The sequence below is a fragment of the Rhizobium mayense genome (assembly GCF_030272705.1).
Lineage (GTDB): Bacteria > Pseudomonadota > Alphaproteobacteria > Rhizobiales > Rhizobiaceae > Rhizobium > Rhizobium mayense.
This window is the reverse complement of sequence record NZ_JARFYM010000007.1, coordinates 1-57,671: the sequence shown is the minus strand read 5'-3', so window position 1 is coordinate 57,671 and position 57,671 is coordinate 1. Positions and strand designations below refer to the sequence as shown.

Annotated in this window: 40 protein-coding genes (1 of these 40 running past the window's edge); 26 read left to right on the top strand and 14 right to left on the bottom strand. The window is 60.1% G+C overall.

Annotated elements, in window-relative coordinates:
* On the bottom strand, nucleotides 1–355 hold the start of the coding sequence (locus PY649_RS11355; RefSeq protein ID WP_285868476.1) for a GlxA family transcriptional regulator. 611 nt of this gene lie to the left of the window's left edge; the window shows 355 of its 966 coding nt (coding positions 1–355); the start codon lies at nucleotides 353–355; the stop codon falls past the left edge of the window.
* Nucleotides 356–459: 104 nt separating this feature from the next.
* On the opposite strand from PY649_RS11355, the gene PY649_RS11350 reads away from it, so the two are divergent.
* The gene (locus tag PY649_RS11350) at nucleotides 460–753 is read left to right on the top strand and encodes a hypothetical protein (RefSeq protein WP_285868475.1); all 294 of its coding nucleotides are present in this window, start codon (nucleotides 460–462) and stop codon (nucleotides 751–753) included.
* Nucleotides 754–841: 88 nt separating this feature from the next.
* Nucleotides 842–1,237, top strand: coding sequence for an NmrA family NAD(P)-binding protein (locus PY649_RS35160; RefSeq protein WP_432761349.1), 396 nt, complete (start codon nucleotides 842–844; stop codon nucleotides 1,235–1,237).
* A 17-nt stretch (nucleotides 1,238–1,254) separates the two neighbouring features.
* Here the strand turns inward: PY649_RS35160 and PY649_RS11340 are convergent, their stop codons facing one another.
* A complete protein-coding gene (locus PY649_RS11340; RefSeq protein ID WP_285868473.1) occupies nucleotides 1,255–1,647 on the bottom strand; it encodes a RidA family protein in 393 nt (130 codons plus the stop codon).
* A gap of 308 nt (nucleotides 1,648–1,955) precedes the next feature.
* Here PY649_RS11340 and PY649_RS11335 point away from each other — a divergent pair, with 308 nt between their 5' ends.
* The 6 genes from PY649_RS11335 (at nucleotide 1,956) to PY649_RS11310 (ending at nucleotide 9,238) form a co-directional block, all read left to right on the top strand.
* Nucleotides 1,956–2,852 (top strand): LysR family transcriptional regulator, encoded by an 897-nt coding sequence (locus tag PY649_RS11335; RefSeq protein WP_285868472.1) that lies wholly within the window; start codon nucleotides 1,956–1,958, stop codon nucleotides 2,850–2,852.
* A gap of 117 nt (nucleotides 2,853–2,969) precedes the next feature.
* Nucleotides 2,970–3,449 carry a formate dehydrogenase subunit gamma gene (locus tag PY649_RS11330; RefSeq protein WP_285868471.1) on the top strand — a complete coding sequence of 160 codons (480 nt, stop codon included), beginning with the start codon at nucleotides 2,970–2,972 and terminating at the stop codon, nucleotides 3,447–3,449.
* Nucleotides 3,446–5,002 carry a formate dehydrogenase beta subunit gene (locus PY649_RS11325; RefSeq protein ID WP_285868469.1) on the top strand — a complete coding sequence of 519 codons (1,557 nt, stop codon included), beginning with the start codon at nucleotides 3,446–3,448 and terminating at the stop codon, nucleotides 5,000–5,002. Before PY649_RS11330 ends, PY649_RS11325 begins: the two co-directional genes overlap by 4 nt.
* A gap of 7 nt (nucleotides 5,003–5,009) precedes the next feature.
* On the top strand, nucleotides 5,010–7,889 hold the full coding sequence (gene fdhF, locus PY649_RS11320) for a formate dehydrogenase subunit alpha (protein ID WP_285868466.1): 2,880 nt from the start codon (nucleotides 5,010–5,012) through the stop codon (nucleotides 7,887–7,889).
* Nucleotides 7,890–8,163: 274 nt separating this feature from the next.
* Nucleotides 8,164–8,991, top strand: a complete 828-nt coding sequence (gene fdhD, locus PY649_RS11315; RefSeq protein ID WP_285868463.1) for a formate dehydrogenase accessory sulfurtransferase FdhD — start codon at nucleotides 8,164–8,166, stop codon at nucleotides 8,989–8,991.
* On the top strand, nucleotides 8,981–9,238 hold the full coding sequence (locus tag PY649_RS11310; RefSeq protein WP_285868462.1) for a formate dehydrogenase subunit delta: 258 nt from the start codon (nucleotides 8,981–8,983) through the stop codon (nucleotides 9,236–9,238). The genes fdhD and PY649_RS11310 overlap by 11 nt, the downstream gene beginning before the upstream one ends.
* 234 nt (nucleotides 9,239–9,472) lie before the next feature.
* On the opposite strand, the gene PY649_RS11305 is transcribed toward PY649_RS11310, so the two are convergent.
* The 3 genes from PY649_RS11305 to rocF form a co-directional block, all read right to left on the bottom strand.
* The gene (locus PY649_RS11305) at nucleotides 9,473–9,949 is read right to left on the bottom strand and encodes a chemotaxis protein CheW (RefSeq protein WP_285868461.1); all 477 of its coding nucleotides are present in this window, start codon (nucleotides 9,947–9,949) and stop codon (nucleotides 9,473–9,475) included.
* A gap of 129 nt (nucleotides 9,950–10,078) precedes the next feature.
* Complete coding sequence (rocD, locus tag PY649_RS11300; RefSeq protein ID WP_285868460.1) at nucleotides 10,079–11,281, bottom strand: ornithine--oxo-acid transaminase; 1,203 nt, start codon at nucleotides 11,279–11,281, stop codon at nucleotides 10,079–10,081.
* 18 nt (nucleotides 11,282–11,299) lie between these two features.
* Nucleotides 11,300–12,235: an arginase gene (gene rocF / locus PY649_RS11295; RefSeq protein ID WP_285868458.1), complete on the bottom strand. Its 936-nt coding sequence runs from the start codon at nucleotides 12,233–12,235 to the stop codon at nucleotides 11,300–11,302.
* 186 nt (nucleotides 12,236–12,421) lie between these two features.
* Between rocF and PY649_RS11290 the strand changes: the two genes are divergently transcribed.
* On the top strand, nucleotides 12,422–12,850 hold the full coding sequence (locus tag PY649_RS11290) for an Lrp/AsnC family transcriptional regulator (protein WP_285868457.1): 429 nt from the start codon (nucleotides 12,422–12,424) through the stop codon (nucleotides 12,848–12,850).
* Nucleotides 12,851–13,057: 207 nt separating this feature from the next.
* Here PY649_RS11290 and PY649_RS11285 read toward each other — a convergent pair whose 3' ends face one another.
* The 3 genes from PY649_RS11285 to PY649_RS11275 all read right to left on the bottom strand — a co-directional run bounded on the left by PY649_RS11285 (nucleotide 13,058) and on the right by PY649_RS11275 (nucleotide 19,867).
* Complete coding sequence (locus tag PY649_RS11285) at nucleotides 13,058–17,242, bottom strand: translocation/assembly module TamB domain-containing protein (protein ID WP_285868456.1); 4,185 nt, start codon at nucleotides 17,240–17,242, stop codon at nucleotides 13,058–13,060.
* A gap of 62 nt (nucleotides 17,243–17,304) precedes the next feature.
* Entirely contained in the window at nucleotides 17,305–19,230 is a 1,926-nt protein-coding gene (locus PY649_RS11280; protein ID WP_285868455.1) for an autotransporter assembly complex protein TamA, read from the bottom strand.
* A gap of 358 nt (nucleotides 19,231–19,588) precedes the next feature.
* Complete coding sequence (locus PY649_RS11275) at nucleotides 19,589–19,867, bottom strand: YMGG-like glycine zipper-containing protein (RefSeq protein ID WP_285868454.1); 279 nt, start codon at nucleotides 19,865–19,867, stop codon at nucleotides 19,589–19,591.
* A 295-nt stretch (nucleotides 19,868–20,162) separates the two neighbouring features.
* On the opposite strand from PY649_RS11275, the gene PY649_RS11270 reads away from it, so the two are divergent.
* The 4 genes from PY649_RS11270 to hemA all read left to right on the top strand — a co-directional run bounded on the left by PY649_RS11270 (nucleotide 20,163) and on the right by hemA (nucleotide 25,325).
* Nucleotides 20,163–20,651 carry a (2Fe-2S)-binding protein gene (locus tag PY649_RS11270; RefSeq protein WP_285868453.1) on the top strand — a complete coding sequence of 163 codons (489 nt, stop codon included), beginning with the start codon at nucleotides 20,163–20,165 and terminating at the stop codon, nucleotides 20,649–20,651.
* Between the two features lie 83 nt (nucleotides 20,652–20,734).
* Complete coding sequence (locus PY649_RS11265; protein ID WP_285868451.1) at nucleotides 20,735–23,080, top strand: xanthine dehydrogenase family protein molybdopterin-binding subunit; 2,346 nt, start codon at nucleotides 20,735–20,737, stop codon at nucleotides 23,078–23,080.
* Between the two features lie 20 nt (nucleotides 23,081–23,100).
* Complete coding sequence (locus PY649_RS11260) at nucleotides 23,101–23,895, top strand: FAD binding domain-containing protein (RefSeq protein ID WP_285868450.1); 795 nt, start codon at nucleotides 23,101–23,103, stop codon at nucleotides 23,893–23,895.
* A gap of 218 nt (nucleotides 23,896–24,113) precedes the next feature.
* Nucleotides 24,114–25,325: a 5-aminolevulinate synthase gene (gene hemA / locus PY649_RS11255; protein WP_285868672.1), complete on the top strand. Its 1,212-nt coding sequence runs from the start codon at nucleotides 24,114–24,116 to the stop codon at nucleotides 25,323–25,325.
* A gap of 83 nt (nucleotides 25,326–25,408) precedes the next feature.
* Here the strand turns inward: hemA and PY649_RS11250 are convergent, their stop codons facing one another.
* On the bottom strand, nucleotides 25,409–26,323 hold the full coding sequence (locus tag PY649_RS11250; RefSeq protein ID WP_285868448.1) for a pyridoxal-phosphate dependent enzyme: 915 nt from the start codon (nucleotides 26,321–26,323) through the stop codon (nucleotides 25,409–25,411).
* Nucleotides 26,324–26,459: 136 nt separating this feature from the next.
* Entirely contained in the window at nucleotides 26,460–27,653 is a 1,194-nt protein-coding gene (dxr, locus tag PY649_RS11245) for a 1-deoxy-D-xylulose-5-phosphate reductoisomerase (protein ID WP_285868447.1), read from the bottom strand.
* A gap of 207 nt (nucleotides 27,654–27,860) precedes the next feature.
* Here dxr and PY649_RS11240 point away from each other — a divergent pair, with 207 nt between their 5' ends.
* A complete protein-coding gene (locus PY649_RS11240; RefSeq protein ID WP_285868445.1) occupies nucleotides 27,861–28,127 on the top strand; it encodes a BON domain-containing protein in 267 nt (88 codons plus the stop codon).
* 81 nt (nucleotides 28,128–28,208) lie between these two features.
* Here the strand turns inward: PY649_RS11240 and PY649_RS11235 are convergent, their stop codons facing one another.
* Entirely contained in the window at nucleotides 28,209–29,393 is a 1,185-nt protein-coding gene (locus tag PY649_RS11235) for a metallophosphoesterase family protein (RefSeq protein WP_285868444.1), read from the bottom strand.
* Between the two features lie 434 nt (nucleotides 29,394–29,827).
* Between PY649_RS11235 and PY649_RS11230 the strand changes: the two genes are divergently transcribed.
* Nucleotides 29,828–30,145, top strand: coding sequence for a DUF3307 domain-containing protein (locus tag PY649_RS11230; RefSeq protein WP_285868443.1), 318 nt, complete (start codon nucleotides 29,828–29,830; stop codon nucleotides 30,143–30,145).
* A 511-nt stretch (nucleotides 30,146–30,656) separates the two neighbouring features.
* Here PY649_RS11230 and PY649_RS11225 read toward each other — a convergent pair.
* The gene (locus PY649_RS11225) at nucleotides 30,657–32,141 is read right to left on the bottom strand and encodes an MDR family MFS transporter (RefSeq protein WP_285868442.1); all 1,485 of its coding nucleotides are present in this window, start codon (nucleotides 32,139–32,141) and stop codon (nucleotides 30,657–30,659) included.
* Nucleotides 32,142–33,292: 1,151 nt separating this feature from the next.
* Here PY649_RS11225 and PY649_RS11220 point away from each other — a divergent pair.
* Both PY649_RS11220 and PY649_RS11215 read left to right on the top strand, forming a co-directional pair.
* The gene (locus PY649_RS11220; protein ID WP_285868441.1) at nucleotides 33,293–33,592 is read left to right on the top strand and encodes a DUF6634 family protein; all 300 of its coding nucleotides are present in this window, start codon (nucleotides 33,293–33,295) and stop codon (nucleotides 33,590–33,592) included.
* A gap of 1 nt (nucleotide 33,593) precedes the next feature.
* A complete protein-coding gene (locus PY649_RS11215) occupies nucleotides 33,594–35,471 on the top strand; it encodes an AAA family ATPase (RefSeq protein ID WP_285868440.1) in 1,878 nt (625 codons plus the stop codon).
* A gap of 145 nt (nucleotides 35,472–35,616) precedes the next feature.
* Here the strand turns inward: PY649_RS11215 and PY649_RS11210 are convergent, their stop codons facing one another.
* Together PY649_RS11210 and PY649_RS11205 are read right to left on the bottom strand one after the other, a co-directional pair.
* The gene (locus PY649_RS11210) at nucleotides 35,617–36,345 is read right to left on the bottom strand and encodes a hypothetical protein (protein WP_285868439.1); all 729 of its coding nucleotides are present in this window, start codon (nucleotides 36,343–36,345) and stop codon (nucleotides 35,617–35,619) included.
* Nucleotides 36,346–36,362: 17 nt separating this feature from the next.
* Nucleotides 36,363–37,379 (bottom strand): DGQHR domain-containing protein, encoded by a 1,017-nt coding sequence (locus PY649_RS11205; protein WP_285868438.1) that lies wholly within the window; start codon nucleotides 37,377–37,379, stop codon nucleotides 36,363–36,365.
* Between the two features lie 300 nt (nucleotides 37,380–37,679).
* On the opposite strand from PY649_RS11205, the gene PY649_RS11200 reads away from it, so the two are divergent.
* The 9 genes from PY649_RS11200 (at nucleotide 37,680) to drmB (ending at nucleotide 57,409) form a co-directional block, all read left to right on the top strand.
* Entirely contained in the window at nucleotides 37,680–40,118 is a 2,439-nt protein-coding gene (locus PY649_RS11200) for a phospholipase D-like domain-containing protein (protein ID WP_285868437.1), read from the top strand.
* A 9-nt stretch (nucleotides 40,119–40,127) separates the two neighbouring features.
* Complete coding sequence (locus PY649_RS11195) at nucleotides 40,128–41,726, top strand: hypothetical protein (protein WP_285868436.1); 1,599 nt, start codon at nucleotides 40,128–40,130, stop codon at nucleotides 41,724–41,726.
* A gap of 396 nt (nucleotides 41,727–42,122) precedes the next feature.
* A complete protein-coding gene (locus PY649_RS11190; RefSeq protein ID WP_285868435.1) occupies nucleotides 42,123–42,794 on the top strand; it encodes a DUF2971 domain-containing protein in 672 nt (223 codons plus the stop codon).
* 187 nt (nucleotides 42,795–42,981) lie between these two features.
* Nucleotides 42,982–46,149, top strand: coding sequence for a DISARM system SNF2-like helicase DrmD (drmD, locus tag PY649_RS11185; protein ID WP_285868434.1), 3,168 nt, complete (start codon nucleotides 42,982–42,984; stop codon nucleotides 46,147–46,149).
* A 2-nt stretch (nucleotides 46,150–46,151) separates the two neighbouring features.
* Nucleotides 46,152–50,144: an Eco57I restriction-modification methylase domain-containing protein gene (locus PY649_RS11180; protein ID WP_285868433.1), complete on the top strand. Its 3,993-nt coding sequence runs from the start codon at nucleotides 46,152–46,154 to the stop codon at nucleotides 50,142–50,144.
* Nucleotides 50,137–51,186: a protein NO VEIN domain-containing protein gene (locus tag PY649_RS11175; RefSeq protein WP_285868432.1), complete on the top strand. Its 1,050-nt coding sequence runs from the start codon at nucleotides 50,137–50,139 to the stop codon at nucleotides 51,184–51,186. The genes PY649_RS11180 and PY649_RS11175 overlap by 8 nt, the downstream gene beginning before the upstream one ends.
* The gene (locus PY649_RS11170; RefSeq protein ID WP_285868431.1) at nucleotides 51,183–51,989 is read left to right on the top strand and encodes a hypothetical protein; all 807 of its coding nucleotides are present in this window, start codon (nucleotides 51,183–51,185) and stop codon (nucleotides 51,987–51,989) included. Before PY649_RS11175 ends, PY649_RS11170 begins: the two co-directional genes overlap by 4 nt.
* Nucleotides 51,990–52,039: 50 nt before the next feature.
* Nucleotides 52,040–55,492, top strand: coding sequence for a DISARM system helicase DrmA (gene drmA, locus PY649_RS11165; protein ID WP_285868430.1), 3,453 nt, complete (start codon nucleotides 52,040–52,042; stop codon nucleotides 55,490–55,492).
* Nucleotides 55,493–55,501: 9 nt separating this feature from the next.
* On the top strand, nucleotides 55,502–57,409 hold the full coding sequence (drmB, locus tag PY649_RS11160) for a DUF1998 domain-containing protein (RefSeq protein ID WP_285868429.1): 1,908 nt from the start codon (nucleotides 55,502–55,504) through the stop codon (nucleotides 57,407–57,409).
* Nucleotides 57,410–57,671: the final 262 nt, after the last annotated feature.

Below are 57,671 nucleotides of genomic sequence, written 5' to 3'. Positions count from 1 at the left end.
TCCCAATGCAGGACGCGGCGATCTGCGCGCCGTCCGCATTCCATTTCAGCAACTGCGCCCTGAGCTGCTTCATATCCGGCCGTTCCAGAGCCGGGACCAATTGTTCCGGCGTGCCGGTACTCAGTGCCGGAACGATCACCCAGTCCGGCTTCAGCTCAGGCGTCACGGCCTGCACGGGGATCGCCAGCCCTTGGCCGGACCGGACCTTCCGGCGCACGCCGACGATCGAAACGTCGAAATGAGGGGTTCCGCCGGTCAATCGACCGGAAAGGTTATTTGCAATCCTGAATGCGTCGAGCGTCACGGTGAGCCCCGTGTCGAAGACGCCTTCCAGAGCGAGCACTGAAATATGCATGGCGTAAATGACCTCAAAGTTGGCATTTACGACGATACCAAGTTTAGGAGGCGCCCGCTAGATTCACCCTCGTCGGAAATCACAGCATCCAAAAGGAAACCACCATGAAAGTATTCGCAATCGGATCGATCACCAATCCGCCCACGCCGGAACAGCAGCAGCAGATCATGCCGAAGGAGGTTCCGGATACCCTCCGACTCTATCTGGACGGCAAGATCGAGCAGTTCTGGTTTCGCCAGGACCGGGTCGGAGTGATCTTTCTCATGAGCGTCGAATCGGTCGAAGATGCCAGGTCGGCGGTGGACAAGCTTCCGCTGACCGAGGGCGGCTTCATGACGTTCGACCTGATACCCGTCGGCCCGCTCGCCCCGCTGGCACGGCTGATCCAGAGCAAATAAGCGTAGGAGGCGCCGTCGATATGACTTACACCCCATCCTTATCGGTGGCACCGCCGGTGCCACGGGTAGCGTTACCGCGAAAACTGTCATGCAAATAGGCCCTCCTGTCCGCGCCCTGGTCCGCAACGAAGACGACCGATCCCGCCACCTCCAATCGCTAGGCGCCGAAGTCTTTGTCGGCGACCTGCTCGACTTCCGGTCGGTCCAGAGCGCGTTCCATGGGATCAAGCAGGCTTATTTCGTCTACCCGATACGGCCTGGTCTGGTGCAGGCGACCCACGAATTTCGCCCAGGCAGCGTTCGAAGCCAAGACCGAGTTCATCGTCAACATGTCGCAGAAGACCGCCCGCCCAGGCGCAAAGAGCAACTCGGCGCTTCAGCACTGGCTGGCCGAACAAGTCTTCGACAGGGCAGGGACGCCGGTCGGAAGCAGGGACTTTCGCGGGTGCGCGACGACCGCTGTTGGCGCGAAGCGGAAGGGTAGGAGCTTTCGCAGTCGGCCTAAGCGGCTTTCGCGGCAATAACCTCGATTTCCACCAGTAGATTGGGCCAGACCAATTGGGGGATGACTAACAGCATGGAGGCAGGGCGCGCGTCGCCCAAGTATTTCCTGCGGACGTCAGCATATGCCTTTATGTCTTCAGCACGCGTCAAATATTGTGTGACTTTGACGATATCAGCGACATCCATGCCAGCGTTTGCCAACATCGTTAAGATGTGACGCCACGCCAAGTCAGCCTGTGCCTCAGTTGTGCTCGGCAACGTGGATCCGTCGATAGGAAGGCCGGGCGTGCCGGAGGTGATAAGCCACCGCATACCGGCATCGACTATAGTCGCATCGCTATAATTCCCAATCTGCTTGGCAACGCCGATATCTTGAAAACTGTGAGCCATCGTTTGCTTCCTTTCCGTGGTGTGATCGTAGGCCACGCGTGCGAAGGGCTGCCTAGAGGTTCTCGCAGAGAAATGCGCCGGCACATCCAGCCGTCTCATCTTGGTGGCGCGATGCGGACCTTGGCATCCAACGGTACTTGAAAGTATCTGCGATTAGAGTCCTTTCAAGGCGAACGCCATGACTGCTACTGGCGCAAAGTTGCCATCCAAATTGCTTTGGCGGCGATTTGCGATGGATGGATGTTGCGGCTTTTCCAATGTTGCGCTCCTGCTCCTGCCGATTTAACTGTCTCATTTAGGAGAGTTAAATGATCGACAAGCTGGAATTCTTCATCGCGCTTGCCAACCAGAAGCATTTCGGCCGTGCCGCCGAAGAATGCGGGGTGACGCAGCCGACTTTGTCGGCGGCGATCAGGCAGCTGGAGGATCAGCTCGGCGTCATGCTCGTCAGCCGCGGCTCGCGCTTTCAGGGGCTGACGCCGGAGGGTCAGCGTGTGCTGGAATGGGCGCGGCGCATCGTCGGCGATACCAGGACCATGCGCGAGGAAATGCGGGCGGCGCGCAAGGGGCTTGCCGGCCATATCCGGATTGCCGCCATTCCGACGGCGCTCGCCATGGTGCCGAAGATCACCGCGCCGTTTCAGGAGCGGCATCCCGACGTCACCTTCTCCATCACCTCGCGCAATTCGCTGCAGGTGCTCAGCCTGCTTGAAAATCTCGAGATCGACGCCGGCATCACCTATCTGGAGAACGAGCCGCTAGGCCGCGTCACCAGCGTCCCGCTTTATGCCGAGCGCTATCATCTGATCACGGCGGCCGGCAGCCCGCTGTCGGAGCGCGCAAGCGTGACCTGGAAGGAAGTGGGTAATCTTCGGCTTTGCCTATTGACGGCCGACATGCAGAACCGCCGGATCATCAACCGGCATCTCTCCGAAGCCGGCGCGACGGTGGAGCCGACGCTGGAATCCAACTCGATGATCGTGTTGTTCTCCCATGTCCTGACCGGGCGCTGGGCGAGCATCATGCCGAAGAATGTCGCCGATTCCTTCGGCTTTCCCGCCGATATTCACAAGATTCCGATCACCGAGCCGGTTGCCGAGCATCTCGTCGGCCTAGTGGCCACGCACCGCGAACCCTTTACGCCGCTTGTATCGGCATTGTTGCATGAAGCGAGATTACTCGCAGAAGGCGATAAAGATCGATAGAAATTTTCTATCGGGCGACGGGACTGCATTATTGATCCCCCGGTTCTTCCCTGCGATTTTTGCCGGGTGAACATGCATTGACGCGTGTTTGCGGAGGAGAAGCCTGGGAGGCTGCTTATGAGTTTGCATCTTGGCTCGGGCGAGATCGCAGCCCGCGCCGGCGTCATCATCGACAGCATGAAGTCGATGGAAGGTCCGCTCCTGCCGATCCTGCATGGGATCCAGGCGGAATTCGGTTATGTGCCGCAGGATACGCTGCCACTGATCGCCAAGGCCCTGAACCTGTCGCGCGCCGAAGTGCACGGCGTCATGACCTTCTACCATGATTATCGCGATCATCCCGCAGGCCGCCACGTCCTGAAGCTCTGTCGCGCCGAAGCCTGTCAGTCGATGGGCGGCGATGCAGTGGCAGAGCGTATCAAACGGCTGCTCGGCATCGATTTCCACCAGACGACACCGGATGGCAGCGTGACGCTGGAGCCGGTCTATTGCCTCGGCCTCTGCGCCTGCGCTCCGTCGGCGATGCTGGACGCAGAGCTCCATGGCCGGCTGGATGATGAGACCGCCGAAGAGCTGGTGATGGAGGCGCGCCGATGACGGTGAAGATTTACATTCCCCGCGATGCTGCCGCTCTTTCCCTCGGCGCCGAGAAAGTGGCGAAGGCCGTCGCGCAGGAGATCGCGAACCGCGGCCTTGATGCGCAGATTGTGCGCAACGGCTCGCGCGGCATGTTCTGGCTGGAGCCTTTGGTCGAGGTCGAAGTCGATGGCAGGCGTATCGGTTACGGGCCGGTGAAGGCCAACGACGCTGCCGCGCTGTTCGATGCTGGGCTGATCACCGGCGGTGATCACGCGCTCTGTCTCGGGGAGGTCGGAGACCTCCCATTCCTCAAGGAACAGACCCGCCTTACCTTCGCCCGTTGCGGCATCATCGATCCTCTTTCACTCGAGGACTATGAGGCCCATGGTGGCCTCAAGGGGCTGCGTCGTGCCGCCGGCATGGCGGCGGCAGACATCGCGAAAGAAGTGAGCGACTCCGGCCTGCGCGGTCGCGGCGGCGCGGGCTTTCCGACGGGCATCAAATGGAAGACGGTGCTGGATGCGCCGGGTGACCGCAAATACATCGTCTGCAATGCCGACGAGGGCGATAGCGGCACCTTTGCCGACCGCATGATCATGGAGGGCGATCCCTTCGTGCTGATCGAGGGCATGGCGATTGCCGGCCTCGCGACTGGCGCGACCAAGGGCTTCGTCTATACGCGCTCGGAATATCCGCATGCGATTGCCGCGATGACGGAAGCGGTCGAGATCGCCAGAGCCGCCGGCATTCTCGGCGCCTCTGTGCTTGGCTCCGGCAAGGCTTTCGACATGGAAATCCGCAGCGGTGCCGGCGCCTATGTTTGTGGCGAGGAGACGTCGCTGCTCAACAGCCTGGAAGGCAAGCGCGGTGTTGTGCGCGCCAAGCCGCCGCTGCCGGCGCATAAGGGCCTGTTCGACTGTCCGACCGTCATCAACAACGTCATTTCGCTCGCCTCCGTCCCCGTGATCATGGACAAGGGCGCGGCCTTCTACCGCGATTTCGGCATGGGCCGTTCGCGCGGCACCATTCCCCTCCAGATCGCGGGCAACGTCAAACATGGCGGCCTCTATGAGACCGCCTTCGGCCTGTCGCTTGGCGATATCGTCGACAGGATCGGCGGCGGCACGAGGACTGGCAGGCCGGTGAAGGCGGTGCAGGTCGGCGGGCCGCTTGGGGCTTATTTCCCACGCAAGCTCTTCGATACGCCTTTCGACTATGAAGCCTTTGCGGCGAAGGACGGGCTGATCGGCCATGCCGGCATTGTGGTCTTCGACGATACCGCGGACATGTTGAAGCAGGCGCGTTTCGCCATGGAATTCTGCGCGGTGGAAAGCTGCGGGAAGTGCACGCCCTGCCGTATCGGCTCGATCCGTGGTGTCGAGACGGCAGACAAGATCGCACGCGGCATCGAGCCGGAAAAGAACCGGGCGCTGCTTGCCGATCTCTGCAACACGATGAAATTCGGCTCGCTTTGCGCTCTCGGCGGGTTCACGCCCTATCCGGTCATGAGTGCGATGACGCATTTCCCGGAGGATTTTTCTCCGGTTCCCCTGATTGAAGCGGCGGAGTAAAGACCAGATGTCTCTTGTTTCCGAAATCGATTACGGCACGCCCGCCTCCCGCTCGGAAAGCACGGTGACCTTGACCATCGACGGGCAGCAGATCACCGTGCCGGAAGGCACCTCGGTCATGCGCGCGTCGAGAGAAGCCGGGATCATGGTGCCGAAGCTTTGCGCCACCGATATGATCGATGCCTTCGGCTCCTGCCGCCTCTGTCTGGTCGAGATCGAGGGAAGGGCAGGCACGCCGGCTTCATGCACGACGCCGGTAGCGCCGGGCATGGTGGTGCATACACAGACCGGCCGGTTGAAGGATATCCGCCGCGGCGTGATGGAGCTTTATATCTCGGATCATCCGCTCGACTGCCTGACCTGTGCCGCCAATGGCGACTGCGAATTGCAGGACATGGCGGGCGCTGTCGGTCTGCGCGACGTCCGCTACGGCTATGACGGCGACAATCACGTTACGGCGCGCAACAATGGCGAGATCAATCTGAAATGGATGCCGAAGGACGAGTCCAATCCCTATTTCACCTATGATCCGTCCAAATGCATCGTCTGTTCCCGTTGCGTGAATGCCTGTGAGGAGGTGCAGGGCACCTTCGCGCTGACCATCGAGGGCCGCGGTTTTGGCTCGCGCGTCTCCGCGGGCATGCACGAGAATTTCATAGACAGCGAATGCGTTTCCTGCGGCGCCTGCGTGCAGGCTTGCCCGACGGCGACGTTGACCGAAAAATCGGTGATATCGATCGGCCAGCCGGAGCATTCGGTCGTCACCACCTGCGCCTATTGCGGTGTCGGCTGCTCCTTCAAGGCAGAGATGCGCGGCGAGGAACTGGTGCGTATGGTGCCGTGGAAGGATGGCCAGGCCAATCGCGGCCATTCCTGCGTCAAGGGCCGCTTTGCCTATGGCTATTCGACCCATAAGGACCGCATCCTCAATCCGATGGTCCGCGAGAAGATCACCGACCCCTGGCGCGAAGTCACGTGGGAGGAGGCGTTTGCCCATGTCGCCAGCGAATTCAAGCGCCTCCAATATCAATATGGCCGCGATTCCGTCGGCGGTATCACCTCGTCGCGCTGCACCAATGAGGAGACATTCCTGGTGCAAAAGCTGGTGCGCGCCGGCTTCGGCAACAACAATGTCGATACTTGCGCTCGCGTCTGCCATTCGCCGACCGGCTATGGCCTCGGCCAGGCGTTCGGGACCTCGGCCGGCACGCAGAATTTCGACAGCGTCGAACAGTCCGATGTGGTCGTGATCATCGGCGCCAATCCGACCGACGGCCATCCGGTCTTCGCGTCACGGCTGAAGAAGCGTCTGCGGCAGGGTGCCAAGCTGATTGTCATTGATCCGCGCCGCATCGATCTGGTGCGCACGCCGCATGTGGAGGCGAGCTATCACTTGCCGCTTAAGCCGGGCACCAACGTCGCCATGCTGACGGCACTCGCCCATGTGATCGTCACCGAAGGTCTGTTCGATGAGAAGTTCATCCGCGAGCGCTGTGACTGGTCGGAATTCGAGGATTGGGCTGCCTTCGTCGCCGAGCCACAGCATAGCCCGGAGGAAACCGAAAAGTTCACCGGCGTTCCCGCCGATCTCGTCCGCGGTGCTGCCCGCCTCTATGCCAAGGGCGGCAATGGCGCGATCTATTACGGCCTCGGTGTCACCGAGCATAGCCAGGGCTCGACCACCGTTATGGCAATCGCCAACCTCGCCATGGCGACGGGCAATATCGGTCGTCCGGGCGTCGGCGTGAATCCGCTGCGCGGCCAGAACAATGTGCAGGGCTCTTGCGATATGGGCTCCTTCCCGCATGAACTGACGGGCTATCGCCACATCTCCGACGACGCCACGCGCGACATCTTCGAAAAGCTCTGGGGTGTCAAGCTCGACAAGGAGCCGGGCCTGCGCATACCGAACATGCTCGACGCCGCCGTCGACGGCACCTTCAAGGGCCTCTACATCCAGGGCGAGGATATTCTGCAGTCCGATCCGGACACCAAACATGTCGCAGCCGGCCTTGCCGCCATGGAATGCGTCGTCGTCCACGATCTCTTCCTGAACGAGACGGCCAATTACGCGCACGTCTTCCTGCCGGGTTCGACCTTCCTGGAAAAGGACGGCACCTTCACCAATGCCGAGCGACGCATCAACCGCGTGCGCAAGGTGATGAGCCCGCGCAACGGCTATGCCGATTGGGAAGTGACGCAGAAGATGGCGCAGGCCATGGGTCTTGCCTGGAACTACATGCATCCGGCCGAAATCATGGACGAGATTGCCGCAACGACGCCGACCTTCGCTCTCGTCTCCTACAACTATCTGGAAAAGATGGGCTCCGTGCAGTGGCCCTGCAATGAGAAGACGCCGCTTGGCTCGCCAATCATGCATGTCGATGGTTTCGTCCGCGGCAAGGGCAAGTTCATCCGCACCGAATATGTTGCGACCGATGAGCGCACCGGCCCGCGCTTCCCGCTGCTGCTCACCACCGGGCGTATCCTCAGCCAGTACAATGTCGGCGCTCAGACACGCCGCACGGAAAATGTCGTCTGGCATGACGAGGATAGGCTGGAGATCCATCCTCACGATGCCGAACAGCGCGGCATCCGCGATGGAGATTGGATCAAGCTCGCCAGCCGCTCCGGCGATACGACGCTGCGTGCGCTGATCACCGACCGCGTTGCCCCTGGCGTCGTCTATACGACCTTCCATCATCCCGACACGCAAGCGAATGTCATCACGACGGACTATTCCGACTGGGCAACCAATTGCCCGGAATACAAGGTGACGGCCGTCCAGGTCTCGCCGTCCAACGGCCCGTCGCAATGGCAGATCGATTATGACGAACAGTCACGGCAGTCTCGGCGGATTGCCGGGAAAATGGAGGCTGCGGAGTGAGGCCGAGCTCGGGGAAAGATACCCCCCTCTGTCGCTTTCGCGACATCTCTCCCACAAGGGGGGAGATCGTTAACATGTGGCGCTCTCCTCGCAACACGATGAACATTATCCTCGCAGAAACGTTGTCTGTGGGTGTCGCAGCGGAGAGCGATTTTCTCCCACCGATCTCCCCCCTTGTGGGGGAGATGTCGCGAAGTGACAGAGGGGGGCATGCACTCTCCACCAACGCCAAAGTCTATGGTGGTGCTCAAAAAATTGCCGGTATCGCAGCCACATGACCCGCTTCAGCCCCACCATCACCGTTTCCGAAACTGCCCGCCGCAGCGGCCTGGTACGCTCGGGCACGCGCATCGTGCCGGAAGAAGTGCCGATCGCTTTTTCTTATGGCGGCACGTCGCATGCGGTCATGATGGGGACGCCCGCCGACATTGAAGACTTTGCGGTTGGGTTCAGTCTGACCGAGGGCATCATCACCGATATCGATCAGATCGTGGCGATCGAGCCTGTCGAGGACGAGCGGGGGATCGACGTGCAGATCGCCCTGATCGACGACGCGGCCGACGCGTTGCGTGTCCGGCGGCGGCATATGGCCGGGCCTGTCGGCTGCGGTCTCTGCGGCATCGAATCGATCGAGCAAGCGGTGCGCAAGGTGCCGGATGTTTCAGGCGTTTCGCTGACGGTTGCGCATGAGGATATCGTCAAAGCCGTGGCTCTATTGACTGATGCCCAGCTGTTGAACCGCGAGACGCGGGCCGTGCATGGCGCCGGCTTTTATATTCCGGGCAAAGGTTTGCTGGCCGTGCGCGAGGATGTCGGGCGGCACAATGCGCTGGACAAGCTCTGTGGCGCCGTCATCCGCGCCGGTCGCGGGGGCGCGGAGGGCGTCGTAGCGGTTACCAGCCGCTTGTCCGTCGAGATGGTGCAGAAGGCGGCGATATTGGGCAGCTGCGTCCTCATCGCCATTTCCGCGCCGACGGCACTCGCCATCCGCACGGCCGAGGAGGCAGGCATGACGCTGGTAGCGCTGGTACGTGGCGACGATTTCGAGATTTTCACCCATCCGCAGCGCATTACACCAGGGAGCATCGCCGATGTCGCCTGACGACACATCTCATGGCAAGACCGCAACCAAGCTCGTCTATATGGCGAACCAGATCGCCACCTTTTTCAAGACTCAGCCAGCCAGTGAAGCGGTGCAGGGTGTAGCGACGCATATCAATAAATTCTGGGAGCCGCGCATGCGGCGGCAGTTTTTCGAAATCATTGATAATGGAAACAGTGGATTGGATCCGCTGGTGCTGGAGGCAGCCTCGTTGATCCATAGGCCGGAGCCGGTCAAGCAGGACTGATCCGGCTTAATATCGGATAGTTATAATGAGACAGGTATGGACAGGTGGAATCTGTCCATTAATGCTATTAAAGATAGAATAGTTGGAGATTCCATTCCAAAATTTAATCTTTGGTTGTCTTGGGCGCTGCGAAAACGGCTGTCGGCTCCATTCATGGCATGCTGCTTGCATGAATAAAACCGCCCGGAAAACCGGGCGGTTTTATTCATGGAGAGTGGAATGAAAAACAGGCGCTTAAGCGGCGAGTTCTTCCGCTTCGTTTTCCTTGAACATCTTGGCGAGGTTCAGGAAGCAGATCATGCCGCTTTCGGTGGCGATGATGCCTTCGCAATAGGCGCGATCGAAGGAAGCGGTGACTTCGGGGACCGGCTGGACCTGGCTCGAGGAAATCGTCAGAATGTCGGAGACGCGGTCGACCAGCATGCCGATGACCATGCTATGAACTTCAGCGACGACGATGGCGCTGCGTTCATTGGCGACCGTGCTCTTCATGCCAAGCTTGTAAGCGAGATCGATGATTGGGATGACTGAGCCGCGGAGGTTCATGACGCCGATGACATCGGCCGGTGCATGCGGGATCGGCGTTGACGGCGCCCAGCCGCGAATTTCGCGGATCGTGGTGGTCTTGACGCAGAACTCCTGATCATGAAGCCGGAAGGCAATGATCTCCAAAGTATCGCCGCTGAAGCTGGTGGAATTGATCGTGGCCATGAACATTCTTCCCATTGTCGCATGCCGCCAAAACTGGCGCGCTGTCGTGACGATAGCGCAAGAATGTTGCTCAAACCTAAACCCGTGGAAGAGATTTCGGCAGGTTCTAACCACTTCGAGGGTTCTGGCCTATTTGGCCAGAACCTTGTCGATCTGTTCCAGCGCCCAGTCGACCTGATTGTGGGTGATGACGAGCGGCGGGGCGAGGCGGATCGTGTGGTCGTGCGTATCCTTGGCGAGCAGGCCTAGATCCTTGAGCTGGTAGCAATATTGCCGCGCGCCGCCGGCTTCCGGTACCAGCTCGACGGCCATCATCAGGCCACGGCCGCGAACCTCCTTGACGATATTTGAGCGGATTGAGCGCAGGCCCTGGAGGAAATAATCGCCCATGACGGCGGCGTTCTCGATCATGCCTTCCTCGGTCAGCACGCGAAGCGCGGCGCGAGCGACGGCGCAGGCAAGCGGATTGCCGCCAAAGGTGGAGCCATGCTGGCCGGGCTTCAGGACGCCGAGCACTTCAGAATTGGAGAGCACGGCGGAGACCGGATAGAAGCCGCCCGACAGAGCCTTGCCGATCAGCGTCACGTCGGCCTCGATGCCCTCATGCTCTTCGGCGAGCAGCTTGCCGGTGCGGCCGAGGCCGGTCTGGATCTCATCGAGGATAAGGGTGACGTTGTTGGCCGTGCAGAGCTCACGCACGCGGGTGAAATAGCCGGGGGCGGGGATGATGACGCCGGCCTCGCCCTGGATCGGCTCAATCAGCGCGGCGACGGTATTTCCATTGATTGCGGCGGCAAAAGCATCGGCATCGCCGAAGGGGACGATGCGGAAACCCGGGGTATAGGGGCCGAAGCCGGTGCGGGCATCCGGATCGGTGGAGAAGCTGATGATGCTGAGCGTCCTGCCATGGAAATTGTTGGAGCAGACGATGATCTCCGCCTGGTTTTCGGGAACGCCCTTCACCTCATAGCCCCATTTGCGCACGGCTTTGATCGCCGTTTCGACAGCCTCGGCGCCGGAGTTCATCGGTAGGATCTTGTGCGAACCGGTCAGCGCCGCCAGCTCTTCGTAGAGATAGGCGAGCTGGTCGTTGCGGAAGGCGCGTGAGGTCAGCGTCAGCTTGCCGGCTTGCTCGATCATCGCTTCGCGGATCTTCGGGTGGCAATGGCCCTGGTTGACCGCCGAATAGGCCGACAGGCAATCGAGGTAGCGCTTGCCGTCGGTGTCCCAGACATAGACGCCTTCGCCGCGGGTCAGCACGACGTCGAGCGGTTTGTAATTGTGGGCGCCGAGGCGCTGCTCGGTCGCAATGAGATCGTTTGGTTCACTCATGATCATTTCCCCCCAGAATTATGCGGCCCTTGTCGGGCGATCGAAAATGCGCCGCCCGAACAGGCTCGCCGCCATCTCGACCAGGACGCGGGCGCTCTTGCCGCGGTCATCGAGGAACGGATTGAGCTCGACCAGATCGAGCGACGAGACGAGGCCGCTGTCAGACAGCATTTCCATGATGAGATGCGCTTCGCGGAAGGTCGCGCCGCCCGGTACGGTCGTTCCGACACCCGGCGCGATATCCGGATCGAGAAAATCGACATCGAAGCTGACGTGCAGTAGGCCGTTGGCGGCGCTGATCGTGTCGAGCACTTGGCGCATGATGGCCGCCACGCCCTGTTCGTCGAGGGAGCGCATATCGAAGACGTTGACGCCGTGCTCGCGGATTTCCTGGCGTTCATGCGGATCGACGGAGCGGATGCCGACCTGGAAAACCTTTTTCGGATCGACCAGCGGCCGGTCGGCCGGCAGGATGTCCGCAATCTCCGCTTCGCCGCAGAAGAAGGCGACGGGCATGCCGTGAATATTGCCCGAGGGCGATGTCGTCGGAGAATTGAAGTCCGAATGCGCGTCCAGCCAGAGTACGAATAGCGGCCGGCCGACCTCAGCCGCATGGCGCGCCATGCCGGAGACGCTACCCATGGAGAGGCTGTGATCGCCGCCGAGGATCAGCGGGAAGCCGCCTGAGGAGGCGACTTCATAGACCTTGGCCTCGAGAGCGCGGGTGAACGCGCCGACGATTTTCAGGTTATGCGCCTTCGGATGGTCCGGCAGATCGGCGGCGGCGGCCGGATGCAGGTCGCCGCTGTCCGTGACGCGGTGGTCGAGCTCGGTCAGCATCGTCTCGATGCCGGCGATGCGCAAGGCTGTCGGGCCCATGCCGGCGCCGCGGCGGCCGGAACCTTCCTCAAGCGGTACGCCGATCAGCGTAATGGATGTGGATTCTACGTTCATCAGCGGCGCTCCCATCAGTGCATGACCCTGAAAAATGCGAAAGGATTTTCGGAAAGACTCAAGACATAAATCGGCTGTCGATCTCGATTATCAGCTGCGGAGATGACAGCAAAAAGATGGAAAATTGTCGAAAATCGACTAGTCTTCGACAGATTGAATAGTGCCATTTAGCAGAATGATAAGTCCATGGACGATCTCGATCGTGACCTCCTAAGCGCATTGCGCCACAATGCCCGCACGTCCGTCTCGTCGCTTGCGGCGGCGACCGGCGCCTCACGCGCCACGGTGACCGCCCGCATCGAACGGCTGGTCGACAACGGCACCATCACCGCCTTCACCATCCGAACCGGCCATGAAGCCCGTTCCGCCGGCGTGCGCGCCATCGTCATGATCGAGGTGCTCGGCAAGATGGCGGACAAGGTCGCCGATCAGCTTCGCGGCCTGCCTCAGGTGAGGGCGCTGCACAGCACCAACGGCAAATGGGATTTCATCGCTGAGCTGGAAGACCGCGACCTCGCCTCCTTTGACGAAACGTTGCGCCGTATCCGGTTGATCAACGGCATCAACACGACTGAATCTAATATCTTGCTGAAGACGAGCAAGATGGGATTTTAGTCATCTTTTCCAGGGGAGACACCACCCGCCCTCGCCCTTCGAGGGCCCTGCGGGCCACCTCAGGGTGAGGGCTGATCTTTTGCAGGCGCCCGAAACTCTTTCCACCTCACTCTGAGGTGCTTTGACGCTTGAGCCCAAGCGAAAGCGGCGACGTATCGAGGGGCGAGCTGGCCGCGTATTGGCTTGAGCGAAAGTCGCGTGATCGCCTCAATACTCATGCTCGTAGACAATGCCGGCTTCGCCCGCGCCGTTCGAACCGGCTGCTCCCCTGAGCTTGACGCCGCGCCCGACGTCGAAATTGATGATTGCCTTGGTGTTGTTGGCAGCGCCCTGCTGCAGCTCGATATAGGTGCGCTTGTTCAGATATTTTCCGGCGCCCACCTGCGCCTGGCCCCGTGCGTCGGTCGTGATGTCGAGATCGTCGACGCCGAGATGGCTGCGCAGGCCTTCGAACAACGAGGTCGAGCGGCCGCCGGCGAGCTGGCTTGCGGCATCGGCGAGCTGGGCGATCTGCAGGGCTGAGAGCCTCGACATCGATTGTCCGAAGATCAATTGCGCCAGCACCTCGTCCTGCGGCAGGGCAGGGGAAGAGGAGAAACTGATCCTCGGATCAGTGGCCAAACCGGTGACATCGACGGTGATGGTGGTGGAGTTCACGCTAGATGTGGCTTCCATGTCGAGGGCAGGCGTCAAGTCGCCACCAAAGGTGATCTTGCTGGTATTGGTGAAATCCAGGCGGCGGCTGAGGATAGTGAGCCGCCCACGCCTCATGGTGAAACCGCCGGAGACGATAGGATCGGCCGCGGTGCCGCGAACGGTGATGCTGCCGCCGAGTTCCGCATCGATGCCACGGCCACGAACGAATATCTGCGAAGGTGCGTCGAGTTGCAGGTCGATGCCGAGGGTGGTGGATTTATTGCGTGGACCTTGCGGCTGTCGGCCCTTGAACTGGGCGGTGACGGCCGCCGGCGCGTTCCTGTGTCTGATGTTGATCTGGGAGAGCGAGGCCGGCAACTTTTCGGGCACGGTAATGGACGCCTTCGCGAGCCTCAGATTGCCCGTAAGCACTGGGGCGGTCAGAAGAGGTCCCCTGATGCCGAGCGTGCCGTTGATGGTCGCGGTCACCAGCGTGCCGTCGACATAGGTGGCGTTGTTGAACCTCAACTGGATATCGGCGGGAAAGCCGCTGTTCGGGGCGATGCCGACCGTGCCGCTTGCAGATATGCTGCCGCCGCTGGCGAGATTGCCATTAAACCGCGAGATCACCGCCTGCCTGCCGTCGAGCGTGACTGTGATGGCGAGACCGTTGAGAGTGAGGTTGCGACGGACATCGACGAGCCTCGCGCCGTCGGTGGAGACCGAGCCTGTGATGATGGGCGCCGCGGTCGTGCCGGCGATCTGCAGATCGAGCCTTGCTGCGCCCGTCATGTTCAGGCCCTGGGCGGCAAGTTGCGCGGCCATCGCATCGAAAGGCAGCGTGCCGGAAAACCTCATCCCCAAGGCCTTGTTGCCGGCGATGGCAACCGTGCCGCCGCCATTGAGCGCCAGGCCGTTCTGACCGGTCAGATTGGTGTCGATAGTGACGGTATTGTTGGCGAACTGGCCGTTCGCCCGGATGCCGAGAGGGCCGAGGCCAGCCGATCTCGTCTGGCTGGTCGCAGCCCCCGACCAATTGGCCTGAAAGCCGACGACGGGTGAGGCAGGCCTGCCGGTCACTGTCACCCTGCCGGAGATCGTGCCTTCGGCGGCAAGCGTCGGTGCGAAGACATTGGCGAGGCTGGCGGGTAGGTTGGCGATCTCAGCGGTGATGTTCAGCGCTTGTCCAGCAGTGCCGTTGACCGTCACCGAACCGCCGCCAGTCTGGATGGTGAGGCCGTTCAGCGATGCGGTGCCGTCCTTGATAGTGATTTTGGTCGGCGACGCCAGTCTGACCGGGATAGTACGCGGCGCGCCGGCGAAATTGTCGAGGCTGACGATCGTCTGGCCGCCTCCGGTCTCGACATTGCCACTGGCGGTCAGCGGAGCGTTGTCATAGTTGGACTTGAGATCGAAAACCGTGCGATTGCCCTGTTGCGTGAAGGTCAGCGCAAGATTGGTGATACGGTTGGCGCCCGACGCGATGGCATCTGCGCGGATGCTGCCGTTGGCGGAAAAGGCCTTGAGATCGTCGACTGTCAGAGCGATGGCAGGCTTGTCGATCGAAAGATCGTCGCGGCGGATACCGCTGCCGTTAGCGTCGACCTTGAGGCCGATCTTGCCGTTGGCGCTGGAGAGATCGACCGCGCCTTTGAGATCGCCTTCAGCTTTCTGCCCGGCCAGGGCGGCGAGCAGGCTGACGTCGGGCAGATCGAAATTCAACGTGCCAGACGGTTCGAAACTCGGTGACAAATCCAGCTTGCCCTGCAGCTTGTTTGGGCCGACTTCGACGGCAAGCGTCGGGATGCTTGTGCGGCCGTCCTGAGAGGCGGCGTTGGCGGTGATGCTGATCGGTTTGCCCTCGATGGCGCCGTTTGCTTGTATGCTTGCCTGGGGCGCGTTCGGATCGGCTGTTCCGGTCAGGGCGACATCGAGCGTGTCCAGCAGGCGGCCGGCGAGCTTGACGTTGACGGCCTTCACCGTCGCTTCGACACCGAGCGCGCTTAGCTGCCCCTTGGTTTTCAGAGTGATATCGGCCTGTCCCTCCGCATTCGGGACAAGCTTGGAAAGATCGAGCAATCTGCCGGTGATGTTCGACGTCAGCGTCTGGCCATCGAGTGCGGCATTGCCGTTGATTTCGCCGATGTTGGATTTCACAGCCAGGTTGGAAAGGTTGATTTTCGTCGGCACAGTGCCGGCAACTTGACCTTCAAGCGAGATCGTTCCCTCGAACTTGTCAGACACGCCGTCCGGCAGCACGGCGGGCAGCGCGAAGATCTTGAAGTTGCCAGTCAGCGCCTTCGACGACAGCGTATATTTGCCGTTGATGGTGCCGCCGATGCTTGCGCTCTCCAACGTCGTGTTGTTGAAGCCGATGGTGTCGGGCGAGAGCTGCAGGGGGGCCGTCAGCGCGACCGGCGCGCGGACCAGGCGGTTGAGATCGGGGCTGATGAAGGCGGTCTGGCCGATGACGAGACGAAGCTGCAGCGGGCCAGACCCATTGGTCAGGTTGAAGGCGTCGCTCTTGGCGCTGAGGTTCACCTGGCTGATCTGACCTTGCGGCGTGCTGGCGCTGTCGAGCGAGGCCTTGGCATCGATCTTTACGGACTGCGCGGCGCCCGTCAGCGCGACATCGACACGAGAAATCATCGCCCGTACCTCGCCGTTTTCCATCGGCCAGCGGAAATCGACAGGCCCCGATGTGCCGAGCAGGTTGGCGTTGAGGCTGTTATTGCCTGCGGGATCGAGCGTGCCGGAGGCGGCGATGACAACGCTGCCGGTGGCGAGATTTCCGGTCTGGATGTCGATCTTGCCCTTACCGTCGAAGGTGGCCGAAAGGTCTATTGTCGTCTGGCCGGCGAAGAGCGGGCGGAAGGTCGGCGGCAGCAGCGAATCGACGTCACCGCCGCCCTTGACGTCGATGTGGTGCAGCCCGTCGGCGGAAATGGCGTGATGGCCGTCGATCGACACCGTCGGCTTGCCGTCGAGCGCGGCTTGCAGCTTGCCGGCCCAGTTCGACAGGGGACCTTCGCCGGAAAGGTTGATATTGATCGCCGGGCCGCCCGGCAGATGCAGCATGCCGGCGAGCATGCCGTCGCGCGGTTCGGCGATTTCAGCCTTCAGGTTCAGCTGGTTTTCGGCCGGTGCAAAAGCAATATTGGTCGAGAGCTTGGCGTCGGGGACGTCCTGGCGATTGGCATCGAGGACGAGGTCGATGCTGTTGCTGTTCGCCCTGACGCTGCCGTTGGCGGCAAGCGCGAAATCCTGGCCGGCCACGGCTTGCCCGATGCGGAGATTCGGCAATGCAAAGGCGCCGATATTGACCGCGATGGGCAGCGAGAAGCCTTTGCTCTCAGTCGTTGTTACTTCCGGCGCCGTCTTCGCGGTCGTGACCGGCAAGCGTTGAAAATCCACGGTGCCGGCGGCAACACGATCGGCATGGAAAGTGCCCGTCAGCAGCGAGGCCGGCGACCAGTCGATGGCGAGATCCTGAACCTTAGCGAAGGTGCCCTTCGTGTCGGCAACCGTGATCGAGCCGACCCGCAGGTTGCCGGTCAGAAGCCCGGACGGCTCGGCGATGGTGATGGTGTGGTCGGGTGTAGAGACGAGCTTCGCCACTTGATCGACGGCATAACTGGTCGCGGCGGGCACGAAGCCGACAATCAGCACGGCGGCGATCGCAAGCACGAGGATTGCCACAATCGCATAGCCGATGAGGCGCACCAATCTGCCGAGAATTCGAATCAACGTGCTCATGAGAGCGACAGTAACCTCAATTTTGTAACCGCGTGCTGAACCGTCTCCGACTGTACGGCTTGTCAGAAGGCTTGGCCTATGCCGGCGTAGATGCCGTATGCCGTGCCGTTTGGATATTTATTGAGTGGGACGGCGACGTCGAGCCTGATAGGCCCGAAGGGCGTAGCGTAACGCACACCGACGCCCGCGCCAATGCGAACATCGGAAAAGTCAGGAAAAGTACTGCCGGTGACGCTGCCCATGTCGACGAAAGGCACGATGCCGAACTTATCGGTGATCCTGACGCGAGCTTCGATGGAGGCAGTCGCATAGGAGCGACCGCCGAGTGCGTTGCCGTTGGAGTCGTAGGGCGTGATTTCCTGATAGGCGAAGCCGCGTACCGAGCCGCCCCCGCCGGCATAGAAACGCCGGGTCGCCGGAATGTCCGCGATACTGTTGGCGCCGATCAGCGAACCGAGGGAAAGCTTGCCGGCGAAGATGACATTATCGGCGGCGCCGACGCCCTGATAGCCGGAAATCGAACCCTCGAAAGAGCTGAACACGGAGCCGCCCATGGTTTCGTAGCTAGGCGTGGCGCCGATCGAGGCGCGGTAGCCCTGGGTGGGGTCAAGTTTGTTGTCGCGCGTGTCCCTGACATATTCGAGCGGGATCGCCACCGTCAGAAAGGTTTGTTTGCCATAGGCGTCGGTGGTGTCTTTCTCATAGCTCACCTCGCCGCCGCCGGAGATGGTATCCTGATCGGTCAGCTCATAGGCAAGGCCGGCGCTCGCGGTGATGGTATCGGCGTCGTAGGCATCCGGATGCAGGCTTTGCATCTTCAGGCCGGTGGTAAAAGTCGCCGAGGGATAGAGGGTTGCGGGCCGGACATAGGTAATGCCGGCGCTATAGTCGAGCTTGCCGACATCGGTCGTTTCGCCGATGCGGGAGACCGATCCGTCGATGCGCAACGAATCCGCCCGGCCGGTCAGGTTGCGATGGCCCCAATAGCCCTGCAGACCGAAGCCGTCGATGGTGGAGTATTGCGCGCCGAAGCCGAAAAAGCGCTGCTTGCCTTCCGACACTTCGATGGTCACGGGAAGGCTGCCGTTCGGCGCCAACTTATCGGCCTCGCGGACGGTGACGCTGGAAAAGACACCGAGCTTGCGCAGGCGGTCGGAGGCCTTCTTCAGTTCGTCCGGCGAATAGGGCTTGCCCTCGTTGATGCGGGCATAGCGCTTGATGAAATCCGGATCGACCGACTTCTGGCCGGTGACGCCGACATTGCCGATGGGTGCCATCGGGCCGCTGTCGACCCTCAACATCACATCGACCCTATGGGTGTCGTGGTCGGCGACGACATCGCGCTTGGTCAGCTTTGCAAGCGGATGACCCTGATTCTTGAAGTCGGCAACGATATTGTCGCCGGCTTTGAGGATGGTCAGCGAGCCGGCTTGGCCGCCGGGTACGAGCCCGTATTGGGCGGGGTCGACCCGTTTCGCATCGCCGAGCAGGCTGATCTTGCCAAGCGTGAAGACTGGGCCGGGATCGACGGAGATGGTCACGGCCACAGGCTGAGAACGGCTGAAGCTCGGGTTCGGCGGCAGCGCGTCGATGTTTGTGCCATTGATCGTTATCGTGACCACGCCGCCGTAAAGGGCTTTTTCATATAGGGTCGCGATCAGCCGGTCGCGGTCGTCACGCGCCTTGATGACGACACCGAGGTCACCGGAGACTGGATTCTTCTGATCGGAGACCAGCATCGAGCTGTCAGTCAGAGCTTCTTTGAGGTCCTTGTCGAGATTGTCCGCCTTGAAATTGACGGTGTAATGAACGGGGTCAGAAACCTCATTTACCGTCTCGTCTTCGCCCCAGAGCCTCACGCCGAACAGCTTGAAAGCAAGTGCGTTTCCAGCATAGAGCGGGCCGAGCGCAAGCATTGCCGCAACCGCCACTACGGTGCCTGCTCGCCGATACGCAATACTCTTCCTCGGGCCGGTATTTTTACGCATACGCCGCTTTACGGTTATATGAGAATTTTCTCAGTTTGGCGTTTCCCCCGGGTTAACGCGCGGCCACCATAGATGCAAAAGCGTCCCGCGTGTACCACTTTGGAGTCAAAAACCTGCAAAGGACCGCTTCCGAAACGAAAAATCCCGGATTTTCCTCCGGGACTTAGGGCTATCGCGGCGATCTAATCAAAGGGGGTGATGGTCGCTATTTTCATAACCGCCGCGTTCGATCCAGCGTTGAAATCGACCTCATTTGGGTTGGTGCGCCAAATTTTTATCGCCTCAGAGATGAGGAGTTGAGGCCGAATCAAAAAGTCCCGAGCTTGCCCGGGACTTCCGTCTTTTGATCGACAATCGATCAGTAGGCGCGGCGATAACCACCGCGCGGGCAATCGTCGATGTAACGACGGCCATAGCGGTCACGGTAGTAGCACTGGCCAGGCTGTTCGGCGACGCTGCCGATGACAGCACCCGAAACACCGCCAATCGCGGCGCCGACGGCTGCACCGCGGACATTGCCGGTGACGGCGCCGCCGATGATGGCGCCAGAGGCTGCGCCGATGCCGGCGCCTTGTTCAGTCGGGGTGCAGCTTGCAATAGACAAGCCGACCAATGCGAGCATAAGAGCTTTCTTCATTTACTCTCTCCAACGTTAGTTAAGCCGGAATTCCGGCAACGCCGTCCCAATTTTCCAGCTCCACCACGATGGGCTGTCCTTGCAGTCCTGCAGCTAGGAAGAAATATCGTGCAAAATATGTTTGTCCACTGGGCACTTGCGGTTTTTTTGGTGGTAAACTGGCGACGTCTACATTCGGTAAACAAAGAAACGGCGCGGAGAGAAAAATCCACCTTCTTCCTAAAGTAGAGGTTGATCGCACTTCAAAAAAGTCAAATGATGCTGCTGCCTCTGGAGGAGAGGCGAGGAGGAAAATATGGCAAAAGTGACGTTGACGGTGAACGGCCGGAAGGTCAGCGGCGAGTGCGAGGATCGCATGCTGCTCGTCCATTTCATCAGGGAAAAGCTCGGTCTTACGGGAACCCATGTCGGCTGCGACACCACGCAATGCGGCGCCTGCGTGATTCACATGGATGGCAAATCGGTCAAGAGCTGTTCGGTCCTGGCCGTGCAAGCATCCGGCTCTGAAATTACAACCATCGAGGGTCTGGCCGCCAATGGCGAACTGCATCCCGTTCAGGCTGCCTTCAAGGAGCATCACGGCCTGCAATGCGGCTTCTGCACGCCCGGGATGGTGATGACGGCTGTCGACATGATCAACCGCCACGGCGGCGCGCTGGACGAAAAGACCGTGCGGGCCGAGCTCGACGGCAATATCTGTCGCTGCACCGGCTACCACAACATCGTCAAGGCAGTTCTTTCTGCCAATGCAGAGATGCATGCCGCCAAGCAGGCGGCCGAATAAGATTTCACCGAGATCGTCTGGCGAACGCCAATGACTGTTATCTTGGCGAATTGCCGGGCCCGGAACCCCAATGGGAGGATCACATGGGTGTCGAAGGCATTGGTGCGCGCGTTGCGCGAAAAGAAGACAAACGATTTCTGACGGGCAAGGGGCGCTACACCGACGATATGGTGGCGCCGGGCATGAAATATGCCTTTTTCGTCCGCAGCCCGCATGCGCATGCGAAGATCAACGGCATCGACGCGTCGGCTGCGCTGGCCATGCCGGGCGTGATTGGTGTGCTGGATGGTAAGCAGTTGCTGGCCGATGGCATCGGCAATCTGATTTGCGGCTGGATGATCCATTCCAAGGATGGTTCACCGATGAAGATGGGTGCCTGGCGGCCGTTAGCTGCCGAGACGGTGCGCTATGTCGGCGATGCTGTGGCAATCGTCGTTGCCGATTCGCTTGGCGAGGCCCGCGACGCGGCCGAGGCCGTCGTGGTGGATTATGAAGAGCTTCCTGCCGTCACCGAGGCGGTCGAGGCGCTGAAGCCCGGCGCGCCGCAGCTTCATCCGGAAGCCGCCGATAATTTGATCTTCGACTGGGAGCTTGGCGACAGCGCCGCGACCGACAAGGCAATTGCGGAGGCCGCTCATATCACGGAGGTCGAAATCCACAATAACCGGCTATCGCCGAATGCCATGGAGCCGCGCGCGACCCTCGGTATCTATGACGCCGGCGACGATCATTACACCTGCTACACCACCAGCCAGAACCCGCATGTTGCGCGGCTGGTGATGAGCGCCTTCTACAATGTCGCGCCGGAAAACAAGCTGCGCGTTATCGCACCCGATGTCGGTGGCGGCTTCGGATCGAAGATCTACATCTATCCCGAAGAGATCGTCTGTCTCTGGGCGTCGAAAAAGACGGGCGCGCCGGTCAAGTGGACAGCCGACCGTACCGAGGCATTCCTGACCGACGCCCATGGCCGCGATCATGTCTCGAAGGTGAAGATGGCTTTCGACGCGCAAAACCGCATTATCGGACTGAAGGTCGACACGATCGCCAACCTCGGCGCTTATATGTCGCTCTTCTCTTCCGCAGTGCCGACCTATCTCTACGCGACGCTGCTTTCGGGCCAATATGCGATCCCGGCGATCCACGCCAATGTCCGCACCGTCTACACCAATACGGTGCCGGTTGATGCTTATCGCGGCGCCGGGCGCCCGGAGGCGACCTATCTTCTCGAGCGCACGATGGAAACGGCAGCGCGCGAGCTCGGCGTTTCGCCGGCCGAACTGCGGCGGATCAACTTCATCCGCTCTTTTCCGCACCAGACGCCCGTCATTATGAATTATGACGCTGGTGACTATGAGGCCTCTCTCAACGCTGCCATGCAGCAGGCCGATTGGGACGATTTCCCGGCCCGCAGGGCGGCCGCGGAGGCGCGCGGCTTGAAGCGTGGCATCGGCATGAGCTGCTACATCGAGGCCTGCGGTATCGCGCCGTCACAGGCGGTAGGTTCGCTCGGCGCCGGTGTCGGCCTGTGGGAATCGGCCGAGGTTCGGGTCAATGCGGTCGGAACGGTCGAGGTCCTGACCGGTTCGCACAGCCATGGCCAGGGTCATGAGACCACCTTTGCTCAACTTGTCGCCGACCGGCTCGGCGTGTCGATCGACACAGTTTCCGTCGTGCATGGCGACACCGACAAGGTGCAGATGGGCATGGGCACCTATGGCTCGCGTTCGGGTGCCGTCGGCATGTCGGCGGTGGTCAAGGCGCTGGACAAGGTCGAGGCCAAGGCGAAGAAAATCGCCGCGCATCTGATGGAAGCCGATGAGAGCGATATCGTCATCGAAAACGGCGAAGTCAAAGTCGCCGGCACCGACAAGTCGCTGCCCTGGTTCCAGGTGGCACTGGCCGCCTATACCGCCCATAACCTGCCCGCCGGCATGGAACCGGGCCTGAAGGAAACCGCCTTCTACGATCCGGCCAACTTCACCTTCCCGGCCGGCTGCTACATCTGCGAAGTCGAGGTCGATCCGGAAACCGGCAAGACCGACATTATCCAGTTCGTCGCCGCCGACGATTTCGGCAATATCATCAATCCGATGATTGTCGAAGGTCAGGTGCATGGCGGCATCGCGCAGGGGGTCGGCCAGGCGATGCTCGAAGGCGTGCATTACGATGCCAATGGCCAGTTGCTGACGGCAAGCTTCATGGATTACGCCATGCCGCGCGCCGACGACCTGCCGTCCTTCAACCTGTCGCACCAAAACACGCCTTGCCCGAACAATCCGCTGGGGATCAAAGGCTGCGGCGAGGCTGGCGCCATCGGCTCGCCGCCGGCGCTGATCAACGCCATCACCGATGCGATCGGCAACAATGCCCTGACCATGCCGGCCACGCCGCTGAAGGTGTGGGAAGCGGCGCGGGCCGTGGCCTGAGACAAGAGGAGGAGAAAACCATGTACGCTACCAACTATCATCGCGCCTCCTCGGTCGACGAAGCCGTCAAGCTTCTGTCGGACGCGCCGGAAGGCAAATATGTCGCCGGCGGCATGACGCTGATCGCCACCATGAAGCAGCGTCTGGCCTCGCCGAGCGATCTCGTCGATCTCCGGCATATCCCGACGCTTAAGGGCATCCGTGTCGACGGCCGTAGAGTGACGATCGGGGCTGCGACGACGCATGCGGAGGTCGCCTCCTCGGCGGCGATCCGCGCCGTCTGTCCGGCGCTCTGCGATCTTGCCGGCATGATCGGCGATCCGCATGTCCGCCATATGGGCACGATCGGCGGCTCGGTCGCCAACAACGACCCGGCGGCGGACTATCCTTCGGCCATGCTGGGCCTGGGCGCCACAATCGTCACCGACAAGCGTCAGATCGCGGCCGATGATTTCTTCACCGGTCTGTTCGAAACGGCGCTGGAAGAGGGTGAGTTGATCACCGCCATCACCTTCGAGGCGCCGGAAAAGGCTGGTTACGCCAAATTCCCCAATCCTGCCTCGCGCTACGCTATGACCGGCGTTTTCGTCACCAAGGGAGCGAGTGGTGCCCGGGTGGCCGTCACCGGCGCGGGTGCGGATGGCGTGTTCCGTCATGCCGGGATGGAGCAGGCGCTGGCCGCGAACTGGTCGCCGGATGCGCTTGCTAATGCAGCCGTCGATTCGTCGACGCTGATGTCCGACCTGCATGCCACGGCCGAATACCGCGCCAATTTGATAAAAGTCATGGCGAAGCGTGCCGTGGCCGCAGCATAAATCGCTTACAGAAAGGCCGGAAGGGCGGGCCTGCCGCTCTTCCGGTTTCGTGCGTTCTGGACACGGGCTCGATTGTCAAATCTCGGTGATTGACATTTCTTGTCTGGAATAGTTCAAAATTATGGGCCATTTGCCGCAGCGGGTGCGAAAGCGATGCGGAGGGGTTGACGTGCAGACCGGCAAACATGAAAACCGGTCGCATGGTTCTGGAGCAGATGATGGATTTCGAAGCATTTTTCAAAGGTGAGCTGGACGGTCTACACAAGGAAGGCCGCTACCGCGTGTTCGCCGATTTGGAGCGTCAGCGCGGCAACTTTCCGCGTGCGACGTGGCATACGCCCGAAGGCTCCAAGGACGTAACGGTCTGGTGCTCGAATGACTATCTCGGCATGGGCCAGCACCCCAAGGTGATCGAAGCCATGAAAGAGGCCATCGATCACTGTGGCGCGGGTGCGGGAGGCACCCGGAATATTTCTGGCACCACTCATTACCATGTTCTGCTCGAGCAGGAGCTTGCCGATCTGCACCGCAAGGAAGCGGCGCTGATCTTCACCTCCGGCTATATCTCCAACTGGGCGACGCTCGGCACGCTCGGCGCGAAGATCCCCGGCCTGATCATCTTTTCCGACGCGCTGAACCATGCGTCGATGATCGAAGGCATACGCTACGCCAAGTGCGACAAGGTCATCTGGAAGCACAACGACTTGCATGATCTCGAAGCCAAGCTCAAGGCCGCCGATCCGAAGGCGCCGAAGCTCATCGCTTTCGAGAGCGTCTATTCGATGGATGGCGACATCGCCCCGATCAAGGAAATCTGCGATCTCGCCGACAAATATGGCGCCATGACCTATCTCGATGAAGTGCATGCCGTCGGCATGTACGGCCCGCGCGGTGGTGGCATTGCCGAGCGCGAAGGGCTAATGGAACGGCTGACCGTCATCGAAGGCACGCTCGGCAAGGCCTTCGGCGTCATGGGCGGCTATATCGCCGCCTCGGCAGCACTTTGCGATTTTATCCGGTCCTTTGCATCGGGCTTCATCTTCACGACATCGCTGCCGCCGGCATTGGCCGCGGGTGCTGTTGCCTCCATCCAGCATCTGAAGGTCAGCCAGTTCGAACGCGCCCGCCATCAGGATCGCGTCCGCAGGCTGCGCGCCCAGCTCGACGCCTCAGGCATTCCGCATATGCCGAACCCGAGCCATGTCGTGCCGGTCATGGTGGGCGACGCCGCCAAGTGCAAGTGGATCTCGGATCTGCTGCTCGATTGCGGCGTCTATGTTCAGCCGATCAACTATCCGACCGTGCCGAAGAAGACCGAGCGCCTGCGCATCACCCCGACGCCGCTGCATTCCGACGCCGATATCGAGCATCTCGTCGGCGCACTGCATGCGCTCTGGTCGCGCTGCGCGCTGGCCCGCGCGGTGGCTTAAGGCAGCTCTTACATTTTCATTCATTAGTCAGGGCGCGGAAACGTGGTTTCCGCGCCCTGATTTTCTCGAATTTTGGGCGATGATCAGGACGCTTGCCAGGCTTGCAACTGAGCGAGCGAAGCCGTCGCCCCGCCACAAACAACGATCAGGATTCGTTCATAGCGTGCCAATCGATCGGCATTGGTATAGGCGACGGCCAAAGCTGCACCGCAGGCAGGCTCCACGACCACGCGATGATCGTCGAGGAAGCGGGTACATGCGTCGACGGCTGCTCGATCGTCGACGACGACGCAATCAACGGGAAGCGTCTGCGTGATCTCGAAGGCGCGCTGGCAGACCTTTCGAGCGCCAAGCGATGTTGCAATGCTGGTAATGGCGGGCAGTTCGATGATCTTGCCAGCCTTCACGGAGGCTGCCAGTGACGCCGCGCCCTCGGTTTCGGCGGCAATGATCGGAGTTCCCTGCAGTCCGTTGCGGGCCAGGCCTTCCGCGACGCCCGATAGAAGCCCGCCGCCGCCAACTGAAAGCACGATCGCGTCAAACGGGACAGCCGCGTTGACGACCTCGTCGATGATCGTAGCATGCCCTGCCCACAGAAGCGGATCATCAAACGGGTGTATGAATGCGGTTTCCGCATCGACGGCTTCGAGCGCGCGCTCGTTGGCCTCTTGCCAGGACGCACCATGGACGAAGACCTCGGCGCCCTCCTGGCGGATCAGCGATTTTGCCCGTTCGGACGTCGTTCCCGGAACGAAGACCGATACCGGGATCGAGAGACGGCGTCCGGCATAGGCCACCGCAATGCCAGCATTGCCTCCGGAGGAGGATATGAAACGCCGCTTTCCGCTCCTGGCGTGATACTCGCAGGCCGCCCCTATACCGCGGATCTTGAAGGAGCCAGGCGGCTGAAGCGCATCCATCTTCAACCAGATGGATCGCTCCGACGCTTGGCTTAGGGGACGGGATTCGAGGAGCGGAGTTTCGAGATGAAGTGCCATGGAATGCCTTATCTAGAATGCGACGTTGGTGATGGCCTACCGGATATCTTGAAGGTCACTCGGTAACGAAATGAATTCGCAGATCTGCCGGTAGAGCAGTCATTTGCGTGCCGGCTTTGCACCCTTTCGTGGGCGCTTAGGCGGCCTTTTCCCTTTGCTTTACAAACACGGCGGCGCGGCTGCGGGCTTCATCATCGGCGGCAAAGACCGCATCCATCGTTTCGGCGCTGCCGACACCGATCATCTCGTCCATGACCGCTTCAGCAATATCGGCCATTTCCAGGAAACCGATGCGTTCGTCCACGAAGGCTTGAAAGGCAATCTCTTCGGCGGCATTCATGACGGCGCCCTGGAGCCCGCCGCGTTCCAGCGCGGTGCGGGCAAGACGCAGCGCGGGAAAACGAACCTCGTCCGGCGCTTCGAAATCCAGCCGAGCCAGTTTTGCGAAATCCAGCCGGTCGACATTGAGTCTTGTCCGGGACGGATAGGTCAGCGCATAGCCGATGGCCGTGCGCATGTCCGGACAGCCGAGCTGCGCCAGCACCGAGCCGTCGGTATAGCCGACCATCGAATGGACGACGGATTGCGGATGGACGACAACCTCGATCTGATCCGGACCGACATTGAACAGATGTTTGGCCTCGATCATTTCCAGCGCCTTGTTGAACATCGATGCGCTACCGATGGAAATCTTCAGGCCCATGGACCAGTTCGGATGGGCGCGTGCGGTTGCCGCCGTGACATTGGCCATCTCTTCGCGCGTCCATGTGCGGAAGGGACCGCCCGAAGCCGTCAGGATGATGCGTTCCACCGCATGCTGCTGGTCGTCTTCCAGCGCCTGGAAAATCGCGCTGTGTTCGCTGTCTACCGGAATCAATCGCCCGCCGCCTTCACTGACGGCACGAACGAAGAGTTCGCCGGCGGAAACCAGGCATTCCTTGTTGGCGAGCGCGATATCGGCGCCCCGGTGCGCAGCCTCCAGCGTCGGCGCAAGGCCCGCCGTGCCGACGATCGCCGCCATCACCCAGTCGGAAGGGATGGAGGCGGCTTCGATCAGAGCGTTCCTGCCGGCTGCTACGGCAATGCCCGTGCCGGCAAGCGCTCCCTTGAGCGCCTGATAGCGGTCTTCATTGGCGGTAACGGCAAGTGCTGCGCCACAGGCCTTCGCCTGGCTTGCCAGGAGATCGATATTGTCGTGTCCGGTGATTGCCGCGATATCGAACGCTTCGCGTCCACCCAGCTGGGCGATGACATCAAGCGTGTTTTGGCCAATCGAGCCGGTCGAACCCAATATCGTCAGGCGGCGCGGCGCTTTGCTCCCGGTTGTCATTTCCAAGTATCCGCATCTTGCTGTCGTCGCCCATGGCTCTACAGGGGATCGCGAAAGGCGGCAAGTCCGCAGGTATGTCGGTGAGCCTCTGCCCTCCGTCCATCACGCGTGAAATTACTGATTTTAACAGTAATTTATAGGTATCTTATGAACCAAAATGCAGATGCCGCGTTTCCCCCGTTCTGCAGCACTGCGGGAGCTGGGGCGATGGTTTTCAAAGCGGCAACGTTTCATGGTGTCGAACCCAAGATAGAAAGCGAAAATGCCAGGCGCTCGGCGCTGGAATCCGCCGTTGCAAATGCTCTCGCCGTCGCCGGCGGCCTCGACGCCTCGGACGTCACGGTCATCGCCGCAGGCCAGGAAATCCGGCTCCATGGGACGGTCGCGACACCGCAAGAGGTCGAACGCGCGACCGCGGTGGCCGAGGCCGTGCCGGGGGTGAGGCTAGTGCGGAATATGATCGAGGTCGGGTGAAGCCGTTATACTTGCCCTTTCGCTCATGGTGGGAGTGGCCGGCACTGGCGACGGTGCCGGCCACTCGAACGTCTTATGCTTCTACAATGTCGGAACAGATTTTGGATTTGGCAGCACCACCGGTGCAGTGGGATAACTGAAACTATCCCCGGTGGCGACTTGATCGTGCCGGTCGACTTCTGTGGTTCGTCCGACGATTTTATCCTTGTCGATAATTAGCGTCAGGAATCCCCATTTCCTATCGGCAGCATATTGAAGAACGGCGCCCGTATCCGGCGCAACATCGCCCACATTGGAGTGGACGGAATGGAGATTGTGATAGCCTCCGTTGCCGCAGACGATGAAAGGGGTCGGCCCGTCATCGGAGATTTTTTGCTCAATTCGCTGATAATCGTGAACGTGACCGGAAAGAATTAGGTTCGGCACGCGGCCGGTGTCTCGTATAGCATTTTCAAGCACGTCAGCCATTTTCGAGCTGCCGCTGTGGTAGTCGTCGAATGAATATATTGGATGATGCAGGGCAAGAATGAGAGCGCGGTCTTGCGGAGCCGTCGCGAATTCGTGAGTGACCCATTGTTGTTGAACTGAGTCAATCGAGCCGCCCTCAGGTACGTTCGTATACAGTCCGATGATCGTCGCAAAGGGCGTTATCAAGGTCCAATAGACGTTTGGAAGGTTCATTTGCACCCGTGGACAATCCTTGGAAATCGGGTCCACGTCTGGCTGGGCTTGCATGAAATAGTTTACCCAGCCGTTCAGTGACGCTCCGGTACTGGGGTCGTCCACTTCGCCGTCATGATTTCCAGGAATGGAGAATATCGGTATGTCGTAGTGGGCATATGGTTCGTAGAATTGAGCATAATAGTCATCCCTTGCGCCGGTAAAATATACGAGATCGCCGGCGTGATAGCAAAAATGTGGTCTTTCATCGGCAGGGCTGGCGAGGTCACGGATCATCAAGGCTGCGACATTGTTTTGGAACTCGCCGTCCTGAACCCCGCCACTATCTCCTACCACATGAAAGATAAGGCGACCCGCCTTTGTGCATTCCTGTTGAATTTCCGGGAAATGGTCAGCGATATCATAATGATAAGGAACTAGGCCAAGGGGACGTGGAAGTGGTTGAAAGCTTGTATTGCGATGGCTTACGGGGTGAAGGGGGCTAACACCTGGATGGGCCTGCGAATGTTTTGCCGGTGGCGTTGGCCTCGTGGCTCCGGCAAAAAAAGGACTATTTAATCTAGCTCTGCCTGGTACTCTCGACATTTGCAATCCTCCGATTAGCGAGTGATCTGGCAGATCTGCTTAGGGTTTAAGCATTAGCAGCAATGAGGCACATAACAGTGTTATATTCAATCACTGGTACGCACTGTGCGCGATTTATTCCTTCTTCCCTAAGGTCAAGAAGAGCATCTGTCGCATTCGTTACTTAATGGTACTTGGGGATAGACGGAACTGTGGCTCGTCGGGATATGACCGAAAGGCAATTAGACTTCATATGGGCAGTGGCTGACGCTATCTGCGAACAACTGCCGGCGGAAATAGCCCACGAAGTATTTGTGAACCGAAGGATATGCCATCGAAGGCGGCAGTACTCATGCAGGCACGCAAATAAAGGGCTACAGTAGCACCTATCAATCGAGTGCCCACGAAAGACCCGGAAGGCGGAAGCTGATTCAAGCTTTTAGGATAGGCTCGGCATGGAACCGATTTTGATGATGGCGCTGATGTTGCTCGGCGCGCATTGGGTTTGCGACTACCCGCTGCAAGGTGAATTCCTTGCTACCGCAAAGGTCAAGGGACCTTTGCGGTTCTACCATCTTGTCGCCCATGCCGGCATTCACGGCGCGGCCGTTGCGCTGGTGACCGGTAACGTCTGGCTCGGCCTGGCGGAATGGCTAGCCCATACCGTCATCGATGAACTGAAGGTCAGGGGCATAACGAAGTTAGCGTTTGATCAGGTCCTTCATATCGTCTGCAAGGCCATTTGGCTGACAATCCTCTTTGGAAAGCTCTGACGACGCAGTTCGCCTGCTTGATGCAAGCGGCGCGCCTTCCTAGCCGCCACCGGCCTCTGGCGCCCTAGAGGAAACCTACGTGCTCGCCAAACGGTACGTCATCGTCCCAATTTCCGCTTCCTATCCGTTCGCTTTCGCCAGAGAGACGTTCCTCGGGATGAGCCGCCGTCTCACTGTCCGATGTATCGCGGTGGTGATCCGGATGTCGGTTTGACATTTGGTCGTCATCGCTTGTTTCCGGGTCATCTGGCTTTGGCGGGACAGCAAGATGTGCATCTTCTCTTACATGGCGGAGGTTCGCGGAGATGATCTCTTGTCGTTTCGCCACCCAAGCCCGGTCCGGCTCGGATGTGATTGATGTGCTGGAGTCCGCACGCGTCGCTGGTGATGGATGCGTGGCGGATATCGGCTTTACTTCTTCAACCAAGAGCGACTCCCTATCAGGGTCTAACAGGCAATATTGCAGATGAAGTCGGTGCGTGAATGTCGGTGGGTCAGCCGCCGTCGCCACTCATTCGACAGCGACCGGCATGTCACGTTCGATGCGACCCCGCAGCGGCTTTTCCGGCATGAGGTGGAATATGATGAGCGACAGTGCCATTGCGGCGGTGCAGGTAAGGAAGATGTAGGCAAAGGGTGCCACCAGCGTCGTTGCGGCACTAAGCGCCTCCGAGCCCTCACCACCGAGCGGCAGTCCGTTGCTGAGCGCGATGGCGCCGAGGACGGCAACGCCGAGCGCTCCGCCAAGCGAGCGCAGGAAGGTCAACACTCCCGTCGCCACGCCAAGGTGGGCCTGATCGACCGCATTCTGGACGGAAACCGTGGCGACTGGAAATGTCGTGCCTGTGCCGAAGCCCGCGCCGACCGTCAGAAGCTCAATCACAAACAGTGATGCGCGCCCGGCCAAGAACGCTAGCGCGGCAAGGCAAATCAAGCTGAACAGGGCTCCGGCAACAGCAATCATCTTGTAGTGGGGAACGCGGGGGATCGTCCGCCCGCTGATCGACGCCCCAAGCACCGTGCCCAGGAGCAGGCCAAGCATGGCGATGCCCGAGCTGCTGGCGGAAAGGCCGTGGATCGATTGCATATAGACAGGAAGATAGACCGACAGGCCCACATTGGCGGCCTGCACCGTGAACATTGCCAGCGTCCCGTACCGCACGACGGGATTGCCGAGAACTTCAAGCGAGATCAGGGGCTCGGTCGTATGTCGCAGCCGTAAGCCAAACACGGCCCAGAGGGCCGCCGAAGAAGCCAACAGTCCCAGTATGGTCGGGGACAGCCATGAATAACGGCTGCCGCCCCAATTGAGAGCTAGCAGCAACAGCGCGGTCGCGGCTATGAGAAGCGCCGCACCGGCGGCGTCGATGCGGTGCGCGCGGGCAGTAACGGGCAACTTTTTAAGCGGATTGTTGATGATCGCCAGCGCTGCCAGCCCGAGCGGGATGTTGATCCAGAAGATCAGCGACCAGTGGAGATGCTGAGCGAAAGTGCCGCCCAAGAGCGGCCCGGCGATGCTTGCGACCGCCCATGTCCCGGAAATCCAGGCGGCATAGCGCGCGCGTTCACGCGGTGGCACCAAATCACCGATGACCGTTTGCGAGAGCGCGAATAGACCGCCACCACCCAGGCCCTGCACCGCCCGCCCGATGATCAGCACCAGCATGTTGGGCGCCAGTGCGCTGATCAGTGACCCCACGAGGAAGATGATGATGGCGGCAAAGATGGTCGGACGCCGTCCATGGACATCCGATATCTTGCCGTAAAGTGGTGCGATGGCGGTCGCGGTCAGGAGATATCCGGTTACGATCCAAGGCAGGTAATCTGCGTGCCCCAGCGCCCTGCCGATCGTCGGCATAGCCGGGGCAACGATCGTCTGATCGAGCGCGGCGAGAAGCATGGAAAGGAGCACGCCCGCGATGATGACGTTCTTCTCTTGCTCCGACGGGACGGATGCGGCCACGGCCATTTCATGTGGAGGAGGTGCCTTGTTCATTGCGTCAGTCCCATTTCCATTTCCGGCAGCCCGGCAAGCTCTCAGTCTCAGCGAAGCCCTACAACGTCCGCGAGCGAACGCCAATCCCTCTGCCGATCTTTAGGCGAACCTGGCACTCCCAGGGGGACTGAACACTTTTCAAAAAGGTATAGCGATCAATGGTGATCCCGACGCGATTCGAACGCGTGACCCTCAGATTAGGAATCTGATGCTCATTTAAGAGTGAGACATTTCTTACCGGACTTTACTGATACCAGATTGGCCGATTTGCTGTTCTGAAGCAAGTTCCCTGTTCGATCCCCCGGAGGGGATCGAACCCGCCGTAGGCGGAACTGATGTTCCCCGTCCCGATACGTCAAGCAGGCCATGTAAGGCGACGGATGTCACCCCTTTAGGGGGGAACGGTCCTTTAGGGCCGTTGACATCAGTCGCTGTCATGGCAGGCTGGATTGAAGGGAAAGAACAAAAAAGCATGCTGGCTGAGCCAGCATTCCGCTTTATTTGAATGCAAGGCAGGACGAGCGCTTATCCAAATAGCAGGTCGAGGACTGACTTGCATTCAATCGAATAAATGAAGATGTCGGGCGTAGCCCGTCAATACTCGACCAAAGGTCGAGCCGGCTTTAGCTTGCTCACTGGGATAACAACCTGGGACGCCTCGCTGACCCTCGGCGCAGGTTATTGCGCGTCGCCAGTTCCGGTAGTCGGTTCAGTCGGCCGGGCTTTGTATTCGTCCTGATAGCTCTTGGTGATGGATGCGACCCTGAGCCCCCAACCCGAGCTTCCCTCTGGGGGTAGGAACTCCACCCCCCTCTCAGCGTAGTGGCCGAGCAGCGTTTGAATGCTGCCGAATCCAGCCCTGCCATTCTCTGCTTTGAAGATGGTCTTCGTGCTCAGGCCGGAATCCGTACCCACCTCGGCTTGGGTCTGACCAAGGAGAAAACGCGCTGCTGCGAGAAGGCGCGACGGCGGTAGAGGTGGCGGTCTCATAAGGATTGAGTGTCATCAAATTCTTCACCACGCAAATAATAGTTGACACGTACCGTTACGCGGCACAAAAAGGCATTGGGAATGCCTAAAAGTGCTTCGACAAGGCACATTAGTAGGTCGTCATGATTTGCGAACGAATCAATTTTATTGAGGGGACCCGATTGAGCAAATTTCAATGGATAGACAACGCGGCCACAGAGCGGCTGCTGGAGGACATTCGGAAAGCAAATCGCTGTGAGTTTGACGCTTCGGCTCTCGCTGCCGCTCCACTGCTGGAGCACGCCAAGATCATCCGAGGGTATTGCTATGCGCTGTCTGGTGTCGTGAGCGGGCATCCACGGCTCGAGGACGACAAGGAAATCGTGACCAGCCAGCTTTTCTGGATGGATGAAGAACTGGGCGTCTGCCGATCGATGAACCGTTGGTACCGACTGGTTAGATCGAACATCAAGGGGCATTGACATGAAGTTCGCTGACAGTAAGGCCCGCTTCAAAACGGTTTCGAAGGAACCCGGCGTATTCCTTGCGAGCTGTGCCCTGTTGCGCGCAGCGAAGTCGGCCGGACCTTTGCGTTTCGGCTTCCGCGGATTTCTAGTCTTTGTCGTTCCACGCGGTTACAACACAGCCGACTACGAAACTGCCGCATTCGACATTATGAACGTCAAGCGCGACGACGGAAGCTGGACCGAAGGCTGGGTCAGCAGGGAAATCCGCGTAAGGCTCGCGAACCCGCCAAGGATTAAAGGCACGCCGCACAAGCCGATTTCGATCTATAACTTGAAGGGCCTCGACATCCTAATCGCGCAGGATATCGCGGAGGTTCCACGAGATGTTCGTTTCGCGGCTACCGCCGTGCTGCAGGTTGAGCCGCCCACGCCAGGGCACATCAACGCTGCCAGACGTTTGTGGAAGAAGACGCCTTTCTCCGAAGAGTTCGCTACATCACTGGCACGGCACCCACACAACGTGATCCTCGCAGCCGTACTCAAGCCGATCACGGCGGAGTCTAGGATTCGAGAACTTGATGACATCGATCGGATAGAAGCGTCAGGGCCTAATCTCTTTGATCTACCGGGTTACGCGGAGGTCAAGCCATGGGCAAAGGATTTGGCCATAGATGTTGAGCGCTGGCGAAGAAAGGCACTGGACTGGAAGCTTGCCCGCTCCGGTGTTTTGATCTCGGGACCACCCGGTACGGGGAAGACGCTCTTTGCAGCCGCCCTTGCGACGGCTCTTGGAATGAGGCTGGTTTCCGCGACAATTGGCGAGTGGCAATCGGCAGGGGCATTGGATGACATGCTGTCAGCGATGCGAAAGACGTTCAACAGCGTCAAAGATGGAAGGGGGGCCGTCTTCTTCATCGACGAGTTCGACGCTATTGGAACGCGACTGACCCGACCGTCAGGTCATCATGGGGACCAGTATTGGCAAGTGGTGATCGATGACTTTCTGGCGCTGGTGTCAAATCTTGGAGATGGCGTCATTTTGGTCGCCGCTACGAACTATCCTCAATGGGTAGACCCTGCGATCCTGCGTGCCGGAAGAATTGACAATCACTTCGCTCTCCCGCTTCCGGATACAGTCACGCGTGCCGAAATCCTGCGCTATCACACAGGCGACACGCTTTCAGTCGAGTCCTTGATGGATGTTGCCGACAAACTGCACGGGAGATCGGGGGCGGATATCGAGCGTCTAGTTAGAGACGCCTGCCGCGCGGCAAGAAAGGAAGATCGTGAGCTCACGCTGCACGACCTGGCGGCACAGCTTCCCGAAACACTTGAATATACGGCCGAGCAGCAGTTGCGGTTCGCCGTCCATGAGGTCGGCCATGCTGTCGCATCACTAGCTGTCAAGCATTCGATGAGCGCTACCATCGAGATAAGACGAAGGTTCGATCCGGAGGAGGACGGGTCTTTCGGTGGACGCACGATCTACGACTTGGTCCCTGATCACGTTCCAACGGAGAAGTCACTGCTCAGTCGGATAGCCATCAGTCTCTCTGGCATGGCCGCAGAGCAGGCAGTCTTCGGCGACAGGTCCCTGGGATCGGGTGGAACAATTGGCAGCGATATCGAATTCGCTACCGCATTGGCGCGGAAGCTTGTTGGGTCCTATGGGCTGGGAAGCACGCCGATCTTCATCGCCGCTGCCAAGGACGTAGGAGATCGTCCTTTGCCGCAAGCTTTGGAAGACGAAGCAATGCAAATCCTTCGAGATCAGTATGAAGGCGCGCTTTCAATGATGACAGGAGAACGAGAGCGGATTCTTGCCGTCGCGTCGGACGTCATGGCGCACGGTACCGTGCGGATAGAGCGAAGTGGGGTGGCGAAGGCCGCATAGATCCAATCCACAACCGGATGGTCAATCAAAACCCACGCCACCATTGGTTCCTCTCGGCTTGGAGCCTGAGTCTCGCGTTTCAACTATTTACGCGAGATCTAAATAAGTCTCAATGAACGGTCGATGTTCAGAAGGTACCAGATGACTATCCGGCAAACGGGCAGCGGTCCTTCATCTTCCACATGCCCTTAAGGTGGGCTTTCTTATCGCAATCGAGTGAAAACCCGCTGGAGAGCATTTCCTGCTCCAAATGGAAGATCATTTTCGTGGGGTATGCGAGCGCAAGGTGGTCGGCAAGATAGGTGTAGAAGAAAGCGGCGTCGTCGCGGTATTCGCGGATCCGTTTGTCGAGCTCGCTTGTATGAGACGCTAGGCAGTTGTGGAATTCAGGATCTGGAAAAGCGTGTCGATAATTCACGTCCTCCCTGTGAGATCTAAGCTCAGCGTAGGCGTTCTCGGAATCCTCGGAATAGAACCACAGCGACTTTAGAGCAGGAACCCTCCTCATCGCACTCCAATTCCAGTGGTGGCTAGATGATCCGCCCTTTAAAAATGCGTTTTCTATCGCGTTATAGATCATCTCCTCCTTCCCAGAGTTGAAAGGCACCGCTCCATTCCGAACGGCCAGCGCTTTCAAACAGTAGTAGCAGGTGTAATAAAGGCGAACGACCGACCAAGCGATCGTCCCAGCCTTTATCCCGGCCATTGCTTCAACATACGTGACAGCAGCTGCGAACGCAGACTCTGCCGCTGCGTTGGCCAGCTCTCCCCTGATCTCGTCACGATGTATGCCGGTGAGACTGAATTTTGGGTACGGCGCACCAGCGGCCTTCCCCGCGAATCTCATCTTTGCGAGTCGTGCGGCATCGCTCATTTACAACGCCATCCGCTTTAGATTCTGAAACCCTGAGGCTGGTCGTCAGGTCGAAACGCGCGCGAAAGCTGGTCCCTAACCGCATTCGCAGCTTCGGTTCCACCCAATCCTTTAACGTTCTCCTGCAAGATTAGGCTCGTCTCATCAAGCACGATCGCGTCATGGATCGTGCTTTTCTCAAACGATCCCTTATGTTTGCAGTAATCGACAAGCTTGGTCCGAAAGAATTCAATCGCTCCGATGAAGCCTGCTGCATAGATGAAAACATTGGATCGATCGTGCCAGTTGCTCCCGTATCTTTGCTGGAGAGCTGAGAAATAATTGCTAAAAATAGCTTGCTGCATCTTAAGCTCACTCGCGCCAATTTGATCCAATAGCCCTTTATCGTCGACAAGCGGTTTGACCGCGCTGACTGCGGTTGAGAGAGCAACACCACCCCGTTTTCTATCCTGATTTGGCAGCTTGATCCAACCGTCATATGGTTGATCAGGGCCTCCAAGAAAGGACACAATATCGCTCGCTCGCATCGCCGAAGGATCCATGAGATCGGAAGCCGTCACACCATAGAGGTCGAGCACCAGGCTCTTCGGAGCCGGCCGTTGCTCGGTGTTGATCGATATAAAGATCCGGGCGCTATTTGACGTATCAAGCCCCTCGTACATCGCTACCGGGATCTCAAAACCAGCTACCGTTGGATCTTCTTCGATCGCCGCAGCTAAGCCAGCGACCCGGTGCTGTCCGTCAATGATCTGGGCCATTCTGGCATTATCAACGAGAGTTACCTTCCCGCCCGCTGTTGCGAGCTTCGGTCCGACCCAATTAAGCACGATTGATGCCGGGAAATCGCCGAGCTTAAGCGCGAAATCTTTCACGCCGGAGATACGGCTATTGTTGAGGATACGCTGCACAGCGCCCTCTTCATCGTCCTTTCGCCGAACTGACGCGTAGGAGATCTTCGTCAGCAAACCAGCGGGAATAGAAAGCAGTTTGAAGCGATGCTCCTTCTGCTTCACATCAAGATATTGAAAATCCATATAAATTTCCCCGATGTAAGTCCTGAATCAATTGTTCAACTGGTTTCCCTCGGGTCTCAGTCGTCATTCTGGCACTTATACTTTGAGTCCAATCATCTTGTATCCGGTCCCGCCCTATCGATCCAGTGGTCGCAGTCGATGAGGCGCGCTTCGAATACCTGAAGCCAGATTTTACCACGGATACACCGCGCAGAGCGGGCGTGAGCCGGCGTCGGAAGGAATGAGCTGCTTGAAGAATGACTTCAGAAGCTACCCATAAGGCCGCAGATTGCGCCCCATACAACTCTCGACTACATCTTCTTGTCTGCAATCGGGGGATTTCAACTGCAGCCTTTCTCGCCTCGCGACCTGATATCGTCGAATGCCTGGTCTTCGATCCTCTTCACGACCTACTCGCTCAGCCTGTCCTTCCTTGAGGCCATTCCGCTTTCCGCAGTCTACAAGAGCTACAAGAACTTCACGGTGATCTCCGACATCGAGGGATACCGGGCCTCGCTCGCCGATGTCGGTGCCGTAGGGGTCGGGCGCGACTATGATCTCGTGCCCGTCAGATGCCGGACAGGAGTCTTCCACCCGAAGATCGCACTTCTGGCCGACGAGGACGGAAACATCCGTGCAACGGTTGGATCAGGTAATCTGACCTTCGGCGGCTGGGGCTACAACAACGAAGTCCTCGACTATCTCAGTCCCGGAAGGGATTCGGTCTGTTTCGCGGATCTGGCGGGTATGCTCGAATCCATGATGCGCGCGACGCTGTCCGGCGGGCGGCTGGAATGCGTGGCCACTCCCGACCTCGCGCCCTTCATCGATATCGCAAGGAAGGGGGCTGGCGTCGCTGGCGAGGGGACCTCGAGGCTTCTGCACACGATGGATCGCCCCCTTGCGGAGCAGATCGCCGAAATGACCGAGGATCTTGGAGGAGCCGAACACATTACCGTGGTATCGCCATTCTTCTCGGGGCATCACGGCGTCCGGCTGCTCTGCGAATCCATTCTATGCGATAACGTGTCGGTGGCGGTTCCGGCTGTCGCGCCCTCGGTTTTCGATTTCGCGGCAGCTGCGGGCGAGGGCCTTGTGGTCTTGCCAGTGCGTTCCGACACCTTCAGCGACCAGAGGTCGCTCCACTCAAAGCTTTTCGACATCGAATGCGCCCGCGGACGCCTCGTGGTTGGAGGAAGCGCCAACGCGACCACCCCAGCGCTGTCTGGTTCGAACGTCGAGGCGGTTGTCGCGCGAATCCATGACCGGGCGCCCCTCTTCGGCTGGTCTCCTGCAACGGTCTACAACGTCAGCATCACGGGAGAGAACGAGCCTTCGCAGCGCGGCGGCGCCACACTGGTCGTCGAGTACAGCGGCGGGGTGGTCTCCGGCAGGCTTGTCGGAGGAGCCGGATCCGCCGGAGAATGGGATGCCGTTCTCGCTTCTGGCGCGCGGCGCAGCGTGATTGGCAGGGTCGAGATCGGAGAAGACGGGGAGTTCGACATTGCCGTGCCGGATCGAGTCGATCCTCTTTCCTTCGGCTCTTCGGTGCAGCTCGTCTACTCGCGCGGTGCCGAGGAAGTCCGTGGGTGGCTGGTCCTGCGCGGCTTCCTCGACGCGATGAACCGCCGGGGGCCGCTGGTGAGATCGATCGGGCGCCACGTGTCGGGGCTCGGCACTAGCGGCGACATGGGGATCATTCTCGAATTCGTGGCCAAGGATCCCGGCGCTCTTCTTGCGGCCGCCGAGCGGACAGGTGGTGGCCGGCAGACGCGGTCATCGGCTTCCCACGCCTTCGTCAAGGGTGCGTTCGGAACGATGAGCGCGCTGGACATGCGGGAAACCTGGCGGAGCGGTTCTGGCGCACGCGGCCCGGACGACCTGATCGATGCTCTCGTGAGGAGCCTTACAGGTTCGCTGCCCGCCGACAACGACGATGCCGGAGATGACGAGGACGAGGAAAAGATCGACGGCGGCCAGAGGAGAGGGACGCGGCCATCCAACGCGGGAGGCGGGGGCCAGCGGATCAGGCAGAAGATCGTCGAACGCGCCTTTACGCAGTTGTTTGCCAAGATGGAGGCCGTTCCAGCCGGGCCGACGCGCGGAAGTGGTCTCTGCCTGCTGTTCGACATGATCGCGCGGATCGTCCCGCGGGCCGAGGACGCCGAACGCCTTCTCGTCCCTTATCTCGAGCGGTGGCTCGGACTTGCACGGGGCGCGAGGCCGCAGGACGAAGGTCAGGAGGGTCTCGACGATTGCGTCGTTGCCGTTGTCTCCCGGCTGGTGATCGGAGATCCGGCAAAGTCAGGCAAAATGCATCAAGTCCTGCAGGCGTGGCTTGGCGGCGAAGTTTCCGATGCCTTTGCCGCGGACAGGGCACCGATGGCTGGCGCCCTCGATCAGGAACTCCTCGGACGTGGAATACCGCAGGAAACATGGTCTGCCGCTTGGGAGTCGATCCTAAGCAGCAAGACGCCGTGGAACACCGTCAACGATCTCCGGCGCGCTCTGTTGGACGGAACCGCCTTTGTTGCCCCCGAAGGAACGTCGGACAAGGAGCTGGCGGTGTTCCGGAGGTTCGCGGCCAGAGAAGGACGTCCTGACCGGATCTATTGGATGGAACGCCGCCATGACGGGCGGCCCGCCTGCAGGTGCGGCCATCACTTCCCTGGAATCGAGGAGAAGCGGCTGAACAAACTGCGCATAGCGACCTGCGACAACTTCCTTTGCGGACGTGTCGTCGTCGATGTTTCGTTGTAGGAGGACTAGATGCGACTGTCTGAAATCGACCAGATCTTCGAAGAGACACCGGGATGCCGGGTGGTGGACGAGCTGCGGACGGACGGAAGCGGGGTGGATCCCGTAGGCCTGCGCCAGCTCAACCTCGATCTGATGGACGATGCCCTGCCGGGCATCAACAACGTCACCCAGCATGTCCGGCCCTATACGTTCATGGCGTGGGCGGTATGGAAGGCCACGCAGATCGCATCCGCTGTCGGCATCGATGATGCGCAGGTGATTGCCGACCTCGTCGACCGCTACGAGGCGCTCTATGCGTGGTCTCATTTGATTGCCGGAAAACCCTTCAGGGGTGCGGCCTCGCTGAAGCGCGCCATCAGTGCGCGTGCGGCGGGAGAGCCGTTCCTGTTCAGCGGATCAGCATGGGAGGAATATCGGAAGAACGGTACCAGCTTCATGGCGCCGACCGAATACGGGCCGTCCATCAAGTCGATCCGCTACATCAGCGCGGACTCAGGTTCGGTCGCCTCGGAGGCGATGCCCGCCGTGCTGGATTTCGATATCGCGGTGAGAGGTGCGCTGCCTGAGCATCTGTTCGCGGTCGAACCTCCGGCTGTCATGGACGGCGACATCGCCGCATTCGCCGAGAAGCTTCCAGTAGACCAGCCGTCGCAGGTCGAAATGGACGTCTTCAGAAAGCTGTTCTACGAGATCGGCGCGGAGGCGACGGTGCCGGGAGCAAAGCGCCGCAAGGCCACCATCGATCTCGTCCGCGGGCTTCTGCTGCGTGACGGTGCCAGCAGCCCTGGATCGATTCGGCGGCAGTTCGCAAGACACGAGATCCCTTCCATCGACGGATCCGATGCCGGGCAGGTCGGGGTTTCTGGAATGCTCCTGTGCCTTCTTCAGGCAAGACAGCTGCAACGGCTTGCTACGGAGGCTATGTTGCTCTGGCTGGAGCGACTTCTGTCGGAAGACCGGGTCGGCTCGATGTTCCAGCCGAAGCCGTCGAAGGTGATCATCGCCAGAGCGCACGAGGCGGCCTCGGCAGACAAGGCATATGCTTCGGCAGAGACCATCGGTGACTTCCTGCTCGCCGTCGAAATCGAAGGGGAACAGGCGGGATGGCCGCGTGCTTCCGCCGATGATGGAAATGATGTCGTCTCACTGCTTGCAGCACTTGTCGAGGCACAGCGCCGCGATGTCACCCTCATCCCGGCGCTAGCCGCGCGATCGTTCGCGGTTGTCCGGGCGGTCGCCAATGCCTTCGAGGGAAAGACCCCACCTGATGGCCTTGCAGACGCTCTCGAAGGACGCCCCGACAGGCTGCCGATGGGGCTGATGGCGAGAAGGCTCGAAGCAGTGGCGGATCGCCCAATCCAGTCCATCTGGAAGGAGGTCGTTGAGAGCTGGGTCATCGGTCAGCATGTCCACTGGTCGGCGGTGCGCGGTGGAGACGGCAAGAAAAGGCTGAGGATCGGTTTGGAAGGCGATGGGTGGCTACGGGTGCGCATATCTCCAAGCGGCGTGTTCGAGCCAACTGGAGACCGCCTCCAGACAATGCTTTCGCTTGGCGTATCGTGCGGCATCTTCGCGAGAGATGGCGAGGGACGATACCGCCTCGTCTGAACTCAAACGATCGAGCCGGTAGAAGGCGAAGCATGCTCTCGCTGCAGAGAGTTGATTTTATGACGGACAGAAGATACCAACGGAGTATGAAATCACGATCACCGGGTCGATCCCACACGATCGGACGGCCGTGAGAGCGCTCAGGGCGTTGGGACAAGCGTGCAATACCGCTCCTCCCAACGCTTCGCAATCTCAGCTCCGTTCTCCCGCATGATAGCAGCAGTTAGATTGCTTGACCTGACGGTTGCAGCCACCGAGACGGAGGCCGATGAGCGTAGCTGGATCCACGCCTTGATCGCACCATCTGCCAACGCTCCTTCTTTCGTGGGGCGGCGTTCCGTGCTTTCCGTGACGCTGGATCTCACACGCTTTGCCGTAGACCAATGAGATAGCCCCATGGCGCAAGTTAGAATTTATTCAACACCCACGTATTTATATCGATACCGATCCCTGCAAGACGACACGATCGACAGAGAACTGCAAGCGATTGAAGACGCGTTTGTTTATTGCCCGCGCTTTTCCGACATGAACGATCCGATGGAAGGTGCTCATAGGACGTCCCTCGGATCGATCCTCAGGGGGTCGCGAGAAGGTCTTGAAGACGTTGCGGAAGCTCGAAACGATCTTGGCATCGCTTCCTTGTCCGAAGTGCACGATCACGAACCTATGTGGGCTCATTATGCTGGCCAGTTCAGTGGGATCTGCATTATGTTTTCAACCCGAAAGCTTCTCGCTGGACTTGATGATGATATCGATCTGATTCGCATGGCTTACAACGAGAAGCCTCCAATTCTCGCATCACAAAAGGCAAGTCTGATCGACAAAGCCAAGCTCACGTTGGCGACCAAAACCGTGAGATGGGCGTCCGAGCGTGAGTGGCGGATAATTGCTCCCCTCGTTGGGAAAGCAGAGTATGTGGATCCTGCCGCGGTAATGCGTATCTACCTTGGTTCGAGGATACGTGAGCATCATGAGAGAACGGTGCGCCAACGATTGCGGAGAATGAAAATCCCCATCGCTAAAATGAAGATCGATAAGTACGCAATAGAGTTCACCGGTGCGTCGTAGTTCTTTCGGCGCGTCTTGTCGATGCCGACCAATCGCTTCGAGCCTTCTACGGATGCTGTGGTGAAATGACCTATACGTGGTGCACGACTCTTGATTGAATTTTCCCTTCCCATTCAATATCCATTACTAAGATTCGGGGTTTATGAAGTCCGGGCGGGGGCCAATCTCCTGTCTGTAGGGGGTGAACATGGTGCCATCTGTTGGACAGTTCGTGCGCGTACGCGCGCGCCGATGGCTGGTAGAGGTTGCGTCGCCTAGATCTGAATTTCCTGTAGTTCGCCTCGCGTGTATCGATGATGATGCCGCAGGAGAAACGCTCGAAGTTCTCTGGAACGCGGAAATTGATGCTGAGGTGCTAAACGACGAAGGTTGGGGGCAGATTGCCAAGCAAGGCACTGACGACCCAACGACCTTTTCAGCCTACCTCAAGACGCTCCGATGGAATACGGCAACGTCGTCAGACCGGGATCTGTTTCAGGCGCCGTTTCGTGCCGGAATCCATCTGGATGCCTTCCAGCTTCTGCCCCTGCGCAAGGCGCTGAAGCTCCCGCGCATAAACCTCCTGATTGCCGACGATGTCGGTGCGGGCAAGACGATCGAAGCCGGCCTCGTCCTTCGTGAACTGCTGCTTCGTCATCGCATCGATTTCGTTCTCGTTGCCGCACCTGCTGGCACAGTGCGCCAATGGCAGGATGAGTTGGAGACTAAGTTCGGCCTGTCATTCACCATCATCGACCGCGAGTATTTGAACGTGCTGCGGCGGGAACGAGGATACAGTGCTGCACCCTGGTCGTCTGGCTCGCAGTTTATCCTCTCGCATTCGCTGTTGACGGATGAGACCTATGTCGCCGGCCTTCGTGACCTGCTCGGCGACTTCCGCCCGCGCTCGCTGCTCATTCTCGACGAGGCGCATCATGCGGCCCCTGCGAGCGGCATGAAGTATGCGATCGAAAGCCAGTTCACGCGCGTCGTCCGCGGTCTGGCAGATCGCTTCGAACACCGCCTGTTCCTGTCGGCCACCCCGCACAACGGGCATTCGAACTCCTTCTCGGCACTGCTTGAGATCTTGGACCCACAGCGTTTCACCCGTGGTGTGCCAGTGCGGCCGAGGGATCTGGATCCGGTCATGGTTCGACGGCTGAAGTCGGACTTGCGCCATTTCGGCGAGCGCTTTCCGCTTCGCAAGGTTGAGCCCATCCAGATCGCCGATCTGCCGCAGAGCGCGCCCGAACTCGTGCTTGCCTCTATGCTGCGTGCCTATGCCGACGCGGTCAGGGCAAAGGCGGAGGGACTGCCGCCCCGGCAGGCCGGATACGTGCGGCTGACGCTGGTCGGTCTGCAGCAGCGGCTCCTGTCCTCCATCGCAGCCTTCGCGCGGACGTTGGAGGTGCATCGCAAAGGACTGATGCGGGCGGCTGAAGGAGAAACGGCAAGCTTCGCGGCAAGCGCGCTTGGCCAGGCCGCCGAAATGGAGGAAGAGCCACAGGACGAGGCTGCCGCGGAATTGCTGCTCGATCAGGACGAGAACGCAGCGGCCGAAGCAGCGGGGATGGCCGCAGCCGCTGTCTCCGACCTCGCCATGGTCGACGACATGCTGAGGATAGCCCGCCGGCATGCGCAGGAGCCAGATGCACGGGTCATACGCCTTGCCCAGTGGATCCGCGAGAACATGGCTCCAGGCGGGCGCTGGAACGAGCGCCGTCTCATCCTCTTCACCGAGTACGAGGACACCCGCCGCTGGCTTGAGAAGCGTCTGCAAGAAGCGCTCGACGATCTCCTGCCGGACGATCGCATTGCGTGCTTTACCGGCGCAACTTCGACGGATAGGCGGGAGGAGCTGAAGCGACGATTCAACGCCGATCCGACCGAAGATCCGCTGCGAATCCTTATCTGCACCGATGCCGCCCGCGAGGGCATCAATCTGCAGATGCGTTGCCACGACCTAGTCCACGTCGATCTGCCTTGGAATCCTGCGCGGCTTGAGCAGCGCAATGGCCGTATCGACCGCAAGCTGCAGCCTTCTCCGGTCGTGCACTGCCCATATTTCGTCTACGAGCAGCGTGAGGAGGACGTCGTTCTGCAGGCGCTGGTTCGCAAGACTGAGAAGATACACGACGAGCTAGGATCCGCTGGCCAGGTCATTGCGGAGCGTATCAACCGGCGGCTCATGCAGGATGGCATCCGCGGCGCCAAGGGGCTCGCCCGTGAGATCGACGGCGACGGCGAGACACCCGACGAGCAAACCCAGACGGCCGTCGAGGAGATGGACGATACGACCGTGGCGCGCCGTGCCCGCCAGGCTAAGGAGCTCGACGACCTCCGATCCGCGTTGGAGGAATCGCGTGCGCGCGTCGGTGTTGATCCGAACGACCTTAAGGCGGTGATGTCGGTTGCCCTTACGCGCACGGGTTCCTCGCTAGACGCTCACCGTGACGGCGCGGTTGGAGAGACCTTGACCTTCCGTCTTGACCCGTCGGAGCCCGCTTTCCAGACAGCGGGTTGGGCGGAAGCATTGGACGACCTGCGCATTCGTCGCCGCAAACGCGGTGAGAGCCTCAAGGACTGGCGTCGCGATGCCCCGGTTCGCTCCTTTAGCTTCAAGCCTGCCATCACCACGGCGGGCGTTGATGCCGAGGGCGTGGTTCAGGTGCACCTGGAGCATAGGCTCGTCCGGCGCCTGCTGGCGCGCTTCCTGGCGCAAGGATTCGCATCTGGCTTGTCACGGGCGAGCGTGGTGATTGGTCCCGGCGCCCAGCCGCGGGTCGTGTTGATCGGTCGGCTGGCGCTCTACGGGCCGGGGGCTGCGCGCCTTCACGAGGAGATCATCCTGGTGACAGCGGCATGGACGGAAGCTGGGCGGGGCAGCAAACCGCTGAAGCCTTTCGGACCGACGCGCGAGGCAGCGACCCTTGTCCAGCTCGAGGAAGCGTTCCGGGCTGCTCGCGTGCCCGCACCCCACATCGTTAATCGCATCCGCCAGTACGCCGCCCAGGATGCTGCTGACCTGGAAGCGGAGCTGCGCGCCCGCGCCGAGGAGGCCAAAGCCGAGGCGGCGAAGGATCTAGCCAGGATCGCCGAGGCGGAGGCGACCTCGCTGAAGCGCCTGCTGGAGGACCAGCGCGCGCGCATCGCCAAGGCCGACGCCGAGCCGGACGACAAGCAGATGAGCTTCCTGCCCGAGATCGTAGAGGAGGTCGAGCAACGGCGGCGCGACAGACGGCACTGGAAGGCGAAGCTCGACCGCCTCACGAGCGACATCGAGACAGGTCCTCGCCGCGTACGTGAGTCCTACGGCGTGGTCGCGGACCGTCTGGAGACGATAGGACTCGTTTACCTCTGGCCGGAGGGGAATTGAGCATGGCAGGATTCGATCCGAACGAGGAATGGCTCGGTCACGTCCAGCCGGTCGGGCTCGTCGTGGCCCCGGTGGTGCTGAAGGCCTATGAGCTTGTTCCTGAGCAGCAGACGCGCTCTGATACTGAGGCAATCAAGTCGCATTTGTCGCTTAAAGACCCCGGACCGGCGCTTCTCGATGCTTGGGCCTTCTTCGCCGACATTCTCGGCTGGCGGCCGAGCCGCGTGGCGGGCAGTCCCGGCGGCGCGCCGATCCCCGACGATCTGGTTCTGCGCATTGAAGAAAGCGATATCGAAATCGCGCCACACTGGGCAGTCGCCGATCCCAAAGGCGGCTGGCAGATGCTAGTGCGTGTCGAGGCGGCAGGCGTCGACCCGGACGGACGCGGTGCGCTGGAGGGCTGGGAGGCGACGCCGCATCAGCGGCTGGAGCGCTTGTGCAAAGACCGAGGGGTCCGCACGGGAATCCTTGTGACCGACAGCGAACTGCGCCTGATCCATGCCCCGCGTGGCGAGACCAGCGGCTGGTTGCGATTCCCGCTACGCTCGCTCGGCGAGGTCGGCGGCCGGCCCATGCTTGGAGGCCTGAAGTTACTCCTCTCCTCTTTCCGGTTGCACAATGATGCACCGGAACGCCGCCTGCCAGCGCTGCTCCAGAAGAGCCGCGATGAGCAGGCAGAGGTGTCGACCAAGCTTGCGGCTCAGGTGCTCGGCGCGCTGCACGAGCTGCTGCGCGGCCTGCACGACGCCGACCGCGCGCGCATAGAACGGCTCGCCCGCGAACGGTCCGAGCACGTCTATGACGGCCTGCTGACCGTTCTACTGCGCCTGGTGTTCCTGCTGTACGCCGAGGATCGCGAACTCATTCCCTCGCGCACAGACGCCGAGGCGCGACGGCTCTACGACCAGGGCTACGGCGTGCGGACGTTGCATGCGCGGCTAGTGGAGGATCGTGCTCGGCACGAGCTGACCATGCACCTGCGTCGTGGCGCCTGGTCGCGACTACTTACGCTGTTCCGCCTCGTTCATCAGGGGGACCCCTCCCGGGACTGGATTCGCGGGCGCGGCGGCAAGTTGTTCGACCCCGGCGCTTTTCCCTTCCTGCAGGGCCAGGACGAAACCGAGGGTTCTCCGAGGCCAGCCGAGGTATCGGACGAGTGCGTGGCGAAGGTACTCGACCGCCTGCTGGTGCTTGGAGGAGACAAGCTATCTTACCGCACGCTCGACGTGGAGCAGATCGGCAGCGTTTACGAGACCGTGATGGGCTTCACGGTGGAGACAATGGACGGACCTGCGCTGGCTATCCGCGCGGGCAAGAATGACAAGACTCCTGTCTTCGTGAACCTGAACAAGCTGCTCGCGGAGAAGCCAAACGAGCGGACGAAATTCCTTAACAAGGAAGCGGACCGGGGCAAGGTGACGGACAAGGTCGGCAAGGCTTTGAAGGAGGCCGGCACGATCGAGGAACTTGTCGCGGCACTCACGCCTATCGTCGATGAACGCGCCTCGCCGGGCGCTGCCGTCGCCGCTCCCGGAATGCCGCTCCTGCAGCCGACCGACGAGCGGCGGCGTACAGGCAGCCATTACACGCCGCGCTCGCTCACTGCTCCCATCGTACAACACGCGCTGGAGCCCGCCTTCGAGCGCATCGGTCCCGATGCAACGCCGGAGGATGTACTCTCGCTCAAAATCTGCGACCCGGCTATGGGGTCGGGCGCATTCTTGGTCGAGGCTTGCCGCGCGCTCGGCGACCGGCTAGTGCTGGCTTGGGCGCGTTGGCCACAGACGAGGCCCGTCATCCCGCCTGATGAGGACGAGCCGCTTCACGCTCGCCGTCTGGTGGCCCAGCACTGCCTCTACGGCGTCGACAGGAACTCACGCGCCGTCGACCTTGCCAAGCTGTCGCTGTGGCTGGCGACTCTAGCCCGTGACCACGAGTTCACGTTCGTCGACCATGCGCTGAAATGCGGCGACAGCCTCGTGGGGCTGACCAGAGACCAGATCGCGGCAACGCACTGGGATACGACTAAGCAACCGACCTTCGTCGGAAAGCTCGTTTCCGACCATTTGCAGGAAGCCGAGCGGCTGCGTTTTGAAATCCAGAAGCGGGCGGAATGGGCGAGCGCCGCAGAACTCGGTGCGCAATTGCGAATAGTAGACGCGCGGCTCGACATGGCCAGGCTTGTCGGCGATGGCGTGCTCGCTGCGTTCTTCTCGGCAGGGAAGTCGAAGCCCCGCATCGCCGCGCTGGTCGATTTCCAGAAGATCGTCCAAACCAATATTACGGCGCCAGACTGGTTCGACCGTATCGTGGCCCATTCACGCAGCCTGACCACTGGTAAGGGCGCACTGCAGCCGTTCCACTGGGAGGTGGAGTTTCCCGAGGTGTTCGATGCCAAGGCGCGTGCCGGCAATCCCGGTTTCGACGCCATTGTCGGCAACCCGCCTTTCGCCGGCAAGAACACCATCATCGCCGGAAATCGCGATCACTATCTGCCTTGGCTGCAGACGATGCACGCGGGTGCGCATGGCAATGCCGATCTCGTGGCGCATTTTTTCCTGCGTGCTTTTCACCTGTTGCGACAGGGTGGATCCTTCGGTCTGATCGCCACCAACACCATTGGCCAAGGCGATACGCGCGCTTCGGGGCTGACCAAGATCATCTCCGAAGGAGGTGTGATCTCCCGCGCCATAAGGCGGCTCAAATGGCCAGGTGAAGCGGCCGTTGTGGTCTCGGTAGTGCACGTAGTGAAGGGGGAAGCGCTCTCACCAAACCTTGATGGTCGGTCGGTTCGTCGGATTTCAGCCTATTTGGTCGCTGGCGAACTCGATGAAGCTGCTGAACGTCTAGCAGCAAACTCAAGGAGGGTTCTTATTGGATCATACCCGCTAGGCGTTGGCTTTTTGTTTGACGACAGAGAGGCTCAGAACGGACTGTGTGAATCCACTCCAGTGATGGAATCACTCATCGAAGCCAATCCACGGATCGCTGAAAGCATACGACCGTACATTGGTGGAAACGACCTGACGACGAATCCAAAACAAGAACCTAGCCGTTTCATCATAGATTTCAGAGACATACCACTTAAACGGGATTCCACGCTCACGAATTGGCATCTATTGAATGAAGAACAGAGAAAAGCTCACCTTCGAACTGGTGTTGTTCCAGAGGATTATCCAGATCGGGTGTCTGCCGACTATCCCGAGCTCCTTCGGATAGTCGAAACCTATGTCAGGCCAGAGAGAGAGAAGCAGGGCGATAAAGCTGCGAAGAGGAAGTGGTGGAAGTTTAAGCGTCCCAATAATTATCTTTATTACTGCATCAACAACGTTGAAACTGTGGTCGCTCGATCTCTTACGAGTGCGCACTTCCCAACTTTCTCGTGTGTTTCGACGAAACAGATATTTGATCAGACGGCTTTAGTATTTTTGGGACCCGCTTACCATAATATTGCTGTGTTATGTTCGCGTGTTCACGAAACGTGGGTCAATTTTTTCGCGGGAACGCTTGAGGATAGAGGGCGCTACAACATAGAAGATTGCTTTGAGACCTATGCGTTTCCTAAGGTTTACGAATCGGATCCCGCGCTCGGACAATCGGGTGAGGCTTACAGCGCATTTCGCTCGCAGTTAATGATTGCCCGAAATGAAGGACTGACGAAGACGTACAACCGGTTCCACGCGTACGGGGAGAACGGCGTTGACGTCGGTCGCCTACGTGAACTTCATCACGCGATGGATGTCTCTGTGCTGCGCGCATATGGCTGGGATGATCTCGCGAACCGCGCTGAGCCGGAATTCACCGAGCAGGAAGCCGACGAAGGTAAGACGCCCAAGACGCGTCTCGACTGGCCATCAGACCTTAAAGACGAAGTCCTTGCCCGCCTGCTGGCGCTGAACGCGGAACGCGCCGCCGAGGAGCGTGCGCTGGGTATGACTTCGGCTGATCGAGGGGATGATGACGAGATCGACGACGGGGAGGACAGCGATGCCTGACATCATCGTTTTTCACACGGCATGGATGGCCAAGTATAACGGTGACCGCGCCAGCTTTAGCGCTGGTGGCTTCAAGTATGCTGTCGAAAATGGCTACGGTCATGAGATGCTCAATTTCAAAAACATTGACGGCGTGTGTTATGGTTATGTGCCTCCAACTGGTAATCTGCATCTGGAGAAACACTTCGATGTATCACGGCATGCCGAGACGCTGGAGGGCGCAACGGTCATCTGGACCGCTCCACATCCGGAACAAGGCGGCCGCGCTGTAGTAGGCGTCTGGCGTAATGCGACGGTCTTTCGCGAAGTCCAGCATCCCAAAGGCAAGGTTGCTCGTCAGCGCCTGATCGACGGCGAGGCTGCCAGTTATCTTTGTACAGCCAAGGCGGAGGACTGCGTGCTCTTGGAGCCTGATGCACGCCCGATTTTCGTGGCACCGGGCCAGCCGCGAAACGGTCAGTCGTGGCCGGGGCAACAGAAAGTTTTCTACCCCAAATTTGGCTCTCCTGCTCTCAAACTCCTGAACAAGATTCTCAAAAACATCGATTTCGGAAAGCCGTCGACAGATGGACGCTCCGACAGCAAGCCCAGTACCAAGCGTTCCGGCTGGCAGGCAGACGTTGAAAGGCGTCGGAAGATCGAAGAGGCGGCCGTCCTAGCGGTTGGCCTGAAGCTGGAACGTCTCGGTTACGCGATCGAATCGGTTGAGAAAGAAAACCTTGGTTATGATCTGGTCGCCACCCGGAAAGAGGAAGTCTTGCACGTAGAAGTTAAAGGGCGGTCCGGAAGCGACGTAAGCGCTGAATTGACAGTAAACGAGTTTAATTGCCTTAAGAACTACCAGAAGCAGCGCAGTCCAAACGCGCACTACAGGGTTGCCATTGTCACCGACGCCCTCGACAAACCGATCATCAACGAGTTCGTGATGGTACGCGGGCAGAAGTCGCAGTGGTGTACGCTCGACGGCAAATGGCGCTTGAACTTCGAGGAGCGCATGGCAGCAAGACTGACAAGCGTTTCAAACCTGGAGATGCCAGAATGAGCAAGGCCGAAACAATCCGATCCAGCAAGCTCGGCAAGAAGGAGCTTCGCCTCGTCCGGATGAGCGGCCGCTACTTCGGTCTCGCCGATGGCGTTCGGTGCGCCGAGGGAGAGAACGCTGACGATGTCTGGCGCCAGTTGCACGATAATGCGGGGAAGAGCGACCCGAGATATTTCGGCTTCGATGGCGCAAGGAAGCGCTTCCTGACCTTCTTTCCGAACGGCTTTCATTCCGGCGGATACGCATCGCAGGAGCGCGACTACAAGCTTGCGGCAAAGGCTAAGCTCGACGACACAGCGCCGCTCGAAAAGGCAGTCGATGGGACAGGATTCGGCGAAGCGGTGCTTGCCGTGTTCCGGGCCACGAACATGCTGTCGCCGTTCGAAAAGACTCGGCTGCAGGACGTGCTGCGCGGTCCACATGCAGACGAATTCGTCCAAGCAGCAGCTCGCTTCACGCTGGACGGCGGCAAGTCACACCTTCTTGCGATGGAGCAGGCACTTAAGCCGTACGACAACGCGAAATGGACTGTCGCGACCTACTTGCCATATCTCTGGCGGCCCGACACCCACATGTTCCTGAAGCCGGAAGCCACCAAGGATTTCGCGACCCGCGCCGGCCACCGCTTCGCCTCGGAATACGAAGCGCGGCTTGGGCTGCCGGTCTACGAGAGCCTGCTCGATCTCGTTTCGAAGACAGAGCGGGAACTGGCTGACATGCGTCCGCGCGACAGGATCGACATCCAGAGCTTCATCTGGGTAGTGGGAGACTATCAACAAGGACGGGAAGCCGTTTACGAATAGAACTGCGCGAACAGGTATCGCCGGACGCCGACGAAATCTGAGGGGGAAGTATGAGCATCGATCCGAAATCGCCGACAGCCGTCCGCGGTCGTCTCGTAGAGACGCTCCGGCGCGATCTGATCGGACCCGACTTGCATGACATAGACATTGCGGGCGAGAAACTCGATACCAATCCGTCGCGCTGGTACCTCACAGGATTCCTAGTGCCAGCTCCGACAGACGGCGTTGATGAAGTGGACCAGCCGGAGGAGACCGGCGACATGGTCACCGACGGCGAGGAGCAGGGAGATCCTGAGACAGGAAATGCACGTGCCGCTGACGATACCGCGCCCGACGATCCTGCCCCAAGGAGACCGCTGGCACCATCGGCGTGCGGGCTGACGGTCCTGGTAGATGCGCGTGCAGAAACCGTCGACGTCACCGCCACGTGGGGCGACTATGTAACCGAGCCCCCATTGCCGCCTGAGGTGTTCCTCGACGATGCGGCAGCATTCGATCCGAAGCACCGCAATGTTGCATGGCAGCGCATTCCCGGCATGGCTCGCGTGACAATCGCGGTTCCGAGACCCGGGGAACGGATAACCCGTACACTTGAAGGCTCGGCCGGAAAGCAGCGCCCAGGCGGCGGACTCGTCGTTGAAGCCTTTGCACGGCCCTATAGCTTGCCCCAGCCAGACGGCACCAAGGCAGACGTCGTGGCGCTGACGGTGATGCTCGTCAACCGCCGCGACCCGACGCGCCGCCGCTTTGCCGACGTGACCTTCGCTTTTCAGGTGAGACTGGAGGTCCGCAGCGAACTGCCTCTATTTCCTCGTACGGACATGACAGGATTCGGTTCCGAAGATCCGGATGCCGCGATGGCCGACCTCCACTATCGCGACGTGGCTGAATTCGCGGTCGGCAACGCCACATCGGCAGGCTGGGTGCCCGACGAGGAAGGCGTGGTGCGCGCCGCACATACGGACTTCCTGCCCTCGGCAGAGGTGGAACGCGTCGAGCCGAACGAGAAGATCGGCGCGACATTTGGCATGGAGGATTTGTCGAAACTTGCTGCTCGCGACCCGGATGCGCTGGTGGCAGTGCTCTCGGGCCTGCCGGGCGAATATGCGTCCTGGATCGATACCGAAGTGAGTAGGATTGGCACTATCGACGGAGAGCCGCGGCGTAGAACTGCTGCGCGACTGCTAGATGCTGCCCGCCGCGCACAGGGACGCATTGAGGCTGGCATAGCGCTACTGAAGAAGGACAAGTGGGCGCGGCTGGCCTTCCAGGCGATGAATGAGGCCGTCGCCCGTGCGGCACGGCAGCGCACAGCGGGCCGCAACGGCGATCCGACGGCGCAGAAGCAGCCGACTTGGCGGCCGTTTCAGCTCGCTTTCGTGCTGCTGAACCTGCCCGGCCTGAATGACAAGCTGCACGAGGACAGGGAAATCGTCGACCTGCTGTTCTTTCCGACGGGCGGCGGCAAGACGGAAGCCTATCTCGGCCTCGCCGCCTGGACAATCGCTCATCGCCGCCTGACGGCTGGTGGGAAGCTTGGTGCGGGCGTCTCGGTGCTGATGCGCTACACGCTGCGCCTGCTCACGCTCGATCAGCTTTCGCGCGCAGCGGGCGTCGTCTGTGCACTGGAACTGATGCGCGGCGAGCCTGCCTGGATGGACGGAACGCAGCGTCTCCTGGGTGACTGGCCGATCGAGATCGGCCTTTGGGTCGGGTCCGCCGCATCGCCGAACCGTCTCGGCGGCCAAGGTAACCCCAATCCGGACACGGCGGTCATCCGCGTCAAGCGCTTTAAGACCTCAGGCCGGGAAGCGCCAGCGCCGATCAAGGCCTGCCCATGGTGCGCGGAGCCCTTCACAGCCGACAGCTTTGCCTGCACGCCTACCGCCATTGCACCGAAGAACATGGAGATTCGCTGTACCAATGTGGACTGCGACTTCACCGGCGGGCGGGCGCTGCCAATTCTGACCGTCGACGAGGCGATCTACCGTCGACTCCCGGCCTTCGTAATCGCCACCGTCGACAAGTTCGCTGGGCTTCCCTGGCTGGGCGAGGCGGGCGCTTTTTTCGGCCATGTGAACCGCACGGACGAATGGGGCTTTTACGGCGCGAACGACAAGGCGGGGGACGGAAGGCCGCTAGGCAACGGGTTCACACTCGACCCGCCGGACTTGATTATCCAGGATGAGCTGCACCTGATCAGCGGGCCTCTCGGTACGGTCGCAGCGCTCTACGAAGTTGCTCTCGATCGGCTTGCTAGTCGAACGATGATGGGCCTACGTGTTCGACCTAAGATAGTCGCCTCCACCGCGACCGTCCGGCGCGCCACGGCACAGATCAAGGCGCTCTTCGACCGCGAGACCACCGAGATCTTTCCTCCACCGGGTCCAGACCGACGCGACAGCTTCTTTGCAGAGACCGTACCGCCGACCCAACGTCCCGCGCGGCTGTACTTAGGACTCGCCGCTCCGGGAAAGGGCCCAAAGCTCGTCTTCCTGCGCACGCTGACCACGTTGCTCGCCGCCGCCCAGAAGGAGGCTGACGAGGGCAACGACGCCGACCCATATATGACCGCGCTTGGCTATTTCAACGCGCTACGCGAACTCGGTGGCGCACGACGCATCGTTGAAGACGAGGTGCGCAGTTATCTCTCAGACTACGGAGACAAGCGGCGGCGCGTCGCCCCACCCGATCAGCCCTTCGCGAGCCGTCGCATGCGCGACGTGCTCGAACTCACCTCACGCGAGAGCACCGACAAGGTGGCCGCGGCGAAGGACTCGCTTGCGGTGGTGGCCGCCGACAAGGCGGGCGTCGATGTAGCGCTCGCCACGAATATGATCTCCGTAGGCCTCGACATCGGTCGCCTAGGATTGATGTTGATGCAGGGACAGCCGAAATCGGCCTCGGAGTACATTCAGGCATCGAGCCGCGTAGGGCGATTGCCAGACAAGCCAGGACTGGTGGTGACACTCCTCAACGCACAGAAGCCGCGCGATCGCCTACACTTCGAGCGCTTCCGCCAGTTCCATGCAGCGTTCTACCGCGTCGTCGAACCGACCAGCGTGACGCCTTGGGCGGCACGAGCGATCGACCGCGCACTTGCCGCCGTCATCGTGGCCTGTGTTCGGCACCTGCATCCGGAGCTGACCGACGAGCGCAACGCTGTTGAGATGCCCGACCATGTGCTGATGCCAGAGATTGTCGACGTGATCCTCTCGCGTGCACCCTCGGAGTCAGTTGTCGGAGGACATGCTGCACTCAAGGCCATCGTGGAGGAGCTGCTCACCACCTGGCGACGAATCGCCGACGACCGTCGCGGAAACGCTGAGAGACTTTACTACGGCTATCCGGGCACTCAGGCGCTACTACACCAGCCGCTAGATCCGCTGCTGGCGGGCCTTGATCCCGACCTGAGAGCCTTTAAGGCAGGCCGTTCGATGCGCGACGTCGAACATGCTTCGGTCCTGAAAATCATCGACAATTTCGGTAACACGCTGAGCTGAGGTTCCACTATGGCAAAAGACCAGATACGCATGGGGCAAGTGGTCGGGCTTTTTGGGCCAGGTGCGATGATGGATTTGCCCGACCGTTCCGTCCTAGTGATGGGACTTGACCATTGGGAATCCTTCGGTCCCCAGGCATTTCAGCCAATCGAGGAACCGCGGCTCGCGCAGTTGCTGGAGCGCCGGCTTGCGGGTGGCAATGACAAGCGAATTTCCTCAGAAAAGCCGCTTAGTTTCCGCACTCCGCCGATTGATCCCGGAAACCCGCGCTTACCTTCCCCGGCCATCAAGGCGAAAGTGTTTCCGGAGTGGTTCGCTAGCGACTCCATCGCCGGCGATGCGCCCAACCGACGTCGGATCGTCCGCTTTAGTGAACTAGAGGCACCGAAGCGGCTCGACTGGAAAGGCGACGACGGTAAGAAGCGCCACGCTTCGCCGCTCCGGTTCGTTTGCGGATGCGAGAAGGGGCACTTGCAGGATATCGAGTGGCGGCGGGTCGTGCATGCCGGGCGCTTTGGCGAGGCGCGGGGCGAAGGCGGTGCCTGCCGGAGGGCTATGTGGCTCGAGGATTCCGGTACGAGCGCCGATCCCCGCGACACTCGCATCGTCTGTGAATGCGGCGCGCAGCTCTCTCTGGAGGAGCTTTTTCAACCCGGTCGGCTCGGCCCGTGCAGCGGCAAGAGACCTTGGATTGGTCCGGACGATCCGGACGGCTGCGACATTTCCCTGCGGCTCCTCACCCGGAGTGCAACCAACACATACTTTCCTCAGATCGTACGTGTGATCTCGTTGCCCGAAGCGAACGACGCGCTCGACAAGGCGCTCGACGCGGTGTGGTCGAACGTGAGCACCTGCTCGTCCGTAAGCGAGGTCGCCATGGCGAAACGGTTCAACCCAGTTGTCGCGGCAAACCTAGGACCATTCTCCGATACCGACGTCTTCGCTCGAATAGAAGCTCGAACAGCGGCCGGAAAGAATTCGGATCAGACCGACCAGATGAATCCTCGGATTGCTGAGTTCCAATTGCTGGCGAGCGGACGCGCTCTAATCGGCGAGAACCGCCCCGACGCCCGACTCCATGCCGAAACGCTCGATCGAAACCTCTGGGATCCGAAATGTGAACCTATGCTCGCCGGGATCAAGGACCTAGTGGCGGTCCACCGGCTTCGGGAGGTGTCTTGCCTCTATGGTTTCACGCGCTTTGAACCGGCCCCATTGGCTGACGATGGGGTGGAGGATGTTGGTCTCGCTGTGAACGGCGCGCCGCTAGGCGAGGTTCCGGAATGGTTGCCGGCGATCGAGCAGTACGGTGAAGGCTTTTTCATACGCTTCGACCCTGTTGCGCTAATGGCGTGGGCATCGCGATCATCGGTTCGAGAGCGTAGATCCGTCTTGGAAGGCGGTCTCAGAGCCTGGAAGAAATCGCGTCGCGACCGTGGCGCTTCAGACAAGATGGCGTGGGAAGGAGAGCACATCGAGTACACGATGGCGCATAGCCTTTCTCATGCTCTGATCAACGAGGTGGCGATCGACTGCGGCTATCCCGCAAGCTCGTTGAAAGAGCGCCTTTATCTCATTCCTAGTCTACCAGGCCAGCCGAAGGAATGCGGTATCCTCATTTACACCGCCAGCGCCGGTAATCAGGGGACGCTCGGCGGCCTGGTTGAGGTCACGCGCCGCTTCCCGGGCGTCATGGCGTCTGCTCTCAGCCGTCTCGGGCTATGTTCTGGTGACCCCATCTGTGCAGATCACGATCCGACCAAGGCATCAGAGGACCGGGCGCTCCATGGCGCGGCCTGCCACGGTTGCCTGCTCATCGCTGAAACAAGTTGCGAACAACGAAATGTGTATCTCGACCGGAGTGTATTAGTCGGAACCATTGCGGGTTCTGCGGCCTTCTTCTCTCCTAGAGACTGACTGACCGCGATACTGACCAGCCTCACCGCACTATCACCTCCTTCATCGTCAGTTTCGTCGCCTACAAAGTACCTTCGGTGGCAAGGCCCATTGGCGCAGCTCTCAAATGGCCTAAATTAATTCTCCGCTGGATGCCGCATAGCTCAGCATCACACCGTTGCCGTTGACCTTGCCCCGTTGAAATAATCCATTTTGAAGTAAGCTCTGGCCCATTGAGAGGACCAGGGAATGAAGCGCAACCGTTTCACGGACGAACAAATTA

Excerpts from the sequence above, each read along its gene's own strand:
- PY649_RS11350 (WP_285868475.1), top strand. The coding sequence starts at position 460 with ATGAAAGTATTCGCAATCGGATCGATCACCAATCCGCCCACGCCGGAA.
- PY649_RS35160 (WP_432761349.1), top strand. The coding sequence starts at position 842 with ATGCAAATAGGCCCTCCTGTCCGCGCCCTGGTCCGCAACGAAGACGAC.
- PY649_RS11340 (WP_285868473.1), bottom strand. The coding sequence starts at position 1,647 with ATGGCTCACAGTTTTCAAGATATCGGCGTTGCCAAGCAGATTGGGAAT.
- PY649_RS11335 (WP_285868472.1), top strand. The coding sequence starts at position 1,956 with ATGATCGACAAGCTGGAATTCTTCATCGCGCTTGCCAACCAGAAGCAT.
- PY649_RS11330 (WP_285868471.1), top strand. The coding sequence starts at position 2,970 with ATGAGTTTGCATCTTGGCTCGGGCGAGATCGCAGCCCGCGCCGGCGTC.
- PY649_RS11325 (WP_285868469.1), top strand. The coding sequence starts at position 3,446 with ATGACGGTGAAGATTTACATTCCCCGCGATGCTGCCGCTCTTTCCCTC.
- fdhF (WP_285868466.1), top strand. The coding sequence starts at position 5,010 with ATGTCTCTTGTTTCCGAAATCGATTACGGCACGCCCGCCTCCCGCTCG.
- fdhD (WP_285868463.1), top strand. The coding sequence starts at position 8,164 with ATGACCCGCTTCAGCCCCACCATCACCGTTTCCGAAACTGCCCGCCGC.
- PY649_RS11310 (WP_285868462.1), top strand. The coding sequence starts at position 8,981 with ATGTCGCCTGACGACACATCTCATGGCAAGACCGCAACCAAGCTCGTC.
- PY649_RS11305 (WP_285868461.1), bottom strand. The coding sequence starts at position 9,949 with ATGGCCACGATCAATTCCACCAGCTTCAGCGGCGATACTTTGGAGATC.
- rocD (WP_285868460.1), bottom strand. The coding sequence starts at position 11,281 with ATGAGTGAACCAAACGATCTCATTGCGACCGAGCAGCGCCTCGGCGCC.
- rocF (WP_285868458.1), bottom strand. The coding sequence starts at position 12,235 with ATGAACGTAGAATCCACATCCATTACGCTGATCGGCGTACCGCTTGAG.
- PY649_RS11290 (WP_285868457.1), top strand. The coding sequence starts at position 12,422 with ATGGACGATCTCGATCGTGACCTCCTAAGCGCATTGCGCCACAATGCC.
- PY649_RS11285 (WP_285868456.1), bottom strand. The coding sequence starts at position 17,242 with ATGAGCACGTTGATTCGAATTCTCGGCAGATTGGTGCGCCTCATCGGC.
- PY649_RS11280 (WP_285868455.1), bottom strand. The coding sequence starts at position 19,230 with ATGCGTAAAAATACCGGCCCGAGGAAGAGTATTGCGTATCGGCGAGCA.
- PY649_RS11275 (WP_285868454.1), bottom strand. The coding sequence starts at position 19,867 with ATGAAGAAAGCTCTTATGCTCGCATTGGTCGGCTTGTCTATTGCAAGC.
- PY649_RS11270 (WP_285868453.1), top strand. The coding sequence starts at position 20,163 with ATGGCAAAAGTGACGTTGACGGTGAACGGCCGGAAGGTCAGCGGCGAG.
- PY649_RS11265 (WP_285868451.1), top strand. The coding sequence starts at position 20,735 with ATGGGTGTCGAAGGCATTGGTGCGCGCGTTGCGCGAAAAGAAGACAAA.
- PY649_RS11260 (WP_285868450.1), top strand. The coding sequence starts at position 23,101 with ATGTACGCTACCAACTATCATCGCGCCTCCTCGGTCGACGAAGCCGTC.
- hemA (WP_285868672.1), top strand. The coding sequence starts at position 24,114 with ATGGATTTCGAAGCATTTTTCAAAGGTGAGCTGGACGGTCTACACAAG.
- PY649_RS11250 (WP_285868448.1), bottom strand. The coding sequence starts at position 26,323 with ATGGCACTTCATCTCGAAACTCCGCTCCTCGAATCCCGTCCCCTAAGC.
- dxr (WP_285868447.1), bottom strand. The coding sequence starts at position 27,653 with ATGACAACCGGGAGCAAAGCGCCGCGCCGCCTGACGATATTGGGTTCG.
- PY649_RS11240 (WP_285868445.1), top strand. The coding sequence starts at position 27,861 with ATGGTTTTCAAAGCGGCAACGTTTCATGGTGTCGAACCCAAGATAGAA.
- PY649_RS11235 (WP_285868444.1), bottom strand. The coding sequence starts at position 29,393 with ATGTCGAGAGTACCAGGCAGAGCTAGATTAAATAGTCCTTTTTTTGCC.
- PY649_RS11230 (WP_285868443.1), top strand. The coding sequence starts at position 29,828 with ATGGAACCGATTTTGATGATGGCGCTGATGTTGCTCGGCGCGCATTGG.
- PY649_RS11225 (WP_285868442.1), bottom strand. The coding sequence starts at position 32,141 with ATGAACAAGGCACCTCCTCCACATGAAATGGCCGTGGCCGCATCCGTC.
- PY649_RS11215 (WP_285868440.1), top strand. The coding sequence starts at position 33,594 with ATGAAGTTCGCTGACAGTAAGGCCCGCTTCAAAACGGTTTCGAAGGAA.
- PY649_RS11210 (WP_285868439.1), bottom strand. The coding sequence starts at position 36,345 with ATGAGCGATGCCGCACGACTCGCAAAGATGAGATTCGCGGGGAAGGCC.
- PY649_RS11205 (WP_285868438.1), bottom strand. The coding sequence starts at position 37,379 with ATGGATTTTCAATATCTTGATGTGAAGCAGAAGGAGCATCGCTTCAAA.
- PY649_RS11195 (WP_285868436.1), top strand. The coding sequence starts at position 40,128 with ATGCGACTGTCTGAAATCGACCAGATCTTCGAAGAGACACCGGGATGC.
- PY649_RS11190 (WP_285868435.1), top strand. The coding sequence starts at position 42,123 with ATGGCGCAAGTTAGAATTTATTCAACACCCACGTATTTATATCGATAC.
- drmD (WP_285868434.1), top strand. The coding sequence starts at position 42,982 with ATGGTGCCATCTGTTGGACAGTTCGTGCGCGTACGCGCGCGCCGATGG.
- PY649_RS11180 (WP_285868433.1), top strand. The coding sequence starts at position 46,152 with ATGGCAGGATTCGATCCGAACGAGGAATGGCTCGGTCACGTCCAGCCG.
- PY649_RS11175 (WP_285868432.1), top strand. The coding sequence starts at position 50,137 with ATGCCTGACATCATCGTTTTTCACACGGCATGGATGGCCAAGTATAAC.
- PY649_RS11170 (WP_285868431.1), top strand. The coding sequence starts at position 51,183 with ATGAGCAAGGCCGAAACAATCCGATCCAGCAAGCTCGGCAAGAAGGAG.
- drmA (WP_285868430.1), top strand. The coding sequence starts at position 52,040 with ATGAGCATCGATCCGAAATCGCCGACAGCCGTCCGCGGTCGTCTCGTA.
- drmB (WP_285868429.1), top strand. The coding sequence starts at position 55,502 with ATGGCAAAAGACCAGATACGCATGGGGCAAGTGGTCGGGCTTTTTGGG.